The organism is Franconibacter pulveris (assembly GCF_056780215.1).
Genome location: NZ_CM165555.1, coordinates 1 through 55,422, shown reverse-complemented (window position 1 = coordinate 55,422; position 55,422 = coordinate 1). Strand labels below are relative to the sequence as shown.

The 55,422-nt window shown below is 57.7% G+C and carries 56 protein-coding genes and 2 pseudogenes (1 of these 58 only partly in view); 22 read left to right on the top strand and 36 right to left on the bottom strand.

Going from position 1 to position 55,422, the window contains the following annotated elements; genetic code table 11:
- The 3 genes from ACU4F7_RS00290 to ACU4F7_RS00280 all read left to right on the top strand — a co-directional run.
- Window positions 1-501, top strand: the final stretch of a protein-coding gene (locus ACU4F7_RS00290) for a tyrosine-type recombinase/integrase (RefSeq protein WP_481637801.1). It extends 669 nt beyond the left edge of the window; the window shows 501 of its 1,170 coding nt (coding positions 670-1,170); its start codon lies off the left edge, out of view; its stop codon occupies window positions 499-501.
- Between the two features lie 70 nt (window positions 502-571).
- Window positions 572-1,441, top strand: a complete 870-nt coding sequence (locus ACU4F7_RS00285) for an HAD family hydrolase (protein WP_109996322.1) — start codon at window positions 572-574, stop codon at window positions 1,439-1,441.
- A complete protein-coding gene (locus tag ACU4F7_RS00280) occupies window positions 1,438-2,085 on the top strand; it encodes a hypothetical protein (RefSeq protein ID WP_481637800.1) in 648 nt (215 codons plus the stop codon). The genes ACU4F7_RS00285 and ACU4F7_RS00280 overlap by 4 nt, the downstream gene beginning before the upstream one ends.
- Before the next feature lie 399 nt (window positions 2,086-2,484).
- Here ACU4F7_RS00280 and ACU4F7_RS00275 read toward each other — a convergent pair whose 3' ends face one another.
- The 3 genes from ACU4F7_RS00275 to ACU4F7_RS00265 are packed head-to-tail and all read right to left on the bottom strand — an operon-like array spanning window position 2,485 to window position 4,044.
- A complete protein-coding gene (locus tag ACU4F7_RS00275) occupies window positions 2,485-3,051 on the bottom strand; it encodes a phage polarity suppression protein (RefSeq protein WP_481637799.1) in 567 nt (188 codons plus the stop codon).
- A 28-nt stretch (window positions 3,052-3,079) separates the two neighbouring features.
- The gene (locus tag ACU4F7_RS00270) at window positions 3,080-3,298 is read right to left on the bottom strand and encodes an ogr/Delta-like zinc finger family protein (RefSeq protein WP_024558415.1); all 219 of its coding nucleotides are present in this window, start codon (window positions 3,296-3,298) and stop codon (window positions 3,080-3,082) included.
- A 2-nt stretch (window positions 3,299-3,300) separates the two neighbouring features.
- A complete protein-coding gene (locus ACU4F7_RS00265; RefSeq protein WP_481637798.1) occupies window positions 3,301-4,044 on the bottom strand; it encodes a capsid protein in 744 nt (247 codons plus the stop codon).
- Window positions 4,045-4,582: 538 nt separating this feature from the next.
- On the opposite strand from ACU4F7_RS00265, the gene ACU4F7_RS00260 reads away from it, so the two are divergent.
- The 7 genes from ACU4F7_RS00260 to ACU4F7_RS00230 all read left to right on the top strand — a co-directional run bounded on the left by ACU4F7_RS00260 (window position 4,583) and on the right by ACU4F7_RS00230 (window position 9,907).
- Complete coding sequence (locus ACU4F7_RS00260; protein ID WP_032991157.1) at window positions 4,583-4,849, top strand: helix-turn-helix transcriptional regulator; 267 nt, start codon at window positions 4,583-4,585, stop codon at window positions 4,847-4,849.
- Window positions 4,846-5,397 carry a host cell division inhibitor Icd-like protein gene (locus tag ACU4F7_RS00255; protein WP_481637797.1) on the top strand — a complete coding sequence of 184 codons (552 nt, stop codon included), beginning with the start codon at window positions 4,846-4,848 and terminating at the stop codon, window positions 5,395-5,397. The genes ACU4F7_RS00260 and ACU4F7_RS00255 overlap by 4 nt, the downstream gene beginning before the upstream one ends.
- Complete coding sequence (locus tag ACU4F7_RS00250) at window positions 5,394-5,621, top strand: hypothetical protein (RefSeq protein ID WP_481637796.1); 228 nt, start codon at window positions 5,394-5,396, stop codon at window positions 5,619-5,621. Before ACU4F7_RS00255 ends, ACU4F7_RS00250 begins: the two co-directional genes overlap by 4 nt.
- A complete protein-coding gene (locus ACU4F7_RS00245; protein ID WP_366150952.1) occupies window positions 5,618-5,938 on the top strand; it encodes a DUF5375 domain-containing protein in 321 nt (106 codons plus the stop codon). The genes ACU4F7_RS00250 and ACU4F7_RS00245 overlap by 4 nt, the downstream gene beginning before the upstream one ends.
- Window positions 5,939-5,951: 13 nt before the next feature.
- Window positions 5,952-8,285 (top strand): primase-helicase zinc-binding domain-containing protein, encoded by a 2,334-nt coding sequence (locus tag ACU4F7_RS00240; RefSeq protein ID WP_481637795.1) that lies wholly within the window; start codon window positions 5,952-5,954, stop codon window positions 8,283-8,285.
- A gap of 403 nt (window positions 8,286-8,688) precedes the next feature.
- Window positions 8,689-9,528, top strand: coding sequence for a hypothetical protein (locus tag ACU4F7_RS00235; protein WP_109996328.1), 840 nt, complete (start codon window positions 8,689-8,691; stop codon window positions 9,526-9,528).
- Window positions 9,515-9,907, top strand: a complete 393-nt coding sequence (locus tag ACU4F7_RS00230) for a hypothetical protein (RefSeq protein WP_146204052.1) — start codon at window positions 9,515-9,517, stop codon at window positions 9,905-9,907. Before ACU4F7_RS00235 ends, ACU4F7_RS00230 begins: the two co-directional genes overlap by 14 nt.
- A gap of 257 nt (window positions 9,908-10,164) precedes the next feature.
- Here the strand turns inward: ACU4F7_RS00230 and ACU4F7_RS00225 are convergent, their stop codons facing one another.
- From ACU4F7_RS00225 to ACU4F7_RS00190, 8 genes are all read right to left on the bottom strand, one after another.
- Window positions 10,165-10,716, bottom strand: a complete 552-nt coding sequence (locus tag ACU4F7_RS00225; RefSeq protein ID WP_481637794.1) for a nucleotidyltransferase family protein — start codon at window positions 10,714-10,716, stop codon at window positions 10,165-10,167.
- On the bottom strand, window positions 10,716-11,675 hold the full coding sequence (locus ACU4F7_RS00220) for an XdhC family protein (protein WP_481637793.1): 960 nt from the start codon (window positions 11,673-11,675) through the stop codon (window positions 10,716-10,718). The genes ACU4F7_RS00225 and ACU4F7_RS00220 overlap by 1 nt, the downstream gene beginning before the upstream one ends.
- 78 nt (window positions 11,676-11,753) lie before the next feature.
- Window positions 11,754-13,952, bottom strand: a complete 2,199-nt coding sequence (gene paoC / locus ACU4F7_RS00215; protein WP_481637792.1) for an aldehyde oxidoreductase molybdenum-binding subunit PaoC — start codon at window positions 13,950-13,952, stop codon at window positions 11,754-11,756.
- Window positions 13,953-13,956: 4 nt separating this feature from the next.
- Window positions 13,957-14,907 (bottom strand): FAD binding domain-containing protein, encoded by a 951-nt coding sequence (locus tag ACU4F7_RS00210; RefSeq protein ID WP_029590092.1) that lies wholly within the window; start codon window positions 14,905-14,907, stop codon window positions 13,957-13,959.
- Entirely contained in the window at window positions 14,904-15,623 is a 720-nt protein-coding gene (gene paoA, locus ACU4F7_RS00205; RefSeq protein ID WP_481637791.1) for an aldehyde dehydrogenase iron-sulfur subunit PaoA, read from the bottom strand. Before paoA ends, ACU4F7_RS00210 begins: the two co-directional genes overlap by 4 nt.
- 252 nt (window positions 15,624-15,875) lie before the next feature.
- Window positions 15,876-16,775: a DMT family transporter gene (locus tag ACU4F7_RS00200; RefSeq protein ID WP_481637790.1), complete on the bottom strand. Its 900-nt coding sequence runs from the start codon at window positions 16,773-16,775 to the stop codon at window positions 15,876-15,878.
- A gap of 3 nt (window positions 16,776-16,778) precedes the next feature.
- A complete protein-coding gene (locus tag ACU4F7_RS00195) occupies window positions 16,779-17,522 on the bottom strand; it encodes a 2OG-Fe dioxygenase family protein (protein WP_029590086.1) in 744 nt (247 codons plus the stop codon).
- Between the two features lie 8 nt (window positions 17,523-17,530).
- Window positions 17,531-18,754 (bottom strand): argininosuccinate synthase-related protein, encoded by a 1,224-nt coding sequence (locus ACU4F7_RS00190; RefSeq protein WP_481637789.1) that lies wholly within the window; start codon window positions 18,752-18,754, stop codon window positions 17,531-17,533.
- Between the two features lie 111 nt (window positions 18,755-18,865).
- On the opposite strand from ACU4F7_RS00190, the gene ACU4F7_RS00185 reads away from it, so the two are divergent.
- Window positions 18,866-19,831 (top strand): LysR family transcriptional regulator, encoded by a 966-nt coding sequence (locus tag ACU4F7_RS00185; protein ID WP_029590082.1) that lies wholly within the window; start codon window positions 18,866-18,868, stop codon window positions 19,829-19,831.
- Window positions 19,832-19,853: 22 nt separating this feature from the next.
- Here ACU4F7_RS00185 and ACU4F7_RS00180 read toward each other — a convergent pair whose 3' ends face one another.
- Complete coding sequence (locus tag ACU4F7_RS00180; protein WP_481637788.1) at window positions 19,854-20,762, bottom strand: LysR family transcriptional regulator; 909 nt, start codon at window positions 20,760-20,762, stop codon at window positions 19,854-19,856.
- 265 nt (window positions 20,763-21,027) lie between these two features.
- Here ACU4F7_RS00180 and ACU4F7_RS00175 point away from each other — a divergent pair, with 265 nt between their 5' ends.
- The 4 genes from ACU4F7_RS00175 (at window position 21,028) to ACU4F7_RS00160 (ending at window position 25,704) form a co-directional block, all read left to right on the top strand.
- Window positions 21,028-22,236 carry an MFS transporter gene (locus ACU4F7_RS00175; RefSeq protein WP_481637787.1) on the top strand — a complete coding sequence of 403 codons (1,209 nt, stop codon included), beginning with the start codon at window positions 21,028-21,030 and terminating at the stop codon, window positions 22,234-22,236.
- A gap of 27 nt (window positions 22,237-22,263) precedes the next feature.
- Complete coding sequence (locus ACU4F7_RS00170; protein ID WP_481637786.1) at window positions 22,264-23,313, top strand: NAD(P)-dependent alcohol dehydrogenase; 1,050 nt, start codon at window positions 22,264-22,266, stop codon at window positions 23,311-23,313.
- 363 nt (window positions 23,314-23,676) lie between these two features.
- Window positions 23,677-24,534: a glucose 1-dehydrogenase gene (locus ACU4F7_RS00165; RefSeq protein ID WP_024556795.1), complete on the top strand. Its 858-nt coding sequence runs from the start codon at window positions 23,677-23,679 to the stop codon at window positions 24,532-24,534.
- A 99-nt stretch (window positions 24,535-24,633) separates the two neighbouring features.
- Entirely contained in the window at window positions 24,634-25,704 is a 1,071-nt protein-coding gene (locus ACU4F7_RS00160) for a class I mannose-6-phosphate isomerase (RefSeq protein WP_481637785.1), read from the top strand.
- Between the two features lie 8 nt (window positions 25,705-25,712).
- Here the strand turns inward: ACU4F7_RS00160 and ACU4F7_RS00155 are convergent, their stop codons facing one another.
- The 5 genes from ACU4F7_RS00155 to ACU4F7_RS00135 all read right to left on the bottom strand — a co-directional run bounded on the left by ACU4F7_RS00155 (window position 25,713) and on the right by ACU4F7_RS00135 (window position 31,286).
- Window positions 25,713-26,813 carry an AAA family ATPase gene (locus tag ACU4F7_RS00155; protein WP_029590075.1) on the bottom strand — a complete coding sequence of 367 codons (1,101 nt, stop codon included), beginning with the start codon at window positions 26,811-26,813 and terminating at the stop codon, window positions 25,713-25,715.
- Between the two features lie 80 nt (window positions 26,814-26,893).
- A complete protein-coding gene (locus ACU4F7_RS00150; RefSeq protein WP_481637784.1) occupies window positions 26,894-28,255 on the bottom strand; it encodes a serine/threonine protein kinase in 1,362 nt (453 codons plus the stop codon).
- Window positions 28,256-28,346: 91 nt separating this feature from the next.
- Window positions 28,347-29,318, bottom strand: a complete 972-nt coding sequence (locus ACU4F7_RS00145) for a hypothetical protein (protein ID WP_029590073.1) — start codon at window positions 29,316-29,318, stop codon at window positions 28,347-28,349.
- Between the two features lie 53 nt (window positions 29,319-29,371).
- Window positions 29,372-30,619 (bottom strand): type VI secretion system-associated FHA domain protein TagH, encoded by a 1,248-nt coding sequence (gene tagH / locus ACU4F7_RS00140; protein ID WP_481637783.1) that lies wholly within the window; start codon window positions 30,617-30,619, stop codon window positions 29,372-29,374.
- 172 nt (window positions 30,620-30,791) lie between these two features.
- The gene (locus tag ACU4F7_RS00135; protein ID WP_029590071.1) at window positions 30,792-31,286 is read right to left on the bottom strand and encodes a hypothetical protein; all 495 of its coding nucleotides are present in this window, start codon (window positions 31,284-31,286) and stop codon (window positions 30,792-30,794) included.
- A 1,012-nt stretch (window positions 31,287-32,298) separates the two neighbouring features.
- On the opposite strand from ACU4F7_RS00135, the gene tisB reads away from it, so the two are divergent.
- The 4 genes from tisB (at window position 32,299) to emrD (ending at window position 34,957) form a co-directional block, all read left to right on the top strand.
- Window positions 32,299-32,388, top strand: coding sequence for a type I toxin-antitoxin system toxin TisB (tisB, locus tag ACU4F7_RS00130; protein WP_034881899.1), 90 nt, complete (start codon window positions 32,299-32,301; stop codon window positions 32,386-32,388).
- Between the two features lie 102 nt (window positions 32,389-32,490).
- Entirely contained in the window at window positions 32,491-32,952 is a 462-nt protein-coding gene (locus ACU4F7_RS00125) for a GNAT family N-acetyltransferase (RefSeq protein ID WP_481637782.1), read from the top strand.
- A 30-nt stretch (window positions 32,953-32,982) separates the two neighbouring features.
- Window positions 32,983-33,603, top strand: a complete 621-nt coding sequence (locus tag ACU4F7_RS00120; RefSeq protein ID WP_481637781.1) for a histidine phosphatase family protein — start codon at window positions 32,983-32,985, stop codon at window positions 33,601-33,603.
- A gap of 169 nt (window positions 33,604-33,772) precedes the next feature.
- Entirely contained in the window at window positions 33,773-34,957 is a 1,185-nt protein-coding gene (gene emrD, locus ACU4F7_RS00115; RefSeq protein ID WP_029590068.1) for a multidrug efflux MFS transporter EmrD, read from the top strand.
- On the opposite strand, the gene ACU4F7_RS00110 is transcribed toward emrD, so the two are convergent.
- The 5 genes from ACU4F7_RS00110 to ibpA all read right to left on the bottom strand — a co-directional run bounded on the left by ACU4F7_RS00110 (window position 34,896) and on the right by ibpA (window position 37,891).
- Window positions 34,896-35,975, bottom strand: a complete 1,080-nt coding sequence (locus ACU4F7_RS00110; protein WP_035887048.1) for a cellulase family glycosylhydrolase — start codon at window positions 35,973-35,975, stop codon at window positions 34,896-34,898. The two genes, emrD and ACU4F7_RS00110, sit on opposite strands and share 62 nt — an antisense overlap.
- A 48-nt stretch (window positions 35,976-36,023) precedes the next feature.
- Complete coding sequence (locus ACU4F7_RS00105; RefSeq protein WP_029590066.1) at window positions 36,024-36,383, bottom strand: DUF202 domain-containing protein; 360 nt, start codon at window positions 36,381-36,383, stop codon at window positions 36,024-36,026.
- The gene (locus tag ACU4F7_RS00100) at window positions 36,373-36,720 is read right to left on the bottom strand and encodes a YidH family protein (protein ID WP_029590065.1); all 348 of its coding nucleotides are present in this window, start codon (window positions 36,718-36,720) and stop codon (window positions 36,373-36,375) included. Before ACU4F7_RS00100 ends, ACU4F7_RS00105 begins: the two co-directional genes overlap by 11 nt.
- A 152-nt stretch (window positions 36,721-36,872) precedes the next feature.
- Window positions 36,873-37,358 (bottom strand): small heat shock chaperone IbpB, encoded by a 486-nt coding sequence (ibpB, locus tag ACU4F7_RS00095; protein ID WP_029590064.1) that lies wholly within the window; start codon window positions 37,356-37,358, stop codon window positions 36,873-36,875.
- Between the two features lie 116 nt (window positions 37,359-37,474).
- Entirely contained in the window at window positions 37,475-37,891 is a 417-nt protein-coding gene (ibpA, locus tag ACU4F7_RS00090) for a small heat shock chaperone IbpA (RefSeq protein WP_024556809.1), read from the bottom strand.
- Between the two features lie 308 nt (window positions 37,892-38,199).
- Here ibpA and ACU4F7_RS00085 point away from each other — a divergent pair, with 308 nt between their 5' ends.
- Window positions 38,200-38,526 (top strand): YceK/YidQ family lipoprotein, encoded by a 327-nt coding sequence (locus tag ACU4F7_RS00085; RefSeq protein WP_029590063.1) that lies wholly within the window; start codon window positions 38,200-38,202, stop codon window positions 38,524-38,526.
- Window position 38,527: 1 nt separating this feature from the next.
- On the opposite strand, the gene ACU4F7_RS00080 is transcribed toward ACU4F7_RS00085, so the two are convergent.
- The 8 genes and pseudogenes from ACU4F7_RS00080 to dgoR form a co-directional block, all read right to left on the bottom strand.
- Window positions 38,528-39,778 (bottom strand): YidR family protein, encoded by a 1,251-nt coding sequence (locus ACU4F7_RS00080; protein WP_029590062.1) that lies wholly within the window; start codon window positions 39,776-39,778, stop codon window positions 38,528-38,530.
- A 60-nt stretch (window positions 39,779-39,838) separates the two neighbouring features.
- Window positions 39,839-40,771: a 2-hydroxyacid dehydrogenase gene (locus tag ACU4F7_RS00075; RefSeq protein ID WP_481637780.1), complete on the bottom strand. Its 933-nt coding sequence runs from the start codon at window positions 40,769-40,771 to the stop codon at window positions 39,839-39,841.
- Window positions 40,772-40,780: 9 nt separating this feature from the next.
- Complete coding sequence (locus tag ACU4F7_RS00070; RefSeq protein WP_029590060.1) at window positions 40,781-42,091, bottom strand: MFS transporter; 1,311 nt, start codon at window positions 42,089-42,091, stop codon at window positions 40,781-40,783.
- Window positions 42,092-42,234: 143 nt separating this feature from the next.
- Window positions 42,235-43,571 (bottom strand): annotated as a pseudogene (locus ACU4F7_RS00065) (MFS transporter).
- A gap of 308 nt (window positions 43,572-43,879) precedes the next feature.
- Window positions 43,880-45,028, bottom strand: a complete 1,149-nt coding sequence (dgoD, locus tag ACU4F7_RS00060; protein ID WP_029590058.1) for a galactonate dehydratase — start codon at window positions 45,026-45,028, stop codon at window positions 43,880-43,882.
- Window positions 45,025-45,642 carry a 2-dehydro-3-deoxy-6-phosphogalactonate aldolase gene (locus ACU4F7_RS00055; RefSeq protein WP_481637779.1) on the bottom strand — a complete coding sequence of 206 codons (618 nt, stop codon included), beginning with the start codon at window positions 45,640-45,642 and terminating at the stop codon, window positions 45,025-45,027. The genes dgoD and ACU4F7_RS00055 overlap by 4 nt, the downstream gene beginning before the upstream one ends.
- On the bottom strand, window positions 45,626-46,510 hold the full coding sequence (locus ACU4F7_RS00050; protein ID WP_481637778.1) for a 2-dehydro-3-deoxygalactonokinase: 885 nt from the start codon (window positions 46,508-46,510) through the stop codon (window positions 45,626-45,628). Before ACU4F7_RS00050 ends, ACU4F7_RS00055 begins: the two co-directional genes overlap by 17 nt.
- Window positions 46,507-47,196: a D-galactonate utilization transcriptional regulator DgoR gene (dgoR, locus tag ACU4F7_RS00045; protein WP_029590055.1), complete on the bottom strand. Its 690-nt coding sequence runs from the start codon at window positions 47,194-47,196 to the stop codon at window positions 46,507-46,509. The genes ACU4F7_RS00050 and dgoR overlap by 4 nt, the downstream gene beginning before the upstream one ends.
- A 345-nt stretch (window positions 47,197-47,541) precedes the next feature.
- On the opposite strand from dgoR, the pseudogene ACU4F7_RS00040 reads away from it, so the two are divergent.
- Together ACU4F7_RS00040 and ACU4F7_RS00035 are read left to right on the top strand one after the other, a co-directional pair.
- Window positions 47,542-47,724, top strand: a pseudogene (locus tag ACU4F7_RS00040) (DUF5431 family protein); the annotation flags it as partial.
- Window positions 47,684-47,842: a type I toxin-antitoxin system Hok/Gef family toxin gene (locus tag ACU4F7_RS00035; RefSeq protein ID WP_481637777.1), complete on the top strand. Its 159-nt coding sequence runs from the start codon at window positions 47,684-47,686 to the stop codon at window positions 47,840-47,842. The pseudogene ACU4F7_RS00040 and the gene ACU4F7_RS00035, both read left to right, overlap by 41 nt.
- 112 nt (window positions 47,843-47,954) lie before the next feature.
- Here the strand turns inward: ACU4F7_RS00035 and yidA are convergent, their stop codons facing one another.
- The 6 genes from yidA to dnaA form a co-directional block, all read right to left on the bottom strand.
- Window positions 47,955-48,767 (bottom strand): sugar-phosphatase, encoded by an 813-nt coding sequence (gene yidA, locus ACU4F7_RS00030; protein WP_029590054.1) that lies wholly within the window; start codon window positions 48,765-48,767, stop codon window positions 47,955-47,957.
- Window positions 48,768-48,920: 153 nt separating this feature from the next.
- Window positions 48,921-49,319 carry a YidB family protein gene (locus ACU4F7_RS00025; RefSeq protein WP_481637776.1) on the bottom strand — a complete coding sequence of 133 codons (399 nt, stop codon included), beginning with the start codon at window positions 49,317-49,319 and terminating at the stop codon, window positions 48,921-48,923.
- Between the two features lie 93 nt (window positions 49,320-49,412).
- Window positions 49,413-51,827: a DNA topoisomerase (ATP-hydrolyzing) subunit B gene (gyrB, locus tag ACU4F7_RS00020; RefSeq protein WP_024560837.1), complete on the bottom strand. Its 2,415-nt coding sequence runs from the start codon at window positions 51,825-51,827 to the stop codon at window positions 49,413-49,415.
- 28 nt (window positions 51,828-51,855) lie between these two features.
- Window positions 51,856-52,929 carry a DNA replication/repair protein RecF gene (recF, locus tag ACU4F7_RS00015; protein ID WP_024556823.1) on the bottom strand — a complete coding sequence of 358 codons (1,074 nt, stop codon included), beginning with the start codon at window positions 52,927-52,929 and terminating at the stop codon, window positions 51,856-51,858.
- Window positions 52,929-54,029 carry a DNA polymerase III subunit beta gene (gene dnaN, locus ACU4F7_RS00010; protein WP_024556824.1) on the bottom strand — a complete coding sequence of 367 codons (1,101 nt, stop codon included), beginning with the start codon at window positions 54,027-54,029 and terminating at the stop codon, window positions 52,929-52,931. The genes recF and dnaN overlap by 1 nt, the downstream gene beginning before the upstream one ends.
- 4 nt (window positions 54,030-54,033) lie before the next feature.
- On the bottom strand, window positions 54,034-55,422 hold the full coding sequence (dnaA, locus tag ACU4F7_RS00005) for a chromosomal replication initiator protein DnaA (RefSeq protein WP_024556825.1): 1,389 nt from the start codon (window positions 55,420-55,422) through the stop codon (window positions 54,034-54,036).

The following is a 55,422-nucleotide window of genomic DNA, read 5'->3' as shown; positions in this document are numbered from 1 at the left end:
GGCAGCATCATTACGAAAAATGCGACTAAGATTGTTATGCTTACTGGCGTAAGAACTCAGGAAATGCGTTTTGCGACTTGGGAAGAAATAGACCTTAAAGAGGGGATATGGGAAATCCCGGCAGAAAGGATGAAAATGCGCAGACCTCACATTGTTCCTCTATCTTCCCAAGCTATTAAATTATTTCTCCAATTAAAGCCAATAACGGGGAAATATCCTTATGTATTCATAGGAAGAAATAACCGAAGCAAACCCATTAGCAAAGAAACAGTTACACAAGTTATAGAGTTGTTGGGTTATAAAGGACGAGCTACAGGGCACGGATTCAGACACACGATGTCAACAATACTTCATGAACAAGGATTTGACAGCAAATGGATAGAACTACAGTTAGCTCATGCTGATAAAAATTCCATTAGGGGGATATATAATCATGCGCAATACCTTGAAAACCGCCGGGCAATGATCCAGTGGTACAGTGATATGCTATATCCAACCTAAACACATCATTAATAGATAAGTATTGTAAAATGCTTTATACTATACAAAATATATTTTTTCAGGAGTATATATGAAAAAGACAGTGCTAATAACAGATCTGGATAATACACTTTTTGATTGGTTTAGTGTTTGGTACAATAGTTTTAATGCCATGTTAAACAAAGTGGTGGAGATTTCAGGAATCCCTAGAGCTGATTTAATTGAACAAATCAGGCCTATCCATCAAAAGTATGGCACTGCTGAATATTCATTTATCCTTGAAAGCATCCCATTGCTACAGGAAAAATATGGCGACCGAGAATCTATTAATTTAGCAATGGATGAGGCCATTCACGCTTTTAGAAGCGCAAGGAAAAAGCATTTAATGCTGTATCCAACAGTATTGGAAACTTTGAAAACCCTTAAAGAAAAGGGGAGCTTTATTGTCGCTTACACTGAATCAAAGGCTTACTACTCTAATTTCCGACTTACTAGATTAGGGCTTGATGGCATTATTGATGTTTTGTTTTCGCCAGAGGATCATGAAATACCTGACGGTGAGAAAAAACAGGTAAAATATAATCTTGTACATACCAAACAAGAATATACTCCTAAAGATGAAATCAAGCCAAACCCTCAACTGCTTTTAGATATTATTGCATCCATTGGAGCTGTTCCAGAAGAATGTGTCTACATTGGTGATAGCGAAATGAAAGACATTGAAATGGCGCAAAATGCCAATGTTAGCGATGTGTTTGCCAGTTACGGTACCGGACATTTTGAGGAAAACAAAGATGGTTATGATCTTTTACGTGCGGTCACACACTGGACAGATGAAGATGTTGAAAGAGAAAGAAAAATAAAAGAAAATGCTTCTGGTGCTAAGCCTACTCATACCGTAGAAGTTTTCTCAGAAATTTTATCAATTTTTCAATTTTCAGAGTTTAAAGGGAATAAATGATGGCGATGACCGATGAGGAAAAATTTTTAGCCACGATTAATCTTGAAGCCCTAAAACTTAAGGTTGATGTATGGAAAACAATTATTGATGTGCAGAAGCACTTTAATGATCTAGAAATGAAGGTTCGCAATTTTGGGATCCTTATATTATCAGCATTCATTGGTGCAATAGGTGTTAGCTTTAACTCTAGCTCAAGCTTAGTGATTTTTGGAGGCAGCTACTCAGTTGCGGGAATGCTTGCATTCGGAGCAGCTATTGTTTGGTTGCTTTTTTATTTTGTTGACGTTTATTGGTACCATCCTTTATTACTCGGAGCAGTAAAAAAGGGATTAGCTATTGAACAAGAGATCGGTGTAGATATTGTAAATATAGATCTTACTAAAACAATTGGTGATAGTAGCCCTCGAGACATTCTCTTCTTAAAGAATGTTCACAGCACTACCAAAGCTAAAATATTTTATTTCGGCGTATTAGCTGTCCTATTAATCACAGGGGGTTGCATGATGATTTTTAGCTCTCCGAGCAAAAACAACCCTTATGAACAAATAAAAATAGAAGCACAGTGCACTAGAAATACGAACTATAACGGTTATCAGTGCTCTTTCAACTCGTCACCAGAAAGCACTAATAATAAACAAAGTTAAATCTCTTATTTAATTATATTTAACGAGAAAATAACGGTAGTATTATTCTTCCATCCCTTTTAATAATGCCGCATTTAAGCGGCATTATATTAACGCCCCACCTTTCAACTTACCACTCTTTAGACTCACGCGACACACAATCTCATATAATAATTTATTGCCATTACGACGTACTGAGAGCAGAAAAATAAATTAAGTTAAACTGTGCCAGCGCGCAATGCTTTCCCCTCCCCGCCTGCCCGCTTAACGGGACGCTTTTAATGCAGGTGCATTAGCGGCATCAGGGCTTGCCAGTACTGGCGCTGGCGGGGGATTCAGTGTCGGCGAAACGCATGCAAAACCATGCACCTTATGCATGCATGGTTTTTGGCGGGAAAAAGGCGGGATTTTCGGAGAGAATTAACGGTTCTGATGCGCGGCCAGTTCTGCACGGCGATGGGTGTAATTCAGGTTCTGTGCGGGTGTGAATTTTTCCCGGCTGTCATCGCGTGAAGCCGCGTCGGGCCTGAATCCGATGGCCGTTAAAATGTCCTCATCCTGTGCGGAATAATTAATTTTTTCTCCGGCGGAGAGCCAGACCTGTAGCGCCTCACGCAGATAATCAAGTGAATGCTGCATGGCGCAGTGCTGAACGGCGGGATGCTGGCCGGAATAATTCATCAGTTCCGGGGCAAGGGCGGCGGCCAGCGCTGCACCGTGGGCCTGCATAAAATCATTCAGCCGGTTGCGGATGCTGATGCGCTGCACTTCTTCATGGGAACGGATATAGCGACCGGAAGCCCGGTTAATTTCCCACTTTTTCACGTCGATAATGTCGCGCAGCATTTGCAGGCGCTGGCCGTTGCGGTTATCAGCGGCAAGCTGTTCCCGGTATGCCTGTTCAGTCTGTGCAAGTTCAGCCCTGCGTTGCAGCCAGGCAGATTTGTCTGCCTGACAGGTTTCAAAGGCTTTCTGTAGTGTTGTCACGTGCGTTTCTCCTGATGGCCGTGCATGGTTACGCACCGGCGCGGTTAACGGTGGCTGCCGGTTCGGGTGCCGGGATAGCCGGCTCTGTTGCCGGTGAACGGATAACACCATCCACGGATTCCAGCGTGCGGAAGGTCGCCGAACATTCGATATTCACGCACTGGTGATAGCGCTGTTTGACGTTATCGGACAGATAGCGGCTGGTGCGGGCGTGCGCACTGGTTTTGCAGAACGGGCAGTGAAACATGCTTAAGCCTCCGCCTTTGTGCCGCTATTTTCAGCCAGTGCTTTAGCCAGCATCATTCGCTTCGCCGGGCTGTTCAGCAGCTCCGTATCCACACCGGCAAGATGCGGCCGGTGCATGCCCGTCACGGACAATACCTGCTCCTGCGTCATATCGAACTGGTACTCACTGCCCAGGCGGCTCAGGACGTCGCGAAGCTCTGCGAGGGCAACAGACTGTGGTGAGGCTTCTCCCTTCATTTCAAGGGCCCGGGTGCGCAGCACAAACGCACGGACAAGCGTGGCGGGAACATCGGCCAGTGCCTGTGTCCATTGCACATCGGCGTAAGTGGAAAGGGCGTCATCATATGCCGCGCGGTACTTATTCCCGGTGGTGCAGGCACCGAACATGGCGCGCTTACGATCATTCTCCAGCTCGGCAATCAGACCGGTGAACTCGTCTGCCAGTTCGCGACTGGCGATGCGCCTGCCGTGCTCTGCTTTCATCTCAGGGGTGAGGTTGCCGCGCAGGCTGCGGAAACGGCTGCGCCAGTCCTGCTCCGCCTCTGCGCTCTCATCAAGGGCGGTCTGCCGCTCCTGCTTACAGCGTTCAATGGACGTATCAATCTCTTTCAGCGCCTGCATGCTGGCCGTGTGGGTGTCTCTGGCCGCAGTGAATGCGCTCAGCTTGTCGGTGATGTGCGGGTTGGTCTCTGCGAACTGTCGGGCGGCAACATCTTGCAGGGCGGTAATGACTTTTTCGGTTTTCATGTTCAGGCTCTCCGTGTGTTCAACCTGAAATGATTCTGCCCTTCATCAGACAACATCTCGATGCATTACCGTTGTGGCATTTCTGGCACAAACGAGACTTAAAATCCGGCTTGCCAGAGAAAGGTCTCCGGGAAATCCTTCTCACCCTTTGTTTTTTTAGATTTAACTGTTCACTACTGTTCACTTTCATAAAAAAATAAATCAATACAGCAAGTTAATAGGTGAATAGTCGAGAATATAACTGTTCACCGACTCTTCACTACTGTTCACCCTCTGGTTTTAAGAATGACGACGGCATTTAGATTTTATTTCGATTAATGCGGGAAGATGTATAACCAGAAGGAATAACATTTGCTGCAATGTAGTGCAGTGAATTGCAACGGTTTGCCAGCGTTTGCCATCGTTTTAGTTACAGAAAAGTCAATGTTTGTTTTCCCGAAAATCACACATGACCTGAGAGAAAATATAAACATAATAAGGAGCTACCCGAAGCCGGAAGGACACAACCGGCACTGTTTGGACTTTATGAGGTAGCCCGATGCACACCGCTTTTTCTTCCCCGTCTTCTGCCCCTGCCGCCCCAATGATGCCGGTCTCTGATGCCGTTCAGGAGCGTTTCATCCGTCTGCCTGAAGTGATGCACTTATGTGGGTTATCCCGCTCGACCATATACGACCTCATCAGCCGGGAAGCCTTTCCGAAGCAAATCAGCCTCGGCGGTAAAAACGTGGCGTGGGCGCAGTCCGAAATCACCGCATGGATGGTCGACCGTATCGCAGCACGTGACCGGGGATGTGACGCGTGATGATGGCCGTTCAGCAGACAGCCCCTTTTTCTGGCTTGCTTCCTTTCGCCGTTTCCAGGTATAGTTTTTCCGCTGTCGCAAAATCGGCAGCCGGGCGTAGGAACCCGTGTAACTCAATGGCGACACCAGACGCGCCTTGCGTCTTTTTTTATGTCGTTGCTCAGGCACACCCATTTTCCGGGCTGTGGTGCTTACACCTTAGCCCCTGTCAGATAATGGTGGTCCGGGCGGGGCAGCCTTCGGGCTGGCCGGTATCCATTGAGGCCGGTATTCCTACCCCCGTCCGGGCCACCACCCATGAGCGTAGGAACTCCGGTGGTGGCGATAACCGCTACTCAATGGAGGCTGCCATCATGGCTACGACCCTCACCCTGTCTCACCCGCAGTTTGTCTTTGTGTTTGCCGCCGTTCGTCGTGCAGACCGCACACCCCGAATCTGTATGCTCCGCACCGTGGCCGGTGACGAGCGCAGCGCCCGCCGTTCTCTCGTTCGCGATTACGTGCTGGCGTTCGCAGCCCGCCTGCCGGTGGCGGAGGTAGGCGCATGAAACAGACCACCATTACCACCCGTGACCTCGAATGCCTTGAGCATATGCGTAATGTCGGCCGGCTCGTCGGCGAGCTGATGCAGGTGCAGGACTGCACCACCGTGCGCCCTGATCCGGCGCAGCAGCTACAGCTCACCTCCGTGATTTATCTCATGACCGCGCAGCTCGACGGCGTGGTGGAGCGCTGCAACCAGCGCTGGCTCGCTGAGGTGACACGCGTATGAAGTCTGTGCTGCCCGCCGTGCTGCGCTCGGCCCTTTACCGCCGCGCCGTTGCCTGTGCCTGGCTCACCGCGTGTGAACGCCAGCGCCGCTACCCGCACCTCACTCTCGATGCGCTGGAAAGCGCCATTGCCGACGAGCTGGAAGGCTTTTACCTCCGCCAGCACGGCGAGGAAAAAGGCCGTCAGATTGCCTGTGCGCTGCTGGAAGATTTAATGGAGGCCGGACCGCTGAAAGCGGCGCCGTCGCTCTCCTTTCTCGGGCTCGCCGTCATGGATGAGCTCTGCGCCCGCCATATCACATCGCCTGTTGTGCACTGAGGGAGAAATAACGATGAAAATGAACGTAACGGAAACCGTTAAACAGGCGTGCGGCCACTGGCCGCGCATTCTCCCGGCGCTGGGTGTGAAGGTCATTAAAAATCGCCATCAGGCCTGCCCGGTATGCGGCGGCTTTGACCGCTTCCGCTTTGACGATAAAGAGGGGCGCGGGACGTGGTTCTGCAACCAGTGCGGCGCGGGTGACGGCCTGAAACTGGTTGAGAAGGTGTTCAGCGTGTCAGCGTCCGAGGCCGCCGGAAAGGTGGACGCCGTGACCGGCAACCTGCCGCCGGTTGACCCGGCGGTGATTGCTGTTGATACGGCAGAAACCGAAGCCAGCCGCAGGGAGGCCGCCGCGCTGGCGGCGGATATCATGGCGAAAGTCCGCCTGACCTCCGGTAACGCCTACCTGACCCGCAAGGGGCTGACTGACCGCGAATGCCTGACGCTGACCACCATGCACAAAACCGGCGGGGTCACGTACCGCTCAGGGGATGTGGCCGTACCGCTGTATGACGAGTCCGGCGCACTGGTTAATCTTCAGCTTATTAATGCTGACGGCCTCAAACGCACCCTGAAAGGCGGTCAGGTCAAAGGGGCATGTCATGTCATCGAAGGGAAAAAACAGGCCGGAAAACGCCTGTGGATTGCGGAGGGTTATGCGACCGCGCTCGCCGTGCATCACCTCACCGGTGAAACCGTCATGGTGGCGCTGTCGTCCGTGAATCTCCTTTCTCTGGCGAGCCTGGCCCGACAAAAACACCCGGCCTGTGAGATTGTGATTGCCGCCGACCGTGACCTTAACGGTGTCGGCCAGACCAGCGCCGCAGCGGCCGCAGAGGCATGCGAGGGCATTGTTGCCCTGCCGCCGGTGTTTGGTGACTGGAATGATGCGTTTGTGCAGCAGGGGGAGGAGGCCACGCGTCAGGCGATTTACGACGCCATTAAGCCGCCAGTCGCCAGCCCGTTTGACACCATGAGCGAGGCGGAATTTACCGCCATGAGCGCCAGCGAAAAGGCGATGCGGGTACATGAGCATTACGGCGAAGCGCTGGCCGTGGATGCGAACGGCCAGCTCCTGTCGCGCTATGAAAGCGGCATCTGGAAGGTGGTATCGCCAGCCGAATTTGCGCGTGACGTGGCCGGGCTGTTCCAGCGCCTGCGCGCCCCGTTCTCATCGGGCAGAATTGCCTCGGTGGTGGAGACCCTGAAACTGATTATTCCGCAGCAGGCGTCACCGGCGCGGCGCCTGATTGGCTTTCGCAACGGGGTACTCGATACCCAAAGCGGGATATTCAGCCCGCACCATAAATCACACTGGCTGCGCACGCTGTGCGACGTGGATTTTACCCCGCCGGTGGAAGGGGAAACGCTGGAGACCCACGCGCCGAATTTCTGGCGCTGGCTCAACCGCGCGGCCAGCCAGAATCCGCAAAAACGCGACGTGGTTCTGGCAGCACTCTTTATGGTGCTGGCGAACCGCTACGACTGGCAGCTCTTTCTCGAAGTGACCGGGCCGGGCGGCAGCGGGAAAAGTATTCTCGCCGAAATTGCGACCCTGCTTGCCGGTGAGGATAACGCCACGTCGGCCGATATCGACACGCTGGAAGACCCGCGCAGGCGCGCATCCCTTATCGGCTTCTCGCTCATTCGCCTTCCCGACCAGGAAAAGTGGAGTGGCGACGGTGCCGGGCTCAAAGCCATCACCGGTGGCGATGCGGTTTCGGTTGACCCCAAATATCAGAACCCGTATTCAACACATATTCCGGCAGTCATTCTGGCCGTGAACAATAATCCGATGCGCTTCACCGACCGCAGCGGCGGCGTCTCCCGTCGCCGGGTGATTATTCACTTCCCGGAACAGATAGCACCCGAGGAGCGTGACCCGCAGCTCAGGGATAAAATCGCCCGCGAACTGGCCGTGATTGTTCGCCAGCTTATGCAACGGTTCAGCGACCCGATGACCGCCCGCACCCTGCTCCAGTCGCAGCAGAACTCCGGTGAGGCACTCAGCATCAAGCGCGATGCTGACCCGGCCTTTGATTTTTGCGGCTATCTGGAAGCCCTGCCGCAGACCAACGGGATGTTCATGGGCAATGCGAACATCGTGCCGCGCCAGCCCCGCAGCTATCTGTATCACGCCTATCTGGTATATATGGAGGCGAACGGGTTTAAGCATGTACTGAGCCTGAAAATGTTCGGAACAGGGCTGCCGATGATGCTCAAAGAGTACGGCATAAGCTACGAAAAGCGGCACACAAAACACGGGACGCAGACCAATCTCACGCTCCGGGAAGACAGTAACAGCGACTGGCTACCGAAGTGCGACGAAACCTCAGCGGCATAACTTACCCAGACCGGCAGGCGCCGGTCTTTTTTATGCCTGATTGCCCATTAAGGTGAACAATCCACTGTTCACCCTTCACCATCTAATCGCCACTTAACTTTATGAAAATCTTATATAAAAATGAAAGGTGAACATAGTGAACAGTTAAGCGCAAAAAAACTTTTTATATGGGGCTCACGTGCAAATAGAAAACTTGTTGCACAAGTCATAATTTTTTTGTGAAATCAGCATATTGACTTAACCTATCAATATGATACGTAAGTAAAACAGTAACATTGTGTGCAATTCCTTAGCCCTCGATAAGTACTTTAAACTTAGTATTGGATTATTCTGTGAAACTTTGTATATTGTAGATAATATGCAACTCTCAAAAGCAATAATAATTAACTGGTGATAATAAATTATGGAAAACACTGTAGGGATAAAAATTGATTACTTAAAGGAAAGAGAGAATCCTGAGCAAATTTTTATAGCTATGGCTCACTATATTTCAGCTTACAAAGAATATGGCGAACTGTTAGCTGAAGCCACAGGGCATATTTTCAAATACGACTTACTCTTAAAAGATATAAAAACTGGTTCCATAAAGGCAGTTCTAGGCTCAATTACAAACGGCTTTTCTTCCTTTCTTGAAAAACAATCCTCAGAATTTCTCAATGATTTAGTTTTTACCAATGAAATAATCTCACCAGAGCAAGTTAACGATTTGGCAGAAAAACAAGAAAGAAGAATAGAAAAAGAAAATATAAATATTTCTCCTTATATTAACAGGGTGTCGCTCGCTAAGATTTTACAAGAATTATCTGCTGCAAATGAAATGTTGAACCCCCAAGAGAAAGCAGAAATTGAAAATATAACTGCGGCGGGAAGTAATGTAATAAAAATAAATACAAACATGCGATTCCTTGGTGATCCAGAAACTATGTTTGATGAGCACAACCCAATGCAGTACAGAGGTAAGGACTGTTTGGACATTATAAAGCCTGTAAATTTCGGTGATGCGCAATGGCAAGTTCGTAGCCGTACAACTCATAAAACTTTCATGGCTACAATTGGGCATAAAGATTGGTTAAAAAAATATCAAAATGGTGATCTCCCCATCATTACAGCAAAACACTGTATGCTGGTAGAAATATATTATGAATTAGATAATAAGCATAAAAAATTACCAATTAAGAAAGCAATTATAACTAAAGTGCTAAAGCTTATTCCAAGCTCAGAGGTTCAGGATGCCCTTCTCTAATAACCTAAAATCGCTTATGGCATCATATCTATTTATATTACTGCCTTTTTCAATCCTTATTCTTGTTAAATCAATTGACCTGAAATGGCTTGATATTATCTTAGCGAGTGATTGGTCTATTGCCAGCTTTATAATATTTGGGCAATCATTAACCTCCCTATCTTCCGCATTAGTGGCCAGCCCTAATAATAAAAAAAAGGAAGGGTGGGAGTGGTATGTTGCAAAATTATTTATCACTGGTATTGCTCCAAGTATGGTTTTGTACATTTACATGCTCAAGCAACCTTCAGTTTTTCTGGGGATACTCCAGATTTTGATGTTCGTCTATGCTTCTTATCGTTACTTTATAGATGGTCTGGCATGTAAAAAGCTTGGTTAACAAAAGAACTTTCAGAGGTTCATAATGTGTATATAAAAGTGTATAACCCTGTTGTCTTCATAATAATTTTATATTAAAAACAATGATTTGCAAAATTAATTGGGCTCCTGTGATCTTCAGCCAACGCTGCGTTTCTTTTTTAAGAGACTGGCAGGAAAAGCTGGAGCAGTGCCCGAAGTTTAATGGCCGAAACGTGCAGAAAGATGCAAGTAATATTAATAAGAAAGCGGTGGGGAAAATGCGCTGGCGTGGTTTTTTCATCTCCTGAATAACTGCTCTGCCCCCAAATCCCCCACCACATCCACATCCTTTACCACGCCGACATCTTCTAAGGTCAGCTCCAGCACCTCTCGCTTCTCCCGCGCTGCGCGTACTATCGCTTTCGCTCCCACATCCCCGCCAAGACTCGCCAGCGCGTCAAAAAAGGTCCGCTGAAACCCTACCGGGTGGCCCTGCTTTTGCTGATAGTGCGGCACAACCAGCGGGTGCGCTTTCAGCGCCTGCGCCACGCGCAACAGCGAGGCGGGCTGAATAAAAGGAAGATCGCCTGGCAGGATTAACCACCCCGGCGAATCAGGCGTGGCGCGCACGCCCATGGCGATGGATTCACCCATGCCGCGCGTGCCGCCTTCCGGCCTGACAAGATGCCACGGCAGGCCCGACGCTTTCACCGCGTCGAGCACATGTTGCAACACCGCTTTGCCGTGCAGCAGCGCATCCAGTTTGTGGGTTGTGCCGCCGGAAGCGAGAAACCGTTCCCCCTTTCCGGCGGCCAGAATAATGATGACCGGTTCGCCCGCCGCAACCATTATCCTGCATCCTCATTGCTTGCATGAGTAAGGCGAGCCGCCGCCACATCCGCCAGCACAGAGAGCGCCAGCGAGTGCGCGTCGCGCGCCTTCGGGAAGATGCCTATCGGCGCTTTTATTCGCGCGGTCTCCTGCTCGCTCCAGCCAAGCTCGGCGAGCCGCTGCATGCGCACGTCGTGGGTCCGGCGGCTGCCCAGCGCGCCGATGTAAAACGGCCGGGCAGCCAGGGCTGCCTGCAATACTGGCAGCTCCCGGTTGAGATCGTGGTAGAGCAGGATAACCGCCGTGTCGGCATCCATCAGCGTGAAAGTGGTGCGCGGATCGAAGCCGTCGCTGGTATGCACGTCATAACCCGCCGCCCGGGCGACATTAGCCGTTACCGCCGCTTCCACCGAGCGGCCATAGACGATAACCCGCGTGCAGGGGCGGTAGCCCACCGCAAAATCTGCGCCCCTCCAGCCCGTCTCCCGTTGCGAAAGCACGCTCTGCAGCGTCTGCGACTGAGGGTTATAGCGAAGCCCGGCAGGCTGGCGCTGCGCCATGGCGTTCAGCACCGCCAGCAGCGGTTGCACGGCGCGCAGTTTATGCATGCTGAGCGTAATGCCGCCGCCGCAGGGGAGCACGATATCGAAATAGGGCGAGCCTTCGCCATACTTCACCATGCGGTCTTCGCCGGACTGGATCACCTCCATCGCTTCGAAAGCGGCGGCGGCCTCCACGCAGCCGCCGGAAACAAAACCGCAGTAGAGGCCATCTTCGCGCACGGCCATGTGCGCCCCCAACGGGCGCGACGAACCGCCGCGGATCTCAACCAGCGTCACCAGCGCCGCCGCCATGCCCGCATTCAGCGCCTCCGCCGCGAAGCGCAAAATCTCTGCGCTGTCGTCGGTCAAAAAAGCGGGCTGCGGATTACGCGGCGCCGGGCTTGTTTGTTCGATAAGGGGGGATTGTTGCAGCACCTCTTCTCCATCCTTCAGTGAAGCGCGCCGGCGGCGCGCTACGGTTTACCCTGAAGCGGCCGCCAGCCGCCGTTTTCCTTAAACCAGAGTTGGCAACCCTTTCAACAGCTTATCGACGGTGATGGGGTAATCCCGCACCCGCACGCCGGTGGCGTTGTAAATGGCGTTGGCGATGGCGGCGCTGACGCCGCACAGGCCCAGCTCGCCCACCCCTTTGGCTTTCATCGGAGAGGAGATCGGGTCGGTATCTTCAATGAAGATAACCTCCTGCTCGGGGATATCGGCATGCACCGGCACTTCGTAACCCGCCATATCGTGGTTAACGAAGAACCCGAGCCGCGTATCTACCGCCAGCTCTTCCATCAGCGCCCCGCCAAGCCCCATGGTCATGGCGCCAATCACCTGACTGCGCGCGGTTTTTGGGTTGAGAATGCGGCCTGCGGCGCAGACCGCCAGCATGCGGCGAACGCGTACCTCGCCCGTCGCCGCATCCACAGCCACTTCAACGAAGTGCCCGGCGAAGGTGGATTGCTGAAACTGCTGGTCGAGGTCGCCATATTCCATGGTGTCTTCCGCGGAAATCGTCCCCCCCGCCGCCGCCTCAGCCAGCGGCACGCTGTGATCGCCTGCGCGGACCTGTCCGTCGGTAAACTCCACGTTACCGGCATTCATGCCAAGCGTGTTCGCCACCGCTTCGCGCAGTTTTACGCAGGCGGCGTACACCCCCGCCGTTGAGCTGTTGGCGCCCCACTGCCCGCCGGAACCGGAAGAGACAGGGAAATCGGAGTCGCCAAGGCGCACCACGACCTTCTCCAGCGGCACGCCCATCATCTCGGCGGCGGTCTGGGCAATGATGGTGTAGCTGCCGGTGCCGATGTCGGTCATGTCCGTCTCAACGGTCACCACGCCCTGCGAATCGAGAAGCACGCGCGCGCCGGACGGCGTCAGCAGGTTGTTGCGAAAGCCCGCCGCCATGCCATACCCCACCAGCCAGCGGCCGTCGCGCACCTGCGCGGGTTTGGGGTTGCGACGGCTCCAGCCGAAACGCTCCGCGCCCGTACGCAAACACTCCACCAGCTGACGACGAGAAAAGAAGCGCTCCGGTTTCGCCGGGTCCACCTGGGTGTCGTTGTGAATACGAAACGCCACCGGGTCCATCCCCAGCCGTTCGGCCATCTCGTCAATGGCTATCTCCAGCACCATCATTCCTGGCGCTTCGCCGGGCGCGCGCATGGAGTTGCCTTCCGGCAGGCTAAGCTCGGCCAGACGCAGCCCGGTATGGCGGTTCGCCCCGGCGTAAAGCAGCTCGGTCTGGTTGGTCGCCGTCTCCGTCGGGCCGCCCGGCAGGTTACCGGACCAGCTTTCATGGGCGATAGCGGTAATGCGCCCGCTCTCTTCGGCGCCGATGCGCACTCGCTGAATCGTCGCCGGGCGGTGGGTAGTATTGTTAGGAATGAACGGCCTTGGCAGCATCACCTTAACGGGCCGCTTCGCCGCACGCGCGCCGAGCGCGGCCAGCAGGGCGTCGCTGCGCAAGAACAGCTTGCTGCCGAAGCCGCCGCCAATATAGGGCGAGCGCACGCGAATGTTCTCTTCCGGGATGTTAAGCGTTTTCGCAAGGTCGCCCTTCCACCAGTTGATCATCTGGCTGGAGGTCCAGAGGGTGAGTTTGTCCCCTTCCCAGGCGGCCATTGAGGCGTGCGGCTCCATCGCCATATGGCTCTGGTCCGGCGTGGTGTAGGTGGCGTCGAGCTTCACCGCCGCCGTGTTAAACGCGCCGTCGAAATCCCCAACGACTTTATCCGGCGTATCGTCCGGCGGTTCCGTCACGCCAGGTTTTTGCCAGGCGAGATCGTACGCGCCCGGCTCGCGGCGGTAGCGCACGTCAATCAGCGCTGACGCCGCGCGCGCCTGCTCGAACGTCTCCGCCACCACCACGGCGATGGCCTGATGGTAATGCTCGATTTCAGGACCGCCCAAAAGCGTTGCCGCGTTCATCTCCCCTTTGCCGAGCGGCCCCGCGTTGTCGGCGGTGACCACCGCCAGCACGCCGGGCGCGTTTTTCGCCGCGCTAATATCCATTGAGGTGATGCGGCCTTTGGCGATGGCGGACCCCACCACGTGCCCGTAGGCGACGTTGGGCGCTTCTTTGTGCCATTCATAGGCGTAAGTCGCCGTGCCGGTGGTTTTCAGCGGGCCGTCGATACGGTCATGCGGGCGGCCCACCACTTTCATCTGGTCAATCGGGTTCTCTTGTGCCGGTTTATCAAATTTCATCCACTTAGGCCCTCGCTTCCGTCAGCACCGAGGCGAGCGTGCGCTTCGCCAGTGTCAGCTTGAACTCGTTTTCCGGCGTCGGCTGCGCGTCGGCGAACAGCCGGTCATATACCGCCTGCGCGCCGTGAGCGAGCTGAGCGTCCGCCTCCTCAATTCGCCAGGGCTTATGGGCCACGCCGCCCAGCGCCACGCGGCCTGTGCCGTCGGGCTGCACCACGGCGGCGACCGAGACCAGCGCGAAGGCGTAAGAGGCGCGATCGCGCACTTTACGATAGATATGCGTGCCGCCGAGCGGCGGCGGCAGCGTGACGGCGGTAATAAACTCCCCCGGCGCCAGCGCCGTTTCCAGATGCGGCGTGTTGCCCGGCGCGCGGTAAAAGTCTGCCACCGGGATATGGCGCTCGCTGCCGTCCGGGTTCACGGTTTCCACTACGGCATCGAGCAACCGCATGGCGACAGCCATATCGCTCGGATGAGTGGCGATGCAGGCCTCGCTTGCGCCCACTACCGCAAGCTGGCGGCTGTAGCCTCCCAGCGCGGCGCAGCCGCTGCCGGGCAGCCGCTTGTTGCAGGGCTGATTGGTATCGTAAAAATAGGGGCAGCGGGTGCGCTGCAGCAGGTTGCCGGCTGTGGTCGCGCGGTTTCGCAGCTGGCCCGAAGCACCCGCCAGCAGCGCCCGTGAAAGCACGGCGTAGTCGCGGCGAACGCGTTCATCCGCCGCCAGATCGGTGTTGCGCACCAGCGCGCCTATCCGCAGGCCGCCTTCGGCGGTCGGCTCAATCTTATCCAGCGCCAGGCCGTTCACGTCTATCAGGTGGACGGGGGTTTCAATCTCAAGCTTCATCAGGTCCAGCAGGTTGGTGCCGCCCGCGATAAACTTTGCGCCCGGATGTTGCTTAGCGCTGGCCGCCGCGTCGGCAGGCGTGGCAGCGCGTTCGTACGTGAAAGCCTTCATGATTTCTCCCCTCCGGCAACCTCTTCAATAGCGGCAAGAATGTTGGAATAGGCGCCGCAGCGGCAGATATTGCCGCTCATACGTTCGCGTATTTCATCCGCCGTCATCTGAGGTGGGGAAACCAGGTCAAGCGTGACATGGCTTGGGATGCCCGCTTCTATCTCTTTCAGCACAGCGACGGAAGAGCAAATCTGCCCCGGCGTGCAGTAGCCGCACTGGTAGCCGTCATGTTTAACGAACGCCGCCTGCATCGGGTGCAGGTTGTCCGGGGTGCCGAGGCCTTCGATGGTGGTGACTTCCGCATCCTGGTGCATCACGGCAAGCGTCAGGCAGGCGTTAATGCGCCGCCCATCCACGATAACGGTGCAGGCGCCGCACTGGCCGTGGTCGCACCCTTTTTTGGTGCCGGTGAGTTGCAGGTTTTCGCGTAGCGCATCCAGCAGCGTAGTGCGCGTATCCACCTCCAGCTGCCGCACTTCGCCATTCACTTTCAGCCGTAGAGGCAGCACTTCCGGGGCGGGCGTCACCGGCGTTTCGCCTGCGAAGGCGGCTGTCGCTTTCGCAGAGACTGCCGCCGTTGCCGCCGTCGCGGCGCCCGCTTTAATAAGCTCCCGCCGCGTCAGGCTAAAATCGTGCTCGCCGATCGCCTGCGCGTTGCTGTAAACGCCCGCATCCTGCGGACCTCCTTTGTTATCTTCATCGCCTTGGTTGCTCATGCCAGGCCTCCAGTATCTTTTAAATTGAAAGGGATAAAAGGCACGCTCGCCGCTGCTGCATCGCGCGGTTTTTTTTATAACGAACAGTTAATAATAGTCGGCGCTGGCGGCGGGGCGGCGGCGGGAAGGTAATTAGCGATATGAGGAAAATTTATAAATGGACTGAAACAGGCGCGTAAACCGCAACGGGTTTATGACGCGCAAAGAAAAAGGGGCGAACAGGGCGGCCGTTGGCGGCGCCCTGTTCATTCGTCAATTACCCACCGGAAGCGCCCAGCTCTGACGCGGACGTGTGGCCCAGAGCGAGGCGCCGACTATCAGCAACCCGCCAATCCAGCACGCCGGGGTTAATTTCTCCCCTAACCAGAGCGCGGCGAACAGCGCGCCGAACAGCGGCTCGGTGCCCATCAGCAAAGCAGCGTTGGTCGGCGTGGTGCGCTTCACCGCGTAATTCTGCGCGAAGAAGGCGAACAGCGTGCAGAACACCACCAGATAGAGTGTCGCGCCCCAGAAACTGATATGTTGCGGCAGCGGCGGAATGCCGTGTTGCGTCGCCAGCAGCAGGATCAGCGAACCGGCTCCCACCACGCCCGTCTGCACCGCCGTCAGCGCCAGCGAGGGCACGTTGCGATGCTGCATCAGTTTCTTCGTCAGGCACACCATGACCGCCCGCAGCAGCGCCGCGCCCAGGATAAGCACATCGCCCGTGTTCATCTCGATAGCGAGGTTCCCGGTCAGCAGCAGCGCCCCGCACAGCGATACCCCCGCCGCGATGAAGGCGGTATTTTCCGGCCGCTTGCGAAAGAGAAGCCATTCGACGAAAGGCGTCAACACCACGCAAAGGCTTATCAGAAACGCGGCGTTGCTGGCGGTGGTATGCGCCACGCCGTACGTTTCACACAAAAAAATAGCCAGCAGCACCGCGCCCAGCACAAGCCCCGGCCCGGTCGCCTGCCGCCAGCAGTTTTTCAGCGTGGGCAGCAGGATAAAAAAGGTCAGCATGAAGCGAATGCACAAGAAGCCGACCACCGGGTAGAACAACACCGCCTGTTTGGCGATGCCGTAGCTGGTTCCCCAGACCACGGCCACCGCCAGCAGCATCCAGTCGGCGTAGCGTAAGGTTGTATTTTGCACCTGACATTGAACGCTCATCGCTTATTCCCGCTCCCAGGCAATCACCAGCACATCGCGATACCCCTGCGAGCCTTTGCTGCACAGAATAGGGGTGACCTCATGCATGACACGATGATCGTCGGCCACAATCACATCCAGCGGCTGGCTGAGCGTTTTGGTGCACAGCACGTTACGGGCGTTGTCCGTCACGGTGGTGACGCCGCCCGACACGTTCACCCGGCGGATAAGCATCATGGCGATGTAATCCACGCCGTCGCGATGCAGCCCTTCCGGCGTCGGCTTGCCGGTCTCTTCGGCGTCCGTCAGGATGCGGTAAGGGTGCAGACGAATGCGCCACCGGCAAGTTTCCCCTTCCGCCTGATTAAAGACGCGCCCCAGCCCGCGCAGGATAGAGATAAACAGCGGATGGTTGATAAACCCCTCTTCCAGCGGCGGATAAACGCGATCGACGCCACCGTTTAAGGTGTTGATGTTTTTAGGCTGCGAGTAAGGCTCGTGCGCCAGCAGCTTCAGTTCGCCCTCCGGGTCGCGCAGTTCAAACTGGCTGTAACGGCGGTAACGATAGGTGCCGTTATCCGCCATAAACTCATCGCGCGCCAGCGAGTCCCAGTAGCGGGAAAACGAGGAGATATGCTCTTCGCCCAGCTCCAGATCGTCTTTCAGTTCGTCGCCTGCGATGAAAATCCAGCCGTCGTTTTTGATGGCCTGCGCCGCATGGTTAATCGAGCAGGTCGGCAGAGCGTAATATTGACTGATTGTTTCCATGGTTCACCTCAGGCAGTTAATGAGTAAGCAGGCGTCAAAGAAGGAGAGAGATCGGCGAGAGAACGGCTGCCGCGCACGCGGGCAATCTGTTTTTCCCAGCCGTCGCGATCGGTCAGGTAGAGCGGGTCGCGCGCTTTAATGGCGGCGAGATCCGCCACGCCGCTGCGCAGGTTAAAGAACACGGTGCCGCTTACCGCCTCGGCGCTGGTGCGGATAAACGCGGCGAGAGAGGCGGCCAGCATGCCGTACCAGCGGCCCTCTATCGCCTCGTTCACCCAGGTTTGCTCAAGCGCCAGCTTCTGGCGCAGCAGCGCGGCATCCAGCGTGGCGGTTTCAAGATGGCGGAACGCCGCCATCAGCAGCATCGCCGCCGGGGCTTCACGCACTTCCAGCACTTTCTCGCCGCCTTCAAGGTGCTCCAGCCCGCTGAAGCGGCCAATGCCGTGGCGGCCAACAACCGCGTTAAGGTGCTCGATAAGCGTCAGCAGCGGCAGAGCCTGCCCGTTGACCGCCACCGGCGCGCCGCGCTCAAAGCAGACGGAGAGCAGTTCGTCCGGCTGAGCGCTGCGGCAGGAAGTCCACTTAAACAGCGCTTCCGGCATCATGAAATCTTCCGGGTTATCCAGCGCGCCGGATTCGTACTCGCGAACCCAGATATTGGCGTCGCCGCTGATGCCGCGCGCCTGAAAGCGCGGCAGCCCCGCCTGCGCCAGCGCCTGGATTTTCTCTTCGCGGCTGAAAGCCGAGTATTCGTAGGGGCTGCCGATAAAGCCGTTGAAGTTGAGCTGGTTCAGCGCGCCGTTAAGACGACGCAGGCTGTTTTGCGACTGGTTAGCGGTATGCAAAATGGCGTCGCAGCCGAGCGTTTGCGCCATCTCCACCGCCAGCCGGGCGATGAGCGGTCGGGAAAGCGATGAGCTGATGGGATAGATGCCCATGTACTGCGCGTTCGCACGGATAGCGGGGATAATGAACTCCCGCGCAAACTGCTCACGCGCATCGATAATTTTTAAGTCGACGTTAAAAAAGCCGGTGATGTGCCGCAGGTCGTCGGCGTCCACGCCATCGCCGAGATCGACGGTAAGCGCGGTGACTTTGCAACCGGTCTGCGATAGTTTGTAAAGCAGGTAGCTGCTGTCAACGCCACCGCTAAACAACGTCAGAATATGCTTTGACTGGCGGGCTACATAAGAGAGATCTTCAAGGCTACGTACTTGCTGATAACGCTTCATTATCGCTTTCCTTACAGGTTGTATGTCGGTTTTCTGTGACGTGCCACGGGGCGATTATGGGCTATCCCGCTTCGGTGAATAATCGGGGTAAACAAACAAGACTCTTGCGCTATGAGAACAAATCAATACATGGGGCTGCTGCCGTATATGGCGGTGTTTGTGAAAGTGGTGGAGACGGGCAGTTTTTCCGCCGCGGCGGAACAGCTCGGCACCACGGCATCGTCCATCAGCCGCCAGGTCGCCTGCCTCGAACAGGCGCTGTCGGTGAAGCTGCTGGAGCGAACCACGCGGCGGCTTAAGCTTTCTGCGGCGGGCACCGACGCTTATGCCCGCTGCTGCGAGATGGTGCAGTCGGCGAAACTGGTGCTGGAGCTGGCGGAGCGCATCAACGAAGCGCCGCAGGGAATGGTGAAAATCAGCGCGCCGCGCGCCTTCGGCATGCGGCTGATAGCGCCTCATATTGAGGAGTTCTTAAACCGCTACCCGGAAGTGGATGTGCAACTCAGGCTGACCGATCGTCCGGTAGACCTGATAGGCGACGACCTCGATTTGATGGTGCGCATCACCGACACCCCGCCGGAAGGGCTGGCGGCGCGGCCGCTTATCCGGGTCAGCCATATTATCTGCGCCACCGCCGCCTACCTTGAAAAGCGCGGTTATCCGCAGCACCCAAGCGATCTGGCGCTGCACAGTTGCCTCTATCTTGGAGAGATCCCCGGCGATAACTGTTGGAAGTTCCGCCATCTGCATACTCAGGAGCGGGTTAATGTGACGGTGCGCGGGCGCTATGTCACCAACCACAGCCGGGCGCGGCTCGAAGGGGTGCTCAGCAGTCTCGGCATCGGCTGCCTGCCGTGGTTTGTCGCCCGCGAAGCGCTTGAGGCGAAGCAGATTGTTGAGGTGCTGCCGCAGTGGGACTACACGACCTCTTACTACGGCATGTCCTGGATCCTTTATCACCCGAACCGTTTTCTGCCGCCGAAGTGCCGGGTGCTGATCGATTTTCTCGCCGAGAAAATCGCCGACAGCGACCTGAACCGCCGCGCCCGCGCCTACCCGCCTGCGCAGGAAGGGTGAAGCGGCTGAACGGATAACGCCGTTAGCGTGGCTCTTTTCCCGACGCGTTGGTTTTCAGCGCTTCCACCACCAGCGAAAAGGCGGGAGAAGGCTGCTTTCTGCTGGGATAATAGAGGTAATAGCCGGGAAAAGGCTTACACCACGTTTCCAGCACGCGTATCAGCCTGCCTTCCTCAATATGCGAACCGAACTCCTCTTCCGGCAGGAAAGCGATGCCGAGCCCGGCCAGCGCCGCGTCCACAATATGGGCGGACGTGTTGAAGATAAGTTGCCCGTTTACCCGCACGTTCACCGGCCCGTCGTCGCTGTCGAATTCCCAGACGTAAACCCTGCCGGAGGCGGGCATCCGCATGTTGATGCAGTTATGTTTCATCAGATCCTGCGGGATTTGCGGCCGGGGATAGCGGGCGAAGTAGTCCGGCGAGGCCGCTGCCGCCATCCGCAGCGACGGGCCAATCGGCATCGCGACCATGTCTTTGTCGATGGTGTCGCCCATTCGCACGCCCGCATCAAAGCGGTCCGCCACGATATTGCGAAAGCCGTGGTTAGCGTCGAATTCCAGATTAATATCGGGATATTCGCGCAGCAGCGGGGCGAGTTTAGGCAGCAGGATCGTGTGCAGGACGTTCGGCCCGCAGGTGATACGCACCGTGCCGGCGGGTTTATCGCGCAGTTCAGTCAGCATATCCAGTTCCGCTTCAATTTCATCAAAGCGGTTGCCGATAGCCTGCAACAGCCGCTCCCCGGCGGCGGTCAGAGAAACGCTGCGGGTGGTGCGCGTCAGCAGGCGGATTTGCAGCCGCTCCTCCAGCCCGCTTACCGCGTGACTCAGCGCCGGCTGGGTGACGCCAAGCTGCGCGGCGGCGCGGGTAAAGCTGCCTTCGCGCGCCACGGTCACAAACGAGAGCAGGTCGTTAAGATTACGTTTCATACGGGTTCCTGCAAGTGCGATTTATAAGAACTATTTATAAGCGAATTAAGCATTCATTAGCTAGTCAGCACAAGCCCTGCGTGTAAAACTTCCGCCATGACTTTCCTGCCCGCGGAAAAAACGCGGCATCGCTATGCCGTAACACGCAGGCTCATCGGCCTTTTAGGGCGCCATCAATAATTCAATCTCTCGTCAGGCTTTGTTCATATGGACAAACCCCGGCTACGGCTTGCCTGCGCGCCAGCTTCCCGGAACAAGGAGCACCATGACAACGCAACACGATGAAACGCAAACCCGCACTGAACAGCCGCCCGCTTACTGGAGCGGCGTACTGGCGATGACGCTATGCGTTTTTGCGCTGGTCGCATCGGAATTTATGCCTGTCAGCCTGCTGACGCCTGTCTCCCGCGAGCTTGGCGTCAGCGAAGGGCTGGTGGGCCAGGGCATCGCCATTTCCGGGGCGCTGGCGGTTGTTACCAGCTTGTCGATAAGCTGGCTTGCCAGAAGCATGGACCGTAAAACGCTGCTGCTGTGGATGACCGGGCTGATGATTATCTCCGCCGTGGTTATCGCCTTCGCCCCCAGCTATCCCGTCTATCTGGCAGGGCGAGCGCTGATTGGCGTCGCGGTCGGCGGCTTCTGGTCGATGTCCGCCGCCATCGCCATCCGGCTGGTGCCCACGCGCCAGGTGCCGCGCGCGCTGGCTGTCTTTAACGGCGGCAGCGCGCTGGCGACCGTGGTGGCCGCTCCGCTGGGAAGCTGGCTGGGTTCGATAGTGGGCTGGCGCGGCGCGTTCTTTTGCCTCGCGCCCGTGGCGCTGGCCGCGTTTATCTGGCAATGGATGAGCCTGCCCGCTATGCGCGCCAACGCCGACGCCAACGCGGAACGCTCCGTAAGCGTGCTCAGCCTGCTGAAAAACCGGCTGGTGGTGACAGGCGTAGCGGCCTGCGGTCTCTTTTTCATGGGCCAGTTCGCGTTGTTTACTTACGTGCGCCCGTTCCTTGAAACCGTCACCCGCGTGAGTGTCTCTACCCTGTCGCTCACCCTGCTGCTCATCGGCGTAGCGGGGTTTATGGGCACGCTGCTGATTGGCCGCTTGCTGCGGGCAGGCTTCTACGCCACGCTGGTCGCTATTCCGCTACTGATGATGGCGATAGCGGGCGGTCTGATGGTCTTTGGCCACAGCCTGCTTTTCGTCGCGCCGCTGCTCGGCTTCTGGGGGCTGGTGGCGACAGCCGCGCCGGTCGGCTGGTGGACCTGGGTGGCGAAAACCCTGCCGCAGGCCGCCGAAGCGGGCGGTGGGCTGATGGTCGCCACCGTGCAGCTCTCCATCGCGCTCGGCTCCACGCTCGGTGGGTTGGCCTTCGACCTTCGCGGCTACCAGAGCGCCTTTACCTTAAGCGCGCTGCTGTTGCTGGCCGCCGCCCTGCTGACTTTTCTGACTCGCCAACGCGAGAAAAAACGCGCCGTCTGACGGCCTGACAATACAGGAGTTATCACAATGAAAATCAATGCAATTGGCGCTTATTCCGCCACTGCGCCGCTGGAAGCGATGACCATTACCCGTCGCGAACCCGGCCCGAACGACGTGCAGATAGCCATCGACTACTGCGGCGTGTGTCACTCCGATCTCCATCAGGCGCGAGCCGAGTGGGCGGGCACGCTCTACCCCTGTGTGCCGGGACACGAAATCGTCGGCCGCGTAACCGCAACCGGCGCGCAGGTCACTGGCTTTACGCCTGGCGATCTGGTCGGCGTGGGCTGCATTGTCGACAGCTGCAAACATTGCGAAGAGTGCGACGAGGGGCTGGAGAACTACTGCGACCATATGACAGGCACGTATAACTTCCCGACGCCGGACGCGCCGGGCCATACGCTGGGCGGTTATTCTCAGCAGATAGTGGTGCATGAGCGTTACGTGCTGCGCATTCGTCACCCTGAATCCCAGCTCGCCGCCGTAGCGCCGCTGCTCTGCGCGGGCATTACTACTTACTCGCCGCTGCGTCACTGGCAGGCGGGGCCGGGTAAGAAAGTCGGCGTGGTGGGCATTGGCGGTCTCGGCCATATGGGCATTAAGCTGGCGCACGCCATGGGCGCGCACGTTGTCGCTTTCACCACCTCTGAATCCAAGCGTGACGCGGCGAAAGCCCTTGGCGCGGATGACGTGGTGGTTTCGCGCAATGAAGCCGAGATGCAAGCCCACGCCAAAAGCTTCGATTTTATTCTCAACACCGTGGCCGCGCCGCACAGCCTGGACGCCTTCACCGCGTTGCTCAAGCGCGACGGCACCATGACGCTGGTGGGCGCGCCGGCTTCCCCGCACCCATCCCCGGAAGTGTTCAACCTGATCTTCAAACGCCGCTCGATTGCGGGTTCGATGATTGGCGGCATTCCGGAAACTCAGGAGATGCTCGATTTCTGCGCCGCGCACAACATCGTCGCCGATATCGAACTGATTCGCGCCGACCAGATTAACGAGGCGTACGAACGCATGCTGAAAGGCGATGTGAAATACCGCTTCGTTATCGATAACGCCACGCTGGGCGCATAAGCCACGTTGCCGGGCGGGTTCGTCCCGCCCTTTTTGCTGCCGTTCGGACGTTTTAAAACTAATCTGAAGCGGCGGGCCAGACGCCGCGCGCGCCCCCTCACCAGCGCGCCTTAAATAGTTCAAAAGATCAGAGGGTTAAACGTCCTTTCCCGCCTCGCTTTTCATAACCTTAACGAAACGGTTCAAGGCTTTTCAATAACCTGTGGTTTTGGCAAACCGATGCAGCGCCGCCGATTTATGAACTACGCTTAACATTCATTTTGACGAGTTCGGGCGCGCCTGGCTCGTTTATTCCTTGTCGCAGCGCCCTTGCGCTGCGTTGTTTCCACCAGCGGCTACGCTGTCAGAAAAGGAGATCAAACGATGTCGAACTATCCTACTCCCCCATTTCCTGAACAACAGCAGAACTGGCCTGGCTCCACCAAAGATATGCAACCCCAGCCCGACCACGGTGAAACCAGCTATAAAGGCTCGGGCAAACTGACCGGTAAAGCGGCGATTATTACCGGCGGCGACTCCGGCATCGGCCGCGCGGTCGCTATCGCCTACGCCCGTGAAGGGGCGGACGTGCTTATTTCTTACCTTGATGAACATGAAGACGCCAAAGAGACGGCGCGTCTGGTTGAAGAGGCCGGACGCAAAGCGGTGCTGGTGAGCGGCGATATTACCGAGCTGGCGCAGTGCCAGGCGGTGGTGGATAAAGCCGTGGAAGCCTTCGGCAAAATCGACATTGTGGTCAATAACGCCGCTTTCCAGCAGACGCGCAATTCTCTGGATGAGATAAGCGACGACGAGTTTGACCGCACCATTAAGACCAACCTCTACGGCACCTTCCGCATCTGTAAAGCCGCCGTACCGCATATGCCGAAAGGCGGGTCGCTTATTCATACCGCATCGGTAAACGCCGATTCGCCGAAGCCGATGCTGGTGGCCTATTCCGCCACCAAAGCGGCTATCGTCAACCTCTCCGGCAGCCTTGCGGCCCTGCTGGCGGAAAAAGGCATCCGCTCTAACGCGGTTGCGCCGGGCCCTATCTGGACGCCGCTTATTCCGTCCACCATGCCCGCCGAGCAGGTGAAAAGCTTCGGCAGCCAGGTGCCGCTGGCGCGCGCCGGTCAGCCTGCCGAACTGGCGGCGCCGTACGTGATGCTGGCAAGCGACGAAGCGAGCTATATCTCCGGCGCCACTATCGCCGTGACCGGTGGTACTGCGGTTATTTGATGTTTTGCGCCATGGGGCTGCGGCCTCATGGCGTTCCCCTGCTCTTACCCCTTCCGTTTTATGCTCAGCACAAGAGCAGGCCCTGCTGTAAGGAGCTGAATGATGAAAGCTTACCCTTTACAGCTGACCCTGCCGATAGCCACGCACGTGTTCGGCGGTCAGCTTATCAAAACGCGCCTTGGCAAAGCCGACCTGCCCGACGGGCGCGTTGCCGAAACCTGGGAAGTGAGCGATGTAGACGGCAAGATAGCGACGGTGAAAAACGGCGAGCTTGCCGGCATCAGCCTGCGCGAACTGGCGCAGCGCTACCCGGAGGAGCTGGTCGGCCCCGGCTGGCGCGGCCCGCATTTCCCGCTACTCACCAAGTTTATCGACGGCAGCGGCATGTTGCCGGTTCACCTGCATGCTAATGATGAAACCGCGCAGCGTCTGGAGCAGCAGCCCAACGGCAAAACCGAAGCCTGGCATATTTTATGGGCGGCGGAGGGCGCGACCTGCCTTGCCGGCGTCAAGCCCGGCGTCAGCCGCGCGCAGTTGCGAAGCGCCCTGCTGGCGGAAGAGTACGACGCGGTCATGCACCGCCTGCCGGTGAGAACGGGCGACACCTTTTATGTTCCAGGCGGCCTGCTGCACGCTTTCGGGCCGGATACGCTGATTTACGAGATAGAGCAGACCTCGGATATTCAGCAACACGCGATGCCGTGGCGCATGGAGGACGGCAGCGCGATTGCTCATGAGGAGCGAGAAAAGAATATCGATGCGCTGCTGGACGAACTACGCCCTGAGCTGACGACTGCGCCGCAACGGGGACTGGTGATTGAAGAGAGCCCGCATTTTTCACGGCGCGTCTGCTGCGCCGGGCCTTACTTCGCCCTTGAGCGCTGGCGCTTTTCCAGCGACAACGACTACGCCTTCCGGGGCGCGCAAATCATCTCCAACCTTGGCGACCCGCTCACGCTTAAGGCGGCAGGCGAGTCGCTGACGCTGGGCCGGGCTGAAAGCTGCCTGCTTCCCGCCGCGCTTCGCAGAGTGACCTTTTGCGGCGCGGGCGAAATGCTGGTGGGCTACGTGCCGGATTTGGCGCGCGATATTATCGAACCGCTGCGGGCACGCGGGTATAGCGAAAAAGAGACAGGCCGGCTGGGCGACGTGCAGGACACGCTGCGCTAATCCGCAGATTAAGCCGTGGATGAAGAGAGCCGCTCCACGCGCGTTTCTCCTTCATTCATAGCGAGCTGGTAGCGCGCGCAGGCGGCATGCTGCTGCACCAGCCGCGCCAGTTCCGGCGAGTGGCTGGTGAGCCAGATTTGCGTCCAGCGGCTCGCCTCGGCTATCAGCTTCGCGAGCGCAGGCAGCATTTGCGGATGCAGGCTGTTTTCCGGTTCGTTCAGGGCGATAAAGGCAGGCGGGCGCGGGCTTAGCAAGGCCACCGCCAGGCAGAGAAAGCGCAGCGTGCCGTCGGAAAACTCGGCAGGTTCGAGCGGGCGCGTTAGCCCTTCGCGCTGCATCAGCAACTGGAAGCGCCCGCCGGGGTTATCGCAATAAAAGCGGCTGCCCGGAAAAGCGGCGTTCAGAATTGCGTTCAGCAAATCCTCATCGCCAATCTCGACGATGGTTTGAAAGGCGGCCGCAAGGTTCGCGCCGTCGCTTGCCAGCACAGGCGCGCGAAAGCCGACCTGCGGCTCGCGCAGCGGCGAGTTTCCGGATACCGCGAACTCGTGATAAAAGCGCCAGTTGCGCAGCATCTCCCGCACCTGGGATACCTCCGGGTAGAGATGCGGCTCGCCAAGCTGCCCGAACACCGATTCGTTCTCATAAATCGCGCCGCTGTGCGTCACCTTCTCATGGTGAATATTGCTCAGAAAGACCGCCTGGTTCTGGCGCTTCATGAGCAGCGCCGAAGGACGGCGGCGCTGATTGCTGAGCCAGATTTTCTCTTCTTTGATGACCGGGTCGAGCTGAAACAGCGTCGGGTAGGGCAGCTTTTCCACAAACCCCACCTGCAACTCATAGTCGTAATCGTCCGTCTCTACGCCAAGGATCATCCGCCGTACATCCTGCTGTCGGCTTCTGCCCGCCCACAGCGCGTTAAGAATGCCGCCTTCCCGCGACAACGCCTGGGAAAAAGCGCCCTGCGCGGCGCTGTGCATCAGCTGTATCGCTTTATAGATATTGGATTTGCCACTGCCGTTGGGGCCAAAAACAATATTGAGTTGCTCAAGCTCCAGCGAAACGCGGCGAAGCGAACGATAGTTTTCAATATAAAGACTTTTAATCATAACGTGGCGGCTACGTGAGTGACGTTAACAGCTTAGCGGAAAAAGCGCGGAAAGAGGCGGGGCGCCGGGCGCCCTCGGGTTTAGCTTTGCGGATTGATAAGCCAGGTGCCGGACTGCCCGATGGTGAGCCTCTGGCTGCGGATCTGGTCATGATTTTTCAGCGTGAAGGCGTACTGGCCGGGCGAAAGCTGGAGCGCCGCGAAGCCGTTCGCCGCCGGCACCACCGCCTGCGGTTTGCCGTTCAGCAAAAGTTGTTCGCCTTCGCGAATGCGCACGTAAACCAGCGCCTGCTGTTCGCCGGTAGCGGCGGGCGGCTGCGCCGTCGCGGGCTGTTCCTGCGGGCGGTCAACGTCAGCCGTTTCCGGCTGAGCGCTCTGCGGCGCGCCGCCGCTAAACAGCAGCCCGCCGATAATAATCCCGGCGACCACGCCTGCGGCCACCATACCCGCCGTCTGGTAACGTCTCCAGCCCGTCACGGCCACCTTATGCTCTTCCAGCGGAATGAGCATGGTGCCCGGCTTATCGGCATTCAGCAGGTCGTCGTGCCCGCCGACGGGGAGATCCACCAGCGCGGCAAACTCATCCACCGACTGCGGACGCCCCTCTTTTTTCAGCGCCAGCGCCCGGTCTATCGCCTGCAACAGCGAAAGCGAATAGCCCTCCGGCTTGCGCTCCACCAGCGGCTGGTAGTTGTCCTGAAGGGAGCGCACCACGCTCACCGGCGGCGGCGAGCCGACAATCAGCGTATGCAGCACCGCCCCCAGCGCGTAGATATCCGTCCACGGGCCAAGCGCGTTTTCATCATCGTTATATTGCTCGACCGGCGCGTAGCCCGGACGCAGCAGCGTTTCGGTTTCATCGGTGACGTTACCGATGCTGCGGCGGGCGGCGCCTGGGTCCAGCAGCACTGGCAGGCCGTTCTCCTGCAACAGGATGTTGTCCGGCGAAATGTCCAGATGTTGATAACCGGCTTTGTGCAGCGCCCGCAGCGCGCCAAACAACATCGGCAGCAGGCGGCGGATAGCCGCTTCATCCAGTTTTTGCGGGTGCTGCTCGCGCAGGCGACCCAGCGTAACGCCTTCATAGAACAGAGAGACGATATAAGCGGTGTCGTTCTGCACCCAGAAACGCAGCACCTGCGCGAGACCCGGGTGATTAAAACGCGCCAGCAGGCGCGCCTCGTCGATAAAGCTGGTTAACCCGGCGCTGAAGGCTTTGCCAAAACGCTCGCCGCGAAGCCCGATGCTGAGGTCCGCTTTGCGCATGGCGAACGAGGCGGGCATAAACTCTTTTATGGCGACGGCGCGCTCAAGCTGGTGATCCCAGGCGCGATAAACGATGCCGAAACCGCCGCTGCCCAGCACTTCCTGAATCTCAAACTCATTAAACCGGTAACCGATCGGTAAGGCTTCAGATACTTTTTTGTTCGCGTTGTCCGTCATGTTGCAAGGTTCTCTTTAAGCAGGCCTGACATCCGCCAGGCCCTGGTCACGCTCCGTGGCAAAACGGCAGCGCGAAGCGTGATAATCGGCATTATTTAACGACCCGGTAAGCGCCTGCCGCCGGGTCGCGCAGCAGCGGCGAGAGCGAATCCACCAGCAGGATCTTCAGGCTCGCGCCGGGCTCCAGATAGCCGGACCAGACTTTGCGGATAGCCTCGAGCCGGGCGCGCAACCGCGCATCGTCGCTCGCCTGCGCGCGCGACATCTCGACCGCCACCGTGCCGTCCGCCAGCCAGCCGTTGAGGTCCGCAGAGTAAGGTAAAATCATCCAGCTTTGGTTGGCGCGCCCGTCGCTGACCACCATCCTTTCATTATTCACGGTGGTAATCAGCAGGCTGTCGGCGTCAGCGCGGGTATTCAGCCCGCTGACGGGGAAGCCATGCACGAAGGTCATGGTCATTTTCCTCTGCGTGTTGTGGCTCACCTGCACCACTTCGCTGCTGCCGTTCAGCCAGCCGCCTTTTTCGCATTTGCCGTCCGCCTTGGCCGGAATAAAGATAGCCGGCACGCTGCCGTTATCCTGCCAGAAGGTACGCAGGTGGCAGCCATCCTGCAGGGTGAACTCCAGCCATGGCGTTCTGTCCGCCAGCGGCGAGAGATCTTCAGGACGGCCCGTCGGCGCCGCTTCGCCAGCCGTGTCGGTTGCGGCGGCGGGCAGCACCACCGGCGTCCAGTCCGCCGTTTTACTGGCCGTACCCTGCGCCAGCAGGTCCCCTTCCGGCGAGGTAAACTGCCAGCGCACCACCGCGAGCTCCGCGCACTGGTTTTCCAGCAGCGCCCCAAGGCGCGGCATAAAGGTTTTCAGCAGCACGGGGCGCTTATCGCCATTCGCCACAATGCGCAGCGGCAGCTCCTTCGCGCACCAGCTTTGCGGCGTGTTGTCCGCCAGATCGTCTATCCAGACATCCAGCTTCTGCGAAGGAGATTGCACTATGCGGTAATTTTCCGCCTGCGCTGCTGCTGACAACGCCAGCAAGGCCAGACCGGGCAACCAAAATTTCATAAAAATCCTTGTAAGTCTGTAGCCATTACGAATGCTGAGCCGCCGCGCGGCGCTCAGAGCGTTTCCGCTTCGCTCTGCGAATCTTTGTACTGGTTAACTTCCCGCTCGTAGGCCTGCAAAAAAGCCTCGCGGACTAAGGCATTCACTTCATTGCTGCCGTCCGCCGCGCTGCTGTGCTGGGCGACAAAGGCATCCCACAGCGCCGCCTTGCGGCTCACCGGCAACGCCAGGCGAAAGAGCGAGCCTTCGCGCATCGCCTCTTCCTCCAGCGCCTGCGGGTCGAAAGAAGCGAGCATCGCTTCGCTGGTGGCGTGCAGCCCGGAAATCATGCCAATCTGGTGCGCCTGGAGATCCACCAGCGCGTCATGTACAGCTTTAGTGGGCGGCATAAATCCCGGCATGGCGGTGGCGAACGCCTGCATTAATACCGATTTGCCGGATGGCAGCAACTTGAAAGGGTTATTGGCGTCATCCAGCATCATTGTCATGTCGGCTTTCACGTCGCGCTTAAGCATAGATCGCGAGGCGAGCAGCGCCACCGTTCCCTGCGCGAACATGCTGAGCATTTCCCCCAGCTGGCGCATTTTTTCGCTATCGAAGCGGGGAACCGTATGAATGTCGTGAAGCCCTAATCCTTCCAGCAGCGCCGTCAGCAGTTCGCCTTCCAGCGCCTCGCCCTGCGCGCAGCCCGCCGTTTTTGCGGTTTCGCGCGGCTGCGGCTGAATGCGCAGGCGGGCTTTGATAGCCGGCGACTCGCTATTTTCCTGCGACGCGCGCGCGGGATCGCTTGCCTCAGGCGACGCGGCCGCCGCCTGCGGCAACTGCCGGGAGATATTGTCGGCAACCGCGTAGTTTTTGATAAGGCTTTGCAATATCTCCACAGGCACGGAGGTGGGCGCGTTCTCAACGGCTACGGGCGCGGCGGGCTTTATCGGCGGCTCATTGCCCGCGCCCAGGCTTGCCAGTCGGCTTACCGGCTGGGTGTGCAAAATAAAATCGGCAATCTCAATGCTGTATTCCGCAATCGTCAGCCTGTCGCCATCCTGAAGCTCCGCCTGCTCGCCTTTTTCCAGCGGCTTGTTGTTGATAGCCATCGCCGCCGCGCCAAGGTTAGTGATGCGGCACTCGCCGTCCGGCGCGACATGCACCAGCGCCTGCAGGCGGGAAATCAGGCGGTCGTTATCCGGCAGCGCCAGATGGTTATCAGGCCCGCGGCCAATCGTGCCGCCCGGGGCGTTAAACTCGCAGCTGCTCTGCGGCGGCTTGTGGCCCGGTTTTACGGAAACGAGAGTGAATCGCATAACATTTTCCTGCCTGGTAATGTACTGTGCAGAAACCCCTGCGGGTGCTGTATCCTGCAAAAAGATCCAATTGCGGCAGACGTCAGGCGTCTGCCTTCAGAATGGCAACGAAAAACGCCAGCATAGCCTGGCGTTGCGTTGTCTTATTGTTCTTCCCGCCGCAACGGCGGAATTAGTCAATAATCCAGGTGCCGCTCGCGGCGTTCTTACAGGCTTTGCTGGCGCCATCCACGGCAACACAGGTTTTGTTGCTGGCGCGACGCGGACGCGGTCTGTCGCGGCGAACCGTCGCGTCATACTGCTCGCTTTTTACCACCGCGCGCGCAGGCACATAGCCAATCAGCTCTTCTTTGCCTTCATCGGCCAACGCCATCCAGGCATGCTCCACCTGGCCCAGCACCTTATAGGTTTTGCCATTATCCAGCTGGCGGATGACGTTGCCGCCGAAATCGGGACGGCTCATTAACGAGGCCGGGTAAAGCGCCCGGTAATCCTGATTAACGGGTGTAAATTCCTGAGGCGGGGTTACCGCATACCGGTGAGTCAGGGTTACGCCATTCACCTGGCTGGTCACAATCGTGTCATCCGTCATGGGAGGACGCGCAGGCGCCATACAGCCGGAGAGGCCCAACGCAACGACCAGGACTACTACGATTCGCATCATCATCAGCTTCTTCCATTGCAAACAGAGTATCGTGCACAAAGTAATACGCGCGGCAGGGCTTCGTTTTTTGTTAATTAACGCGCCCTGATAAAAACGGCTTAACGCGCCGCTGCGGGGTGCCGCGTACGCAATCGTTAACTCGCGCCCAGACTTTATCAAATAAGCCGCACAAGAGGCTGCTATTTTTAAGTGAGCGCTTAAGGAATTCAATACTCCCGGCTTCACATTTTAGCGTTCAGGCTGTACCGCTTCGCTTATCTGCAAATCACATAAGCCATTCATTACAAAGCGCTAGTTAGTTTAAAGCAGTAATTCGCCGCCGCGTATTGCACGGCTATGTGCCGATTAAGGCGAATCTAATCTCTTTTTTTGGAACATAAAACTAAATAAAGAAAACGAGATTAAGTAAAAACGCAAAGCTTTAAAGCCCCGGTATTTCCCCGTAGAGAAAACTTTTCTGCCTGACGGCTCACACAATATGTAGCCCAGGTAAAACAAAGCGTAAAGCGGGCTACATTAAGCGGTTGCATTAATTTTTTCGAATGAAAGAAAAAGCCCGAAAAGGCAGAAAAAAAGTCTCTTTTCGCTAAGCTCAAAGAAGAGGCGAGCAGAAACAAAAAACCCCGCCGCTGGGGCAGGGTTTTTTCAGCTGTTTACGGGTGGTAGCCGTAAAGCACACTGTGTTACGTCAACTTTTTAACTATACGACGAATTGACCGCTATCGCAATTCTGCGCGCGGCGTGACAGTGGCTTTTCAACAGTATGATCCAGGTTTCTTTTTCTTGTCCAGAAAATACTGTTAATTTATACAGTGTTTATCTATACTGATTTTGCTGTCACAGCGTGCGAGACGGGGCCGCAACTTACGGGCGCGAAACAAGTCCTGGCTGAAACGGGTGGTGCCGTCAGTGCCTTAACCCCGTGAGAGCACACTGTGTTACGCCAACAAAGCAACTGGCAACAGGCAGCGGAGAGGTACGTCAGTTGCGTGCTCCTTGACCAGAGGAGACGCGTATGAGCGCTGTGGATTGGGTTATCCTCATCCTCAAACTCATGGTTGCGCTGCTGCAACTGCTTGATGCTGTCCTGAAGTACCTTCGGTAAACGCCTTCGGTAACTCAGGTTCAAGCCGCACCTAAGGGGGGCGGGCAACCGCCCCCCTTTAACACGGCTTCGCTACTCACAAAGCGAAAACAGGAGGGAAGGATGTCATCCATTATCGCCATCAGGTCAGTCACCCCTTACAGCGCCGATTTCGAGCGCCTGCGCGAGGAGAGCCAGGCGCTGGGTTTCAATATGCTTAATCGCCTTTCCACCCACTGGCTGGACGGCAGCAATCTCTTTTCCGCGCCGGGCGAAACGCTGCTCGGCGCTTTCCTCGGCGACGCGCTGGTCGGCGTCTGCGGGCTAAACCGCGACCCTTACGATGAAACGCCTCGCGCCGGACGCGTGCGCCATCTTTATGTCAGCCATCCGGTGCGCGGCGTGGGCGTCGGCCATGTGCTGCTCTCGTCGGTAACGCAACATGCGCGCGAGTTTTTTGACTACCTCAATATTCGCGCGCCGCAAACGGCGTTCCGGTTTTACCAGCGCGCCGGTTTTACGCCGGTTGAAGCGCACCCGCAAATCACGCACCGCCTGGTGTTCTCCACGCCGCCCGCCGCATGATAAGGTAGCCTTTTTCATAAGGAGCTGCCGGTGCGTTTTATTGTGGTACGCCATGCGCAGTCGGAGTGGAACGAGCGCGGCCTCCTGCAGGGCCAGCGGGAGAGCGGCATCAGCGCCCGCGGTCTGGCGCAGAATGAAGCCCTCCTCGACGCGCTCGAGGGTTACCGTATAGATGCGGTGCTTTCCTCGCCCGCGACCCGCGCCCTTTCTACCGCCCACGCCGTTGCCCAGCATCACGCGGCGCCGTTGCGTATTGACGCCCGCTTGCATGAACAACATCTGGGCGAGTTTCAGGGCATGATGATTCAGGATGTCCTGCGGCTGCACCCGCAACGCGGCGGCGCGCTGCTGGCAGGTGATATCGACGCCGTTCCGGCGCAGGGTGAAAGCGCCCGCCAGGCGGGCGAGCGGCTTTATCACGCCCTGCTGGACTACGCGCAGGCGCTGCCTGGCGAAACCGCCTGCGCCGTTACCCATGGCAATACCCTGGCCGCGCTGCTCTGGCGGCTGCATGGCGCAAAACTCGCCGACCCCTTTTCCCGTTACAGCCCGGCGAACGGCAGCTTTTCGCTGATCGAGGTTCACAATGGCGAGCTGAGCGTCTTAAGCTGGGGCCACGCCACGCATCTGCTGGCGGCTGGTTGTCTGTAAGACTGGCAATAAATCTTTCCGAAAGCCGTTTATAAAAGCTGCCTGCTCTCAGGCGGCACAACCGCCTTACTGACTGGCTAATCGCCTTTTTTACGGTATATTCCTCTCGCATTTTATTATTAACCAGACGCATCCTCTAAAATAACCCAATGCGATTTGAATAATAACCATGAAAAAAATAGCGAATAGTCACCTGCTTTTAATGCTGATCCTGCTGACGGCCGTCGGTCAGATGGCGCAAACCATTTATATTCCCGCTATTGCGGATATCGCTCGCGACATGCGCGTGCGCGAAGGCGCTGTACAGAGCGTGATGGCGGCTTATCTGCTGACCTATGGCGCTTCGCAACTGGTTTATGGGCCAATTTCGGACCGCATCGGCCGCCGTCCGGTTATCTTCGCCGGTATGCTGATTTTTATGCTGGCGACGGTTATCGCCCTGTTGAGCCGCAACCTGACGGTATTGATTATCGCAGGCAGCTTGCAGGGCATGGGGACGGGGGTGGCGGGCGTGATGGCCCGCACGCTGCCGCGCGATCTTTACGCAGGATCGGCGCTGCGCCACGCCAATAGCCTGTTGAACATGGGTATTCTGGTCAGCCCGCTGCTGGCGCCGCTGCTCGGCGGCGTGCTGGACACGCTCTGGGGCTGGCGCGCCTGCTTCGCTTTTCTGCTCGCGCTGTGTGTTGTCGTCACCTTCAGCATGTTCCGCTGGCTGCCGGAAACGCGCCCCGCGCAGGCGCCGCGCGCCCCGCTGCTCGCCAGCTATAAAACGCTGTTCGGCAGCGGCGCGTTTAACTGCTACCTGCTGATGTTGATTGGCGGACTGGCGGGCGTGGCGGTGTTTGAAGCCTGCGCGGGCGTGTTAATGGGCGCAGGGCTTGGATTTAACAGCCTGACGGTGAGCGTGCTGTTTATTCTGCCGATCCCGGCGGCTTTTTTCGGCGCCTGGTTTGCCGGTCGGCAGAACAAACGTTTTTCCACGTTGATGTGGCAGGCGGTCACAAGCTGCCTGCTGGCAGGAATAGCCATGTGGCTGCCGGGCTGGTTCGGCGTGATGACGGTCTGGACGCTGCTTATCCCCGCCGCGCTTTTCTTTTTCGGCGCGGGCATGCTTTTCCCGCTCGCCACCAGCGGCGCGATGGAGCCGTTTCCGTTTCTTGCAGGCACCGCGGGGGCGCTGGTGGGCGGCCTGCAAAACTGCGGCTCCGGGCTACTCGCCTGGTCATCCGCGCTGTTGCCGCAGGGCGGCCAGTCGAGCCTCGGCATGCTGATGACGGCGATGGGCTTGCTTATCCTGCTGTGCTGGCTGCCGCTGGCGCACCGCGAACGGCTGCATGGCCAGCCGGTTTAACGGCGCTTTTCCCCGCCGCGCATTCCGGCGTTAACATTACCTGCAACAGCGGCTCCATGGCGGGCCGCCATGCGCCCTCTTCTCCATCGTAAAAAAGGTTATCGGCGTTAAGGGCGTACGGAATTTTCGCCTTTTGCAGCTCGCAGGCCATGAAGTTCGCGAACGCCAGCGTGGAAGCGGACGGCGCGGCTTTGGTCGACTGTCCGGCGGACCAGCCGCCGACCCAACTGGCGCGTCCCGTTTTTTGCTGCCAGCGCAGCGCGGCGTTGATGCGCTCGCGAATCGCCGCTTTTTCCGCCGCGGTGCCGGAGGTCCAGGGGTATTTGCCGTTCACCTTCTGCGGCCCCCAGGCAAAGATATGCCATTCGCCCAGCACGTAGCCGCGGCTCTCAGTCGGCAGCTTCAGGTTCGCCAGATCTTCCGGCGCGGCGTGCAGCCGTGGGGCGACAAAGACCATACGCTGCGGATCAACCGCGTGGATAGCCTTAATGGTTTTATCGTAAAGCCGGTTCAGCGCCTGCGGGTTATGGTTCAACCGCTCTGCCGGTTCATAGATGAGATCAAACCCCAGCAGCGGATGCTCGCGGCCAAAATAGCGCGCCGTTTCGCTCCACCAGGCGACCACTTTCGCCTCGTTTTCACGATCCGGGTCGGACTTGAACGTCTCCGCCTGATAAGCGATAACCGGCACCACGCCATACTGCTCGCAGGCTTCGACAATTTTGCGCAGATGAATAAGCTTTTGCTCGTTAATCTCCCCCGCCACGCGAATGCGTATATGGCCAAGCCCTTTATCATGAAAATCGCGCACCGCCAGCGGGTCAAACTCGCGGATGCCGCGTTCGGTGCGCGCCCAGTCGACATCCATGCCGACGCCAAGCTGGGCGGCATAGCGCTGCGCCGTAAGCGGCGTGGCGGCGGGCGCATCGCTCGCCCAGACCGGCAGACAAAAGCAGAAGGCGGCAAGAGTAAGGAGCGGCTTCAACGTATCTTCCTTGCGAACAGGCGGAAAAAGCATTTTTAACATGATTTCTGTACGACGGCTTAGCGCGATTGCAACAAAAGTTCACGCCCCGCTTATCAGCATAACAAGCTGGCCGAGATGCACGACCGCGAAGAGCAGGGCCAGCATACATACCGCCAGCGCTATCAGCAGCTTAGCGTGCGCGGCGGCGGGGGTTAAAAAATCGCTGCGGGCGGTGTCCATCACGTTGCGCTGACGGGCGTAACCGTAAAGCACGCCTGCCACAATGAGACCTGCGGCGATAGCCGCCCAGAACAGCATGCCCGCCTGCTGCCAGCTGTGGCGCAGCGCCAGCATCAGCAGCGCGCCGTAACCAAGAAAGGTGCGAAACCAGGCAAGCGACGTGCGTTCCGGCTGCAGGCCCGGGTCGGCGATACGCCGCGCGCGGCGGCTATCGGCCATATATCACCATGACTATCACCGCGAGGGCGACCAGCAGCATCAGCAAGCTTATCCCCGCAAGCGCGCGGGTGTAGGGCAGATCGGCTTTCAGGCGCATCGCTTTTTCAACGTTCAGCCAGCGCAGGTAGCCATAAAGGGCAAGCCCGCCCGCAAACAGACAGAGCAGCAATGCGACGCCCTCGCGCACCAGCGGCGAAGCGAGATCCGGCGCGAACTGATCAAGCCCCACGCCTGCGGCGAGAAACCCCAGCGCGGTGCGAATCCAGGCAAGAAAAGTGCGTTCGTTGGCCAGCGAAAAGCGGTAGTCCGGCGCTTCGCCGGTGTGGGAAAGTTTCATTGCGTCTCCTGTGCCGGGCTTTATCCCAAAAGTAAGCTATTTAAGCATAAGCGGGAAAACGCTGCTCGCGCAGGGCGCGCCGTGAGGAAAGGGAAAAAGCGTATAAAAAAGGCCCCGGTGCGGGGCCTTTTGACGATGCCGTTACGGCAGGATTAGCTGTTCTGGCTTTCGCTATGGCTCAGCGCCGGGCGCTCACCTTCGATGACGCGGTCGTCGCTCAGCGCGCGCGGCTGGCCGATGGCGATGCGCTGCGGCGCCAGGGCTTCCGGCAGGTTACGCACCAGATCGATGTGCAACAGGCCGTTGACGAAGCTTGCGCCGGACACTTCCATATGTTCAGCCAGGGTAAAGCTCAGGCTGAAGGGTTGCAGCACCAGACCCTGATGCAGCCATTTCGGCTCGGTTTCCGGCTTCTCCGGGTTGCCTTTCACGCTCAGGCGAGTGCCCTCCAGCTCCACGTCCAGATCTTCCTGACGGAAACCCGCTAACGCAAGGGTAATGCGGTAGTGGTTGTCGTCGCTTTTTTCGATGTTATAGGGCGGGAAGGTCTGGCTTTCACCGGCGTTCAGCATCGCGTTGGCCAGCTTGTCAAAGCCGATCCACTGACGGAAAAAGGGGGATAAATCATAGTTACGCATAACGTTTCTCCTTCTTTGAAGCGAGTTTTAACGGCCAGCGTATGCGGGCTGGCTGTGCTCCCGTTCGGCGAGCACGACTACAGTTAACGTGGGCCGCGAAAGCGTGCCCAGGGAAATTAGTTACCGATTTCGATACGGCGCGGTTTTTTCGCTTCCGGAATAACGCGCTCAAGGTCGATATAGAGCAGACCGTTCACCAGGTTCGCGCCACGTACGAAGATGTTTTCGGCGAGCTGGAATTTACGCTCGAAGTTGCGCTCGGCGATACCCTGATACAGGTAGGTCCGTTCTTTCTGCTCCGGCGCGTGGGAGCCTTTCACTACCAGCAGGTTATCCTGCGCGGTGATCTCCAGTTCGCTCTCGGCGAAACCGGCCACAGCGATGGCGATACGGTAGTGGTTTTCATCCACCAGCTCCACGTTGTACGGAGGGTAGCCGCCGTTGCTCTGGCTCTGGTTGTTCTCAAGCAGGTTGAACAGACGGTCAAAACCGATGGCGGAACGATAAAGCGGGGATAAGTCAAAATTACGCATAACAACGAGCTCCTGAAATCAGCGAGATAAAAAGTAACGTCTTCCCGAAGGACAGACTGGCGTGACGCCAACACCCATGCGGCATGTTGCTCTTCGGTCACACCTGTAAAATGGGTTCGCGCATCCACTTTTCAAGAGGAATCGAGCCGGTTTTTTTGCGGTTTACATTTCTTTGCTTAGACTGGGTAGAGGAACTTTTTATCAAACTGCGACAGCCTCCACACAGCAGAGAGAGCGCGCTATTCATTCTGAACCAGGGACGTTATACCTCGGAGCCATACGGCAGAGCTGTCTATTCACAAATAAGAATGAACATGAAAAAGAGACTCAGGATAGGGCTGTTCACCGTCGGAGCGATGGCGCTCAGCGGCTGTTCAAGCATGATGTCACATACCGGCGGCGGCGAGCAGGGTTATTACCCCGGTACTCGCAACAGCTACAAAATGCTGGCGGACGGCAACACCAGTTGGGGACTGAAACCGCTGGTGGCGCTTGATATGCCCTTTACGGTGGTGGCGGATACGCTGCTGGTGCCGTGGGACGCCTTTCGCACTGACAAATCGGTCAAAGCGCGGGTGGAAGAGAGCGAGAAAAAAAACTACGCCATCAACGCCGCCATTCCGCCCGCTATCTGAGTTAACGCCCGGTTGCGGTCATCCAGAGCTGGCGGAAACCTGCCGTCTCCTGCATCCAGGCAATCTTTTCGCCATCCGGCGAGAACACCACCGCATCGGCGGAAATCTCGCTCTCCTGAACAGGCGTTAACGGGGTGATGTTCCCTGTCTGCGCGTCGCACAATACGATGCGGTTCTGCTGCACAAAACCCAACGCCTCGCCGGAAGGATGCCAGTTAAAAGCCGACTGCACGCCCTGTTCGCCATGGGTAAGCTGTCGCGGCTCGCCGCCGTTGGGCGAGAGAAGCCACAGCTGCACCACGCCATTATCATCTTTCATTAAAAAAGCGAGTTCGCTGCCCTGCGGATTGCTGCGCACCCAGTGGCGCGGCGTGGTGGCAAGCCCCGGATGGCGGCGCGCATGGGTAAACGTCAGGCGGCGCTGCATGACGCCCGCAGGCGGGGCGGGCATGGCGCTGTCGTCGCCCGGAAATGCTTGCTTCCACACCGCCTCGTCTTCAGGGAGATCAACGATAAACAGTTCCGGCACCTTTTCGCCGCTTGCCGCGAGCGTGTCGCCAATGAACGCCAGCGCCCGGCGCTGCAGGCTGCCATCCGCTTTCAGATAGCCGTGATGTCCCACCCAGCCCTCTTCATAGGCGCGGTTAATCTCATCGCTGCCGGGACGAGGCGCGGGCGTGGTGCGGCTTACCAGCGCGCACCAGCGGCTGCCGGCGTACTCGCGCGGATGCTGAAAACCCGGCGTGACAGGCCCAAAGGGCAGCGCTACGCCGACGTTGCGTAAATCAAGCTTCGGGTCGCGTTCATGCAGTACGTGATCGTTATAGGTAAAGCTCAGCCACGCGCCGTCCGGGCTAAACACATGCACATGGCTGCCGCCGCGCAGCGCGCCCGGCGTAAAAGGCGGCGTGATGTCCATGGCGTCCAGGTTCGTCGCCTGGCCGTTTTCCACCACCACGCCGCGGCGATGATGGAAATCGTAGCGCCAGGCATCGTCAGGGTTTTCCGGGCCGTGAATAAAAACATACTGCGCTTTTTGCGGGTTAACCGTCACCACGCCCACATGCGCGCCCTGCGTAGCGCGGTAAATGACCGCGACCTCACCTGTTTCCACATTCACCTGTTCAATGGTTTCACCGGTAAATGAGGCGCCGGAAGGGCGCACATCAAAGGCGAGCCAGCGGCTGTCCGGCGTCCAGGCGTTGATATTGGTAAGCTGATGATGACGCGAGGCGAAAGTAAGCTGTTTCATAAATAAAAAACCCTGAAGCGAGAATCGCCTCAGGGTAAAAGATTTACGCAGAAAAACCTATCAGGGAACGGGCGTTACCAGCGGCGCGCCCGCAAACCAGGCGTGCACGTTTTCCAGCACCAGCCGGGACATCTCGCGGCGCGTTTCCCAGGTGGCGCTCGCCATATGCGGGGTAATCACCACGTTGTCGCGCTGTTGCAGCGCGGCGGGAACGTTGGGCTCGTTCGCGAAAACATCCAGCCCCGCGCCAGCGATAAGGTTGTTTTCCAGCGCGTGGACCAGCGCCGCCTCATCCACCACGCTGCCGCGAGAGATGTTAATCAGCATGCCCTGCGGCCCCAGCGCCGCCAGCACGGACTGGTTGATAAGCCCACGCGTTTGCGCGCCGCCCGGGGCGCATACCATCAGAAAATCACTCTGCGCCGCCAGCTCATGCAGGTCGGCGACATAACGGTACGGCAGCGAGCGGTGATGATTGCGGTCGGTATAGCTGATTTCCATATCAAACGCCTGAGCGCGGCGGGCGATGGCCTGGCCGATGCGGCCCATGCCGAAAATACCCAGCCGCGCGCCAGAGACTTTACGCGTCCATTGAAAGCCTCCCTGCCGCCAGCCGCCCTGCTCGATGAACTTTTGCGCCGCGACGATTTTGCGCGACGTCGCCAGCATCAGCCCCATCGCCAGGTCCGCCACATCGTCAGTCAGCACGCCCGGCGTGTGGGTGACCTGCACGCCATGATCCCGCGCCGCCGCCACGTCCACGCCGTCGTAGCCGACGCCAAACACCGCGATAAGCTTCAGCGCGGGCAGCGAGGCGATGAATTCACGCGTCACCACCGCTTCGCCATTGGTGATAACCACCGTGATTTCATCCGCAATGGCGGCGAGATCGGCGGCGGTCATCTGCGCCAGTTCGCGCAGGTCGTAGTGCTCGCTCAGTTCCGCGGTCAGCGCATCGGGCAGGTAAGCTTGCTTAAGTACTTTCTGTTTCATGTTCCTTCCTTAAGAGAGACGGGAGGCGGGCTGCTCCGCAGCGCGAGAACGCGTCGGGCGCGACACCAGAATGCCGATAACGCCGCCGATAATGAGCGCCACCGCCACAATCAGCAGCCCGTAGTGGTAGCTGTTGGTCATGTCTTTGATTTTGCCAAGAATGGGCGGCAGCCCCAGGCCGACAAAGTTCGCCACGGTATTGATAAAAGCGATGGAAGCCGCCGCCGCCACGCCCGCCAGCTTCTCGGTGGTGACCGCCCAGAAAATAGGCGTAAGCGCAAAGTTGAAGCCCACCGTCAGCACCAGCAGCCCATACGCCACCAGCAGGTTGCTGGAGTAAATGGCAATGGCGAGCGAAAGGCCGGAGATAATCAACGGCAAACCAAGGTGCCAGGAGCGCTCGTTGGTGGTGTCCGAATGGCGGCCGTTGAGATACATAAACAGACAGGCGGCGATAAACGGCACCGCAGAAAGCAGGCTTATCACGATGTTGCTCTGCTCGCTCGCCATGCTCTTGATGATAAGCGGCAGGAAAAGCGTAATGCCGATGGAGCCGAACGCCTGCAGAAACCAGACCAGGCTCAACAGCAGCACGGTTTTGTTTTTTAGCGCGCTAAGCCAGCTATGGTTACTGCCAACCTCCACGCTCGCGTTATCCCGCGCGAGCTGCGCCTTCAGCCAGCCTTTCTGCTCAGTAGAGAGCCATGGCGCATGGTCCGGCGTTTGCGGCAGGCGCCACAGCACCAGAACGCCGAGCACGATGGCCGGCACGCCTTCAATAGCGAACAGCCAGCGCCAGCCAGCGATATCGGCGATGCCGTGCATGTTCAGAATGGTGCCGGAAATCGGCAAGCCAATAATCGACGCCATCACCGAGCCCATATAGAAGAAGGACATGGCCCGCGCGCGGTTGCTTTTCGGGAACCAGCAGGAGATGTAATAGATGATGCCCGGCGTAAAGCCCGCTTCCGCCATGCCGAGCAAAAAGCGCATCACGTAAAGCTGGGTCGGCGTTTGCACCAGCGACATCCCGGCGCTAACGATGCCCCAGGTTATCATGATGCGCGCAATCCAGACCCGCGCGCCGACTTTGGTCATGATGATGTTGCTGGGAATTTCGAAAATGATGTAGGAGATATAGAACATTCCCACGCCGAGGCCATACATGCTGGCGCTCAGCCCGAGGTCGGCGTTCATTTGCAGCGCCGCGATAGAGATATTGGTTTTATCGAGGTTGGCAACGAAGTAGCAGATGATAATAAAGGGAATTATCTTCGCGTTAAGCTGCCGTAAGGTCGTAGTGTACAGATCGGTATTCATAGCAGAACCCTCTCAGTTGACCGCTCGTGGCGGCCGGTTAGTTATAATGTTGAACGGTTACCGCCCGGCGCGATGCTGACAACCGGACGGTAACGCTTTTAATGCGCTCCCTCGCCTGTTTTCGCCTTCTCTCTTAACGGGCCTTAGCCTACGCGCTTCACCTCCCCCACCAGCAGGATGTAAGAGAGCGCGCCGATGAGCGCCACCACGGAGATGTAAACCAGCGCCGGACCGAAACCGTAATCCTGCGCCAGATAGCCAATCACCAGCGGCACGGTGATGCCGCCAAGGCCGCCGACAAAGTTAAACACCCCGCCGGTCAGGCCAATCAGGCGCATCGGCGCAAGCGAGGAAACCAGCGACCAGGTGATAGAGGCAAAGCCGTTACCAAAGAAAGCCACCGCCATCAGCGTCATGATCCACACCGGGTCGTTGGTGTAGTTGGCGCCCATGATGCAGGTGGAGATAAGGAGGCCGCAGATGATGGGCGTTTTACGCGCCGCGCCCAGCGAGAAGCCTTTTTTCACCAGCTTGTCCGCGAGCCAGCCGGAGAGCAGCACGCCGAAGAAGGCGGCGAGGAACGGCACGGTAGTCATAAAACCGGCCTTCAGCGCCGTGATGCCTTTCTCCTGGGTGAGATAGTTCGGGAACCAGGTCAGGAAGAACCAGAGCGTGGAGGTCACCGCGAACTGGCCGAGGTAAACGCCAATCAGCTTGCGGTGAAAGACCTGTTTCCAGTCGGCGCGGCTCAGCGGCTGGCGCTCGGTTTTGGTGGCCGGCGCGTCGCCATCCACCAGGCCGCCGCCGTCGCGAATGTAATCCAGCTCCGCCTTGCTAAGGCTTTTGGTCAGGCGCGGCGGCTGGTAGACCTTAAACCAGATGAGCGACCAGATAATGCCGATGCCGCCGGTAATGATGAAGACCCAGTGCCAGCTCAGCGCTTCCTGGATCCAGATAAGCATTGGCGTAAGGAAGGCCAGGCCGACAAACTGCCCGGAGGTGTAAAAGCCCACCGCCGATGCGCGTTCCTGCTCCGGGAACCAGCTTGTTACCATACGGTTGTTCGTCGGAAACGCGGGCGCTTCAAACACGCCGGTAATGGCGCGCAGGCCAATCAGCGACATCAGGCCAGTGGCGAAGCCCTGGAACAGCGTGGCGACCGACCAGCCGAAAATGGCGATGAAATAGGTCAGGCGCGAACCCACGCGGTCAAGGAACCAGCCGCCCGGGATCTGGCAGAGCGTATAAAGCCAGGCAAAGGCGGAAAAGACGTACCCCATTTCCGCTTTCGTAATGCCGAACTCTTCCTGAATATGTGCTGAAGCCACCGCCAGGTTGGCGCGGTCGACATAACAAATCACGACCGTAATAAAGATCATGACCAGCGTAAGGTAGCGCCGACGTCCGGTTTTTACGGCGGTTACAGGAATATCCATAATACTCGGTCTCCGGATTTTGGCATGGCGAGACCCCTCACCATGCCCTGTAGATTACAGAGGGTGATGTAATAAATTTTTTATTGAGTAATAAACTAACGCTTACGCGCTAAATCATTCCCACCAGGGAAAGGCAACAGGTTTACGAATAACCTGGAGCATACAAAAGTCGGTGACCAGGGCGAATTAACGCAGCCAACGCCTCCACAGCGCGAAGTACGACGCGCAATGCGCTACATAATTCGTGTTGCAACAAGGCGGCAAGTTAATGAGCTCCCAGGAGCATAGTAAACTATGTGACTGGGGCGAATTAACGCAGCCAACGCCGTTGCAGCGCGAAGTATGACGCGCATTACCATTCAGCGACCGAACCATCATCATGCCGCCATAACGGGTTGCGCCAGTCCGCCGTATTTCGGCTGCGCTCGATAACCTGCTCTTCGTCGATTTCCACGCCAAGGCCCGGCTTCATTAATGGATAGAAATAACCGCCGTCCATTTTGAAATCGTCTTTATTTTTCACAAAGTCGAGCAGCTCGGCGCCCTGGTTATAGTGGATGCCCATGCTCTGCTCCTGGAATACGGCGTTGCGCGAGACAAAGTCCACGTGCAGACAGGCGGCGAGCGCAATCGGTCCCAGCGGGCAGTGCGGCGCAAGGCCCACGTCATAAGCTTCCGCCATCGCAGCGATTTTAAAGCACTCGGTAATACCGCCCGCGTGAGAGAGATCCGGTTGCAGAATGGCCAGGCCGCCCGCGTCGAGCACGCGTTTAAATTCAAAGCGCGAGAACATACGTTCGCCCGCGGCAATCGGAATGGACGTTTGCTCGGCAAGCTTCGGATAATATTCCGCCTGCTCCGCCAGAACCGGTTCTTCAATAAATAACGGGCGGTAAGGCTCCAGCTCTTTAATTAATATTTTCGCCATCGGCGCGCTGACGCGACCGTGGAAATCAAGGCCAAATTCAATATCCATACCGAACGCTTCGCGAATTTGCGCCACGGTATTTACGGCAGCATCTACTTTGCGCGCATTATCAATGACGCCTAACTCTTCGCAGCCGTTTAATTTAAAGGTGTCGAAGCCGATTTTACGCAGCGTTTCGATACCCGCGATCGCTTCCGCAGGGCGGTCGCCGCCAACCCAGCTGTAGGCTTTAATTTTATCGCGCACCAGGCCGCCCATTAATTGCCATACCGGGGCGTTAAGCACTTTGCCTTTAATATCCCACAGCGCCTGATCGATACCGGCAATGGCGCTCATCAGAATAGGGCCGCCGCGATAAAAACCGCCGCGGTACATAACCTGCCACAGATCGTTAATCCGCGCCGGGTCCTGGCCAATCAGGTATTCGCCCAGCTCATGCACCGCTGCCTCCACGGTGCGGGCGCGGCCTTCAATGACCGGCTCGCCCCAGCCCACAACGCCTTCGTCAGTTTCAATCTTCAGAAACATCCAGCGGGGCGGTAAACGGTATGTCGTTAGTTTGGTGATTTTCATTGCACTGCCTCTCGATACGCCTTAACAAATGCTTTTGCCTGCTCCGCGGTACGCTCAACGGATTGCCCCGCGCGGTATAAATCGCTGCCAAGCCCGGCGCCGACGCAGCCCGCTTTCAGCCATACCGCCAGGTTTTCCGGCGTGACGCCGCCCACGGCGAAGACCGGGATTTCCGGCTGCAGCACCGCTTTTAACGCCTTGATGTAATCCGGGCCGAATGCCGAGGAGGGGAAAATTTTCAGCGACTGGGCGCCGGCGTCGATGGCGTTAAACGCCTCTGTCGCCGTGGCGCAGCCGGGGCAGACCGTCATGCCGTAGCCTACCGCGCGGCGGATAACTTCCGGCTGAATGTTTGGCGTGACGAGAAGCTGGCAGCCCATTTCCGCCAGTTCGTCCACCTGCTCAGGCTTGAGTACGGTGCCGGCGCCAATTAACGCCTTGTCGCCAAAGGCGTTGACCATGGCGGGAATGCTGGTGCGCCAGTCCGGCGAGTTAAGCGGGATTTCCACCGCCTCGAACCCGGCGTCGATAACCGCCGCGACGTGGTCGTGCGCCTCTTCGGGCTTGATGCCGCGTAAGATAGCGATGAGCGGAAGCCTATTCTGCCACTGCATGAGCGATACTCCTTATGCCTGCCTGAAATGCGGCGTCGCCCTCAAGCGTCTGCGCCTGGAAGCCCAGGGCGTTCAACGCCTGCTGGTAGCGTCCGGCGAGCGCCGGACTGGCGACGATAGTTAATGGCTGCTGACGGTCTGGCTGCCAGAGACGGGTCATGCTCGCCGCTTCATTGCCAATCAGCAGCCCGGAAAGAAATTCACTGACGTGCTCGCGCGCAAGGCTGCCCAGCACATGGCCTGCGCGCACTTCAAACAGACGGGCCAGCGGCGCGTCGGTCTCCAGCCCCTGCGCCAGCCCCGCCTGAAAAGCGTCCGCATTAAGCTGCTGCTCCGGCAGTCCGGCGCCGATAAGCGATTGCTTCAGCAACAGGTGATGCAGCTCGCCGGTCATCACAGTGCGAAAATCATGAACCTGCTCGTTATCCGCCTGCACCCATTTGCAGTGGGTGCCGGGCATGATGTAGAGCGGCGCAGGCTGAAGCGCGCGGGCGCCGAGCAGCTGCGTCTCTTCACCGCGCATAACGTTGCGGTTATCTTCACGCTGCACGCACAGGCCGGGAATGATAAAAACGCGCTCCGCAACCGTGGTGAGCTGCGCGCCAAACTCCGCGAAGCGGGCCGGGCAAGGCAGATAAGGGGCGATTTTCCAGCCCGCGTTGCTACCCACCATGCCTGCCATCAATACGGGAGTGCTTTCGTCACGCCACCCTTCGGTGACTTCCGCCAGCACCGCTTCGGGCGTTCTGCCATTAAGCCGGGTAACGCCCGCTTCCGATTTTCTGCTCTCCAGACACGCCTCGCCCTGATAAAGCCAGGCGCGAAGGTTGGTCGATCCCCAGTCGATAGCGATGTAGCGAGATGTCATGTGATTTCCTTGAGTCGTCGGGTGGAGCTGGCGATCATGGTGAGCGCCGCCTGCTCCGCCGCATCGCCGTCCTGATGCCGAATCGCATCGTATAGCGCCTTATGTTCCTGCAGGGTTTTCGGCATGTTCGCTTCATCCCCCATCCACGTCCGTTCAAACACCGCGCGCTGCAGGGAGCTTATGGCCACGCTCAGCTGCTGCAAAAGCGGATTATGCACCGAGGCCAGCACCGCTTCGTGATAGCGAATATCCGCTTCGTTAAAAGCGTCGCGATTCTGGTTATTGGCGATCATGTCGTTAAGCGCGAGCTCGATTTGCGCCAGGTCGCTTGACGTGGCGCGCTCCGCCGCCCAGCGGGCAATAGCGGGCTCCACCAGATTTCGCACCTCGCTCATCGCCGCGATAAGCCGCGGGTCGTCGTCATGCTCCAGCACCCATTGCAGCACCTCGGTATCGAGGAAATTCCACTGGTTGCGGGGCGCGACAAACGCGCCGCGATAGCGCTTCATCTCAATCAGTCGTTTCGCCATCAGCGAACGGAATACTTCACGAATAATGTTGCGCGAAGTCTCAAACTCTTCGCACAGATCCGCTTCCGCCGGTAACGCCGACCCGGGAACATACTTTCCGCTGACAATCTGGCGACCCAGCGTAACGATAAGGCGGTCGGTTTTAGTGAGGGTCATGGTGATTCCTTAAACAAAGGGTAATGCCCCTTACTTTACCGTGGTTGCCGCTTTTCGCCTCTTTTTTGCAGTACAAACGTGAAGCGGCTTTCATTGTTGATGTGGTGAATGTAGTACAATCATTAACTGTTGTACTACAATCCAGATCACAAAAAAGACAATCCAGTATCTGAAAAGATAAATAAGCCCCATTCGATAGATGGGGCTTATTTATTTGTGGTTCAGGAAGCAGGCCAGCGAGGTAACTACAGGATTCGTTAAGAGAAATTCAGCAAAACGCCCGTGGTTTTACGGTAGTGGCGACAGAAAGGGTAGCGGTAGAATGGCGCTGGCGCTTGAGGCTTTTTGCCTCATAAAGTCGGTAAGTGTTGTGAGGCAGAAAAGAAGAAAGCCCCGAAGGTCATTTTATTAACCAACGAGGCTCACTCCTATGTCAGACAACATCAGGATAGCCTCTTACCCGCCGCAAGGCAAGGAGAAGAAGGCCATGAAAATGCCGCGAAATGCTCTGATCTGGTGCGTATTGATCGTCTGTTTAACGCTATTAATATTCACTTCGTTAATACGAAAATCGCTTTGCGAAATTCGCTATAAAGACAGGTTCAGGGAGGTTGCGGCGAGCATGGCTTGCGGATCCGGTAAGTAGACTTTCAAGGCGGGGCAACCCGCCTTTTCAAAAGAGGGGGTCTGGCATACCGCGAGCGCTTCTTAAAAGGGCTGTCAGCTTACGCTGACGGCCCTTTTTATTTCAGGCGCGTTTAACGCAGGACGAATTTCTCGATAGCGTACGCCACGCCATCTTCCAGATTGGTTTTCGTGACAAAATTCGCCACCTCTTTCACCGACCCGATAGCGTTTTCCATCGCCACGCCCACACCTGCGTATTCCAGCATCGCGATGTCGTTCTCCTGGTCGCCAATCGCCATGACCTCTTCCGGCTTGATATTCAGCGCCTCGGCGAGCGATTTCACGCCCGTGCCTTTAGTCACCCGTTTATCCAGGATTTCCAGGAAGTATGGCGCGCTTTTCAGCACCGTGTATTTCTCTTTCACTTCCTGCGGGATGCGGGTGATGGCTTTATCAAGGATTTCCGGCTCATCTATCATCATCACTTTCAGGAAAGTCATGTTGGGGTCCATTTTCTCCGCTTCGCAGAAGACCAGCGGAATGGTCGCCACAAATGACTCATGCACCGTATAACGGCTGATGTCGCGGTTAGCGGTATAGAGCGTGGTGCGATCGAGCGCATGGAAGTGCGAACCGACTTCGCGGGAGAGTTGCTCCAGATAGCGATAATCGTCATAACTCAACGGCGTTTGCGCCACGGCGCTGCCATCCGCCGCCTTCTGCACCAGCGCGCCGTTATAAGTGATGCAGTAGTCGCCGGGCTGGTTCATGTGCAGTTCGCGCAGGTAATTTTCCACCCCGGCATAAGGACGCCCGGTGGTGAGAACCACATTAACGCCGCGCTCGCGGGCGGCGGCAATCGCCTCCTTAACCGCAGGAGAAATGGTGTGATCCGGCAGCAGCAGCGTGCCGTCCATATCGATAGCAATAAGTTTTATGGACATAGCATTCTTTAAAGTGATGGGTTTCGTTTCCATCCTGGCACGATTTCGTGCAAAAAACAGCAGTAACAGGGCGGCAGAGGAATAGCGAAAGGCGGACAGCCCCCGTTTCAGCGCAGCGCTCTGGCTGAAACGGAGCCGCGTACAGAGCAGAGGCTAGCCGAACAGCTTTCCTTTCAGCAACGCCATACCCGTTTTCAGCAAGTCGTTATTGGCCTCAGGGTGCAATTCTCCCTGTGGAGAGAGCGCATCGATGAGTTTTGGCAAATGCTGAGCAACCATGGCGGAAGCTACATGCATATCAATGCCTAACTTAGCGCCAAGTTCCGTCAGCGCAGGGCTGCCAAGCGCGGCGATAACCTGGTCGGCGCTCAGCAGCCTGTTGGCTTCTGACGTGCTTAGCCATGAGGCGACGATATCGCCAAAGCCGCCCTGGCGGAACTTATCCAGCAGCGCCTGGACGCCGCCCTGCTGGTTTACCCAGCTTAAAATAGCCTGATATTTACCCGCATCGCCGTTTAACAGCATGCCGGCGACCTGATCAAAAAGTCCCATGGAATTCTCCTTTCGTGGTTAAAAATTTCCCTTAAGGCCAGCGGCCAGATAAAAAAAAGCCGCGCTGGCGTGCGCGGCTTGAGGTTTTTGCTTTTAGATATCGATGTTCGCCGCTTTCAGGGCGTTCTCTTCGATAAAGGCGCGGCGCGGTTCTACGGCGTCGCCCATCAGCGTGGTGAAGAGCTGGTCAGCGGCGATAGCGTCTTTCACCGTTACGCGCAGCATGCGGCGGCTTTCCGGGTCCATGGTGGTTTCCCACAGCTGATCCGGGTTCATCTCGCCCAGCCCTTTATAGCGCTGAATCGCCAGGCCGCGACGGGACTCTTTCACCAGCCAGTCCAGCGCCTGCTCGAAGCTCGCCACCGGCTGACGGCGTTCGCCGCGCTCGATAAACGCGTCGTCTTCAATCAGACCGCGCAGCTTCTCGCCAAGCGTGCAGAGACGACGGTATTCCGCGCCGATGACAAACTCATGGTCGAGAACGTAATCGGTATCCACGCCGTGAGTACGCACGCGCACCACCGGCTCGAAAATCGCCTGCTCGCCGTTTTCACGGACATCATATTTCCACACGCTGCCGTGCTGCTCTTTTTCATTCAGCTCGGTGATAAGCGCGGAAACCCAGCGGGTGACTTTCGCTTCGTCAGCAAGATCGCCTTCGACAAGCGTCGGCTGATAAACCAGCTCTTTAAGCAGCGCACGCGGGTAACGGCGCTCCATGCGGTTAATCATCTTCTGAGCGCTGTTATATTCCGCCACCAGTTTTTCCAGCGGCTCGCCGGCAAGCGCCGGGGCGCTGGCGTTAGTGTGCAGCGTGGCGCCGTCAAGCGCGATGGAGATCTGATACTGGTCCATCGCCTCGTCGTCCTTAATGTACTGCTCCTGCTTGCCTTTCTTCACTTTGTAAAGCGGCGGCTGAGCGATGTAGACATGACCGCGTTCGATGATTTCCGGCATCTGACGATAGAAGAAGGTCAACAGCAGCGTACGAATGTGCGAGCCGTCGACGTCCGCATCGGTCATGATGATGATGCTGTGATAGCGCAGCTTATCCGGATTGTACTCATCGCGACCAATGCCGCAGCCGAGCGCGGTAATCAGCGTCGCCACTTCCTGAGAAGAGAGCATCTTGTCAAAGCGCGCTTTCTCAACGTTCAGGATTTTGCCTTTGAGCGGCAGAATCGCCTGGTTTTTACGGTTACGGCCCTGTTTGGCGGAACCGCCTGCGGAGTCACCCTCCACCAGGTAGAGTTCGGAAAGGGCCGGGTCGCGTTCCTGACAGTCCGCCAGTTTGCCCGGCAGGCCTGCGAGATCCAACGCCCCTTTACGGCGCGTCATTTCACGCGCTTTACGGGCCGCTTCACGGGCGCGCGCCGCATCGATAATTTTACCGACGACGATTTTGGCGTCGTTCGGGTTTTCCAGCAGGTACTCCGCCAGCAGCTCGTTCATCTGCTGCTCAACCGCGGATTTCACTTCGGAAGAGACCAGCTTGTCTTTGGTCTGCGAAGAGAATTTCGGGTCCGGCACTTTCACGGAAACAACGGCAATCAGGCCTTCACGGGCGTCATCGCCGGTGGCGCTGACTTTCGCCTTCTTGCTGTAGCCTTCTTTATCCATGTAGGCGTTCAGCGTACGGGTCATCGCCGCGCGGAAGCCCGCAAGGTGCGTACCGCCGTCGCGCTGCGGAATGTTGTTGGTGAAGCAGTAAATGTTTTCCTGGAAACCGTCATTCCACTGCAGCGCCACTTCCACGCCGATGCCGTCTTTCTCGGTGGAGAAATAGAAGATATTCGGGTGGATAGGCGTTTTGTTCTTGTTGAGATATTCAACAAACGCCTTGATGCCGCCTTCGTAGTGGAAGTGATCCTGCTTGCCGTCGCGCTTGTCGATAAGGCGAATAGAGACGCCGGAGTTCAGGAACGACAGCTCGCGCAGGCGCTTGGCCAGAATCTCGTACTCAAACTCGGTCACGTTGGTGAAGGTTTCAAGGCTCGGCCAGAAACGCACCTGCGTACCGGTCTGTTCGGTTTCGCCAGTGACCGCCAGCGGCGCTTGCGGCACGCCATGCACGTAGGTCTGCTGATGCACTTTGCCTTCGCGGCGGATAACCAGCTCCAGCTTCTGCGACAGGGCGTTAACAACCGAAACCCCCACGCCGTGCAGACCGCCGGAGACTTTATAGGAGTTATCGTCAAACTTACCGCCCGCGTGCAGCACGGTCATGATAACTTCCGCCGCCGAAACGCCTTCTTCCGGGTGAATACCGGTCGGGATGCCGCGACCATCGTCCGATACCGACACGGAGTTGTCGGCATGGATAGTCACGACAATATCTTTACAGTGACCCGCGAGCGCTTCGTCGATAGCGTTATCCACAACCTCGAATACCATGTGGTGCAGACCGGTGCCGTCATCCGTGTCGCCGATATACATGCCCGGGCGCTTACGCACCGCATCCAGCCCTTTCAGGACTTTGATACTGGAGGAGTCATAAGAATTCGACATCAACGTTTCTCGCTCATTTAAACTTGGGTTAATCCGTTATTTTACCCTGATCGACAGCGAACATCTTTGAATTTTTGTCCGCCATGTCCATTACGTGTTCAGCGCTTATCGCACTGACAAACACCTGGGATTGCGTGGCCTTTAAACGGCTCGCTAATAGACCACGACGGACATCATCGAGTTCAGAGGCAAAATCATCTATCAGATAAAGGCAGCGTCGCCCGCTTTCACGGGTAAGAAACTCCCCTTGCGCCAGACGCAGCGCGCACATCAGCAGCTTTAACTGTCCGCGCGACAGCGTATCTTCCACCGGCGCGCCGTCGGCGCGGATGCGGAAATCGGCTTTATGCGGGCCGTGCGCGGTATAGGTCAGCAGCCGGTCGCGCTCAAAGCTGCGCTCCAGCACGTCGGCGTAATCGCTCTCTTTCTCCCAGCCGCGCTGGAAGGAGAAGCTTAAGGTGAATTCAGGTAAAAACTGCGCGCAGGTATCGGCCATGTCATTGGCGAGCGCCTCGCTGTAGTCGGCCCGCCACTGGCTTATCTGCTGCGCCAGCGGCACCAGTTCACGATCCCACGGACGAAGCTGCTCGTAGCGGGTGACCTGGCGCAGCGCGGCGTTGCGCTGTTTAAGCAGGCGTTTTAAGTTGCTCCAGGCGACAAAAAAGCCCGGCTCGTTGTGAAAGCATCCCCAGTCAAGGAACGCTCTTCTGTATTTGGGGCCGCCGCCGAGCAAAGTAAACCCCTCAGGGGTAATTAATTGCATCGGCATCAGAAGCGCCAGCTCCGCCACTTTGTGGCCGTCGGAGCCGTCGATGCGCACCTTGCTTTCGCCCTGTCTGTCTTTGGTCAAACCGACGGAGATTTCCCGCTCTTCTCCCTGCAGGCGGCCATGCAGCACAAACGCCTCCTGCTCATGGCGGATAACCCGGCCAATTTGCAGGCTGCGAAACGCCCGGCCGTGGCCCAGCGTATAGATAGCTTCCAGCACGCTGGTTTTGCCGCTGCCGTTGGCGCCAACCAGAAAGTTAAAACCGGGAGAGAGAGCGAGATCCGCGCTTTCGATGTTGCGAAAGTCGCGGATCAGCAGGCGAGAAAGCGACATCAGAGTCTCATTGGCATAACGACATAGGCCGCCGACGAACTGGCGCTGTCTTCAATCTGCACGCTGGAAACGGAGTCGGTCAGCAGAATGCGCACGTTCTCGCATTTGAGCGCGTTCAGCACATCGAGCACGTAGCTGACGTTGAAGCCGATTTCCATCTCCGCTCCGCCGTAGGTGACGTCCAGAATCTCTTCCGCCTCTTCCTGCTCAGGGTTATTGGCGGTAATGCGAATCTGGTTTTCACTCACGTAAAGACGCACGCCGCGGAATTTCTCGTTGGAGAGAATGGCCGCGCGGGCAAAAGCCTGCTTGAGCAGATCGCAGCCCGCCTCCAGCGTTTTGTCCGGGTTTTTCGGCAGCACGCGGCGATAATCCGGGAAGCGGCCGTCCACCAGCTTGGAGGTGAAGATGAAATCGTTCACGTGGGCGCGGATGTTGTTGCTGCCAATCTGGATACGCAGCGGGCTGTCGCCGCCGTCCAGCATGCGCATCAGCTCCAGCACCCCTTTACGCGGCACGATCACCGAATGGTTCGGCAGCGGCTGGCCAATCGGCATAGAGCAGACCGCCAGACGGTGGCCGTCGGTCGCTACCGTGCGCAGCTCTTCGCCTTCGGTTTCAAACAGCATGCCGTTTAAGTAGTAGCGCACGTCCTGATGAGCCATGGAGAACTGCGTGGCTTCAATCAGCCGCTTCATGGTCGCCTGGGGAAGCGTAAATTCGACTTCGCTCTGCCAGTCGTCAAGGTTCGGGAAATCCGCCGCCGGCAGCGTGGAAAGCGAGAAACGGCTGCGTCCGGAGCGCACCAGCATGCGGTCGCCCTCCAGCTGCACAGCAATTTCCGCCCCTTCCGGCAGGCCGCGGCAGATATCAAAGAATTTACGCGCCGGCACCGTAGTGGCGCCGGGCTCGTGGGGTTGCGCCAACGCTACGCGCGCCACCATTTCCATTTCCAGATCGGTGCCGGTTAACGACAGGGCGCCATCCGCTACCTGCAACAGCAGGTTGCCGAGAATAGGCAACGTCGGGCGGCCGCCGAGCGGGCCGCTGACCTGCTGGAGCGGCTTTAATAAATGTTCACGTTCAACGGTAAATTTCATAGCGTCACGAAGAGAGTGTTCTGATTAAATTGGAAAAATCTTCTTTGATATCGTGGCTTTCCTCACGCAGCTGCTCGATTTTACGGCAGGCGTGCAGCACGGTGGTATGGTCGCGGCCACCGAATGCGTCGCCAATCTCAGGCAGGCTGTGGTTGGTCAGCTCTTTGGCGAGCGCCATCGCCATCTGGCGCGGACGCGCAACCGAGCGGGAACGCCGCTTGGAAAGCAGGTCTGCGACCTTAATTTTGTAATACTCCGCCACCGTCTTCTGAATATTGTCGATGGTGACCAGTTTTTCCTGTAACGCCAGCAGATCGCGCAGCGCTTCGCGCACAAAATCGATAGTGATCGCGCGCCCGGTAAAGTTGGCGTTGGCGATAACGCGATTCAGCGCCCCTTCAAGCTCTCGTACATTGGAGCGCAGGCGCTTGGCGATAAAAAACGCCACTTCGCCCGGCAGGCGAATGTCGTTCTCATCGGCTTTTTTCATCAGGATCGCCACGCGGGTTTCCAGCTCCGGCGGCTCGATAGCCACCGTCAGGCCCCAGCCGAAGCGAGACTTCAGGCGGTCTTCCACGCCGTTAATCTCTTTCGGGTAGCGATCGGACGTCAGGATTATCTGCTGATTGCCTTCCAGCAAGGCGTTAAAGGTATGAAAGAACTCTTCCTGCGAACGCTCTTTATTGGCGAAGAACTGGATGTCATCGATAAGCAGCGCGTCTACCGAGCGGTAGTAGCGCTTGAACTCTTCAATGGCGTTGTTCTGCAGCGCCTTTACCATATCCTGCACAAAGCGTTCGGAGTGCATGTACACCACTTTGGCATTGGGCTTGCGCGCCATAATGCCGTTGCCTACCGCGTGCAGCAGGTGGGTTTTACCGAGGCCCGTGCCGCCATAAAGGAAGAGCGGGTTATAAGCGCCGCCAGGATTGTCCGCCACCTGGCGGGCCGCCGCGCGCGCCAGCTGGTTCGACTTACCTTCCACAAAGTTATCAAACGTATGTTTTACGTTGACGTTCGAGCGGTAGGAGGGCTCCGCCGGCGCGGGGACATTGTCCCAGCTTGGGCGTACGGGCGGGGCGACCGGCGCCGCGACAGGCGCAGGCTTCACCGCATGGTTTACCGGCGCGGCCGCCTGGGCCGTAACGGGCTTGCTGCCGACTTCAAAACGCAGGAGCGGCGCGTCAGTGCCGCAAAAATCATTTAACAGTCCATTGATATTATTGAGGTATTTGTCCCTTACCCAATCGAGCACAAACCGATTTGGCGCATACAAAGCCAGCGTGTTATCGCTCAGTTCCGCCTGTAGGGGGCGTATCCACATACTGAATTCTGTGGCTGGTAACTCATCCTGCAATCGGGCAAGACACTGCTGCCAAAGCGAAAGTGACAC

Bases quoted from the DNA above. Each gene is read 5' to 3' on its own strand.
- ACU4F7_RS00285 (WP_109996322.1), top strand. From the start codon at position 572: ATGAAAAAGACAGTGCTAATAACAGATCTGGATAATACACTTTTTGAT.
- ACU4F7_RS00280 (WP_481637800.1), top strand. From the start codon at position 1,438: ATGATGGCGATGACCGATGAGGAAAAATTTTTAGCCACGATTAATCTT.
- ACU4F7_RS00270 (WP_024558415.1), bottom strand. From the start codon at position 3,298: ATGTTTCACTGCCCGTTCTGCAAAACCAGTGCGCACGCCCGCACCAGC.
- ACU4F7_RS00265 (WP_481637798.1), bottom strand. From the start codon at position 4,044: ATGAAAACCGAAAAAGTCATTACCGCCCTGCAAGATGTTGCCGCCCGA.
- ACU4F7_RS00260 (WP_032991157.1), top strand. From the start codon at position 4,583: ATGCACACCGCTTTTTCTTCCCCGTCTTCTGCCCCTGCCGCCCCAATG.
- ACU4F7_RS00250 (WP_481637796.1), top strand. From the start codon at position 5,394: ATGAAACAGACCACCATTACCACCCGTGACCTCGAATGCCTTGAGCAT.
- ACU4F7_RS00245 (WP_366150952.1), top strand. From the start codon at position 5,618: ATGAAGTCTGTGCTGCCCGCCGTGCTGCGCTCGGCCCTTTACCGCCGC.
- ACU4F7_RS00240 (WP_481637795.1), top strand. From the start codon at position 5,952: ATGAAAATGAACGTAACGGAAACCGTTAAACAGGCGTGCGGCCACTGG.
- ACU4F7_RS00235 (WP_109996328.1), top strand. From the start codon at position 8,689: ATGGAAAACACTGTAGGGATAAAAATTGATTACTTAAAGGAAAGAGAG.
- ACU4F7_RS00230 (WP_146204052.1), top strand. From the start codon at position 9,515: ATGCCCTTCTCTAATAACCTAAAATCGCTTATGGCATCATATCTATTT.
- ACU4F7_RS00225 (WP_481637794.1), bottom strand. From the start codon at position 10,716: ATGGTTGCGGCGGGCGAACCGGTCATCATTATTCTGGCCGCCGGAAAG.
- paoC (WP_481637792.1), bottom strand. From the start codon at position 13,952: ATGAAATTTGATAAACCGGCACAAGAGAACCCGATTGACCAGATGAAA.
- ACU4F7_RS00210 (WP_029590092.1), bottom strand. From the start codon at position 14,907: ATGAAGGCTTTCACGTACGAACGCGCTGCCACGCCTGCCGACGCGGCG.
- paoA (WP_481637791.1), bottom strand. From the start codon at position 15,623: ATGAGCAACCAAGGCGATGAAGATAACAAAGGAGGTCCGCAGGATGCG.
- ACU4F7_RS00200 (WP_481637790.1), bottom strand. From the start codon at position 16,775: ATGAGCGTTCAATGTCAGGTGCAAAATACAACCTTACGCTACGCCGAC.
- ACU4F7_RS00195 (WP_029590086.1), bottom strand. From the start codon at position 17,522: ATGGAAACAATCAGTCAATATTACGCTCTGCCGACCTGCTCGATTAAC.
- ACU4F7_RS00190 (WP_481637789.1), bottom strand. From the start codon at position 18,754: ATGAAGCGTTATCAGCAAGTACGTAGCCTTGAAGATCTCTCTTATGTA.
- ACU4F7_RS00185 (WP_029590082.1), top strand. From the start codon at position 18,866: ATGAGAACAAATCAATACATGGGGCTGCTGCCGTATATGGCGGTGTTT.
- ACU4F7_RS00180 (WP_481637788.1), bottom strand. From the start codon at position 20,762: ATGAAACGTAATCTTAACGACCTGCTCTCGTTTGTGACCGTGGCGCGC.
- ACU4F7_RS00175 (WP_481637787.1), top strand. From the start codon at position 21,028: ATGACAACGCAACACGATGAAACGCAAACCCGCACTGAACAGCCGCCC.
- ACU4F7_RS00170 (WP_481637786.1), top strand. From the start codon at position 22,264: ATGAAAATCAATGCAATTGGCGCTTATTCCGCCACTGCGCCGCTGGAA.
- ACU4F7_RS00165 (WP_024556795.1), top strand. From the start codon at position 23,677: ATGTCGAACTATCCTACTCCCCCATTTCCTGAACAACAGCAGAACTGG.
- ACU4F7_RS00160 (WP_481637785.1), top strand. From the start codon at position 24,634: ATGATGAAAGCTTACCCTTTACAGCTGACCCTGCCGATAGCCACGCAC.
- ACU4F7_RS00155 (WP_029590075.1), bottom strand. From the start codon at position 26,813: ATGATTAAAAGTCTTTATATTGAAAACTATCGTTCGCTTCGCCGCGTT.
- ACU4F7_RS00150 (WP_481637784.1), bottom strand. From the start codon at position 28,255: ATGACGGACAACGCGAACAAAAAAGTATCTGAAGCCTTACCGATCGGT.
- ACU4F7_RS00145 (WP_029590073.1), bottom strand. From the start codon at position 29,318: ATGAAATTTTGGTTGCCCGGTCTGGCCTTGCTGGCGTTGTCAGCAGCA.
- tagH (WP_481637783.1), bottom strand. From the start codon at position 30,619: ATGCGATTCACTCTCGTTTCCGTAAAACCGGGCCACAAGCCGCCGCAG.
- ACU4F7_RS00135 (WP_029590071.1), bottom strand. From the start codon at position 31,286: ATGATGATGCGAATCGTAGTAGTCCTGGTCGTTGCGTTGGGCCTCTCC.
- tisB (WP_034881899.1), top strand. From the start codon at position 32,299: ATGAGCGCTGTGGATTGGGTTATCCTCATCCTCAAACTCATGGTTGCG.
- ACU4F7_RS00125 (WP_481637782.1), top strand. From the start codon at position 32,491: ATGTCATCCATTATCGCCATCAGGTCAGTCACCCCTTACAGCGCCGAT.
- emrD (WP_029590068.1), top strand. From the start codon at position 33,773: ATGAAAAAAATAGCGAATAGTCACCTGCTTTTAATGCTGATCCTGCTG.
- ACU4F7_RS00110 (WP_035887048.1), bottom strand. From the start codon at position 35,975: ATGCTTTTTCCGCCTGTTCGCAAGGAAGATACGTTGAAGCCGCTCCTT.
- ACU4F7_RS00105 (WP_029590066.1), bottom strand. From the start codon at position 36,383: ATGGCCGATAGCCGCCGCGCGCGGCGTATCGCCGACCCGGGCCTGCAG.
- ACU4F7_RS00100 (WP_029590065.1), bottom strand. From the start codon at position 36,720: ATGAAACTTTCCCACACCGGCGAAGCGCCGGACTACCGCTTTTCGCTG.
- ibpB (WP_029590064.1), bottom strand. From the start codon at position 37,358: ATGCGTAACTATGATTTATCCCCCTTTTTCCGTCAGTGGATCGGCTTT.
- ibpA (WP_024556809.1), bottom strand. From the start codon at position 37,891: ATGCGTAATTTTGACTTATCCCCGCTTTATCGTTCCGCCATCGGTTTT.
- ACU4F7_RS00085 (WP_029590063.1), top strand. From the start codon at position 38,200: ATGAACATGAAAAAGAGACTCAGGATAGGGCTGTTCACCGTCGGAGCG.
- ACU4F7_RS00080 (WP_029590062.1), bottom strand. From the start codon at position 39,778: ATGAAACAGCTTACTTTCGCCTCGCGTCATCATCAGCTTACCAATATC.
- ACU4F7_RS00075 (WP_481637780.1), bottom strand. From the start codon at position 40,771: ATGAAACAGAAAGTACTTAAGCAAGCTTACCTGCCCGATGCGCTGACC.
- ACU4F7_RS00070 (WP_029590060.1), bottom strand. From the start codon at position 42,091: ATGAATACCGATCTGTACACTACGACCTTACGGCAGCTTAACGCGAAG.
- dgoD (WP_029590058.1), bottom strand. From the start codon at position 45,028: ATGAAAATCACCAAACTAACGACATACCGTTTACCGCCCCGCTGGATG.
- ACU4F7_RS00055 (WP_481637779.1), bottom strand. From the start codon at position 45,642: ATGCAGTGGCAGAATAGGCTTCCGCTCATCGCTATCTTACGCGGCATC.
- ACU4F7_RS00050 (WP_481637778.1), bottom strand. From the start codon at position 46,510: ATGACATCTCGCTACATCGCTATCGACTGGGGATCGACCAACCTTCGC.
- dgoR (WP_029590055.1), bottom strand. From the start codon at position 47,196: ATGACCCTCACTAAAACCGACCGCCTTATCGTTACGCTGGGTCGCCAG.
- ACU4F7_RS00035 (WP_481637777.1), top strand. From the start codon at position 47,684: ATGAAAATGCCGCGAAATGCTCTGATCTGGTGCGTATTGATCGTCTGT.
- yidA (WP_029590054.1), bottom strand. From the start codon at position 48,767: ATGTCCATAAAACTTATTGCTATCGATATGGACGGCACGCTGCTGCTG.
- ACU4F7_RS00025 (WP_481637776.1), bottom strand. From the start codon at position 49,319: ATGGGACTTTTTGATCAGGTCGCCGGCATGCTGTTAAACGGCGATGCG.
- gyrB (WP_024560837.1), bottom strand. From the start codon at position 51,827: ATGTCGAATTCTTATGACTCCTCCAGTATCAAAGTCCTGAAAGGGCTG.
- recF (WP_024556823.1), bottom strand. From the start codon at position 52,929: ATGTCGCTTTCTCGCCTGCTGATCCGCGACTTTCGCAACATCGAAAGC.
- dnaN (WP_024556824.1), bottom strand. From the start codon at position 54,029: ATGAAATTTACCGTTGAACGTGAACATTTATTAAAGCCGCTCCAGCAG.